At 72.4% G+C, this 57,671-nt stretch carries 42 protein-coding genes, 1 tRNA gene and 1 rRNA gene (1 of these 44 running past the window's edge); 17 read left to right on the top strand and 27 right to left on the bottom strand.

The window, feature by feature from the left end:
- From AC4IJH_RS22615 to miaA, 5 genes are all read right to left on the bottom strand, one after another.
- Window positions 1-1,089, bottom strand: the 5' portion of a protein-coding gene (locus AC4IJH_RS22615; RefSeq protein WP_490853636.1) for a M1 family metallopeptidase. It extends 444 nt beyond the left edge of the window; only the first 1,089 of its 1,533 coding nucleotides appear in the window; the start codon lies at window positions 1,087-1,089; the stop codon falls past the left edge of the window.
- A gap of 89 nt (window positions 1,090-1,178) precedes the next feature.
- On the bottom strand, window positions 1,179-3,434 hold the full coding sequence (locus AC4IJH_RS22610) for a RelA/SpoT family protein (protein ID WP_490853635.1): 2,256 nt from the start codon (window positions 3,432-3,434) through the stop codon (window positions 1,179-1,181).
- A gap of 211 nt (window positions 3,435-3,645) precedes the next feature.
- Complete coding sequence (gene dapF, locus AC4IJH_RS22605; RefSeq protein WP_490853634.1) at window positions 3,646-4,530, bottom strand: diaminopimelate epimerase; 885 nt, start codon at window positions 4,528-4,530, stop codon at window positions 3,646-3,648.
- A 29-nt stretch (window positions 4,531-4,559) separates the two neighbouring features.
- The gene (locus AC4IJH_RS22600; protein WP_490853648.1) at window positions 4,560-5,210 is read right to left on the bottom strand and encodes a hypothetical protein; all 651 of its coding nucleotides are present in this window, start codon (window positions 5,208-5,210) and stop codon (window positions 4,560-4,562) included.
- A 109-nt stretch (window positions 5,211-5,319) separates the two neighbouring features.
- On the bottom strand, window positions 5,320-6,258 hold the full coding sequence (gene miaA, locus AC4IJH_RS22595; RefSeq protein WP_490853633.1) for a tRNA (adenosine(37)-N6)-dimethylallyltransferase MiaA: 939 nt from the start codon (window positions 6,256-6,258) through the stop codon (window positions 5,320-5,322).
- 182 nt (window positions 6,259-6,440) lie between these two features.
- On the opposite strand from miaA, the gene AC4IJH_RS22590 reads away from it, so the two are divergent.
- Window positions 6,441-6,704: a gliding motility protein gene (locus AC4IJH_RS22590; protein ID WP_490853632.1), complete on the top strand. Its 264-nt coding sequence runs from the start codon at window positions 6,441-6,443 to the stop codon at window positions 6,702-6,704.
- Between the two features lie 159 nt (window positions 6,705-6,863).
- Here the strand turns inward: AC4IJH_RS22590 and AC4IJH_RS22585 are convergent, their stop codons facing one another.
- From AC4IJH_RS22585 to miaB, 3 genes are all read right to left on the bottom strand, one after another.
- Complete coding sequence (locus tag AC4IJH_RS22585) at window positions 6,864-8,258, bottom strand: FG-GAP and VCBS repeat-containing protein (protein ID WP_490853631.1); 1,395 nt, start codon at window positions 8,256-8,258, stop codon at window positions 6,864-6,866.
- Window positions 8,259-8,382: 124 nt separating this feature from the next.
- Complete coding sequence (locus AC4IJH_RS22580) at window positions 8,383-9,093, bottom strand: class III extradiol dioxygenase subunit B-like domain-containing protein (protein ID WP_490853630.1); 711 nt, start codon at window positions 9,091-9,093, stop codon at window positions 8,383-8,385.
- A gap of 308 nt (window positions 9,094-9,401) precedes the next feature.
- Window positions 9,402-10,886 (bottom strand): tRNA (N6-isopentenyl adenosine(37)-C2)-methylthiotransferase MiaB, encoded by a 1,485-nt coding sequence (miaB, locus tag AC4IJH_RS22575; RefSeq protein WP_490853629.1) that lies wholly within the window; start codon window positions 10,884-10,886, stop codon window positions 9,402-9,404.
- A 164-nt stretch (window positions 10,887-11,050) separates the two neighbouring features.
- Here miaB and AC4IJH_RS22570 point away from each other — a divergent pair, with 164 nt between their 5' ends.
- Window positions 11,051-12,049, top strand: coding sequence for a TAXI family TRAP transporter solute-binding subunit (locus tag AC4IJH_RS22570; protein ID WP_490853628.1), 999 nt, complete (start codon window positions 11,051-11,053; stop codon window positions 12,047-12,049).
- 30 nt (window positions 12,050-12,079) lie between these two features.
- Here AC4IJH_RS22570 and AC4IJH_RS22565 read toward each other — a convergent pair whose 3' ends face one another.
- Window positions 12,080-13,507 (bottom strand): sensor histidine kinase, encoded by a 1,428-nt coding sequence (locus tag AC4IJH_RS22565; protein ID WP_490853627.1) that lies wholly within the window; start codon window positions 13,505-13,507, stop codon window positions 12,080-12,082.
- A gap of 16 nt (window positions 13,508-13,523) precedes the next feature.
- A complete protein-coding gene (locus AC4IJH_RS22560; RefSeq protein ID WP_490853626.1) occupies window positions 13,524-14,291 on the bottom strand; it encodes a response regulator transcription factor in 768 nt (255 codons plus the stop codon).
- 409 nt (window positions 14,292-14,700) lie between these two features.
- Here AC4IJH_RS22560 and AC4IJH_RS22555 point away from each other — a divergent pair, with 409 nt between their 5' ends.
- The 8 genes from AC4IJH_RS22555 to AC4IJH_RS22520 all read left to right on the top strand — a co-directional run bounded on the left by AC4IJH_RS22555 (window position 14,701) and on the right by AC4IJH_RS22520 (window position 21,526).
- Complete coding sequence (locus AC4IJH_RS22555; RefSeq protein ID WP_490853625.1) at window positions 14,701-15,486, top strand: amino acid ABC transporter ATP-binding protein; 786 nt, start codon at window positions 14,701-14,703, stop codon at window positions 15,484-15,486.
- 84 nt (window positions 15,487-15,570) lie between these two features.
- On the top strand, window positions 15,571-16,479 hold the full coding sequence (locus tag AC4IJH_RS22550) for a glutamate ABC transporter substrate-binding protein (protein WP_490853624.1): 909 nt from the start codon (window positions 15,571-15,573) through the stop codon (window positions 16,477-16,479).
- A gap of 212 nt (window positions 16,480-16,691) precedes the next feature.
- Complete coding sequence (locus AC4IJH_RS22545) at window positions 16,692-17,339, top strand: amino acid ABC transporter permease (protein WP_490853623.1); 648 nt, start codon at window positions 16,692-16,694, stop codon at window positions 17,337-17,339.
- Complete coding sequence (locus tag AC4IJH_RS22540; protein WP_490853622.1) at window positions 17,336-18,331, top strand: amino acid ABC transporter permease; 996 nt, start codon at window positions 17,336-17,338, stop codon at window positions 18,329-18,331. Before AC4IJH_RS22545 ends, AC4IJH_RS22540 begins: the two co-directional genes overlap by 4 nt.
- Before the next feature lie 163 nt (window positions 18,332-18,494).
- On the top strand, window positions 18,495-20,210 hold the full coding sequence (locus AC4IJH_RS22535) for an FAD-dependent oxidoreductase (RefSeq protein WP_490853621.1): 1,716 nt from the start codon (window positions 18,495-18,497) through the stop codon (window positions 20,208-20,210).
- A 33-nt stretch (window positions 20,211-20,243) separates the two neighbouring features.
- A complete protein-coding gene (locus AC4IJH_RS22530; RefSeq protein ID WP_490853647.1) occupies window positions 20,244-20,330 on the top strand; it encodes a putative leader peptide in 87 nt (28 codons plus the stop codon).
- 226 nt (window positions 20,331-20,556) lie between these two features.
- On the top strand, window positions 20,557-21,117 hold the full coding sequence (locus tag AC4IJH_RS22525) for a cupin domain-containing protein (protein ID WP_490853620.1): 561 nt from the start codon (window positions 20,557-20,559) through the stop codon (window positions 21,115-21,117).
- Window positions 21,118-21,148: 31 nt separating this feature from the next.
- Window positions 21,149-21,526 (top strand): rhodanese-like domain-containing protein, encoded by a 378-nt coding sequence (locus tag AC4IJH_RS22520; RefSeq protein WP_490853619.1) that lies wholly within the window; start codon window positions 21,149-21,151, stop codon window positions 21,524-21,526.
- A gap of 189 nt (window positions 21,527-21,715) precedes the next feature.
- On the opposite strand, the gene AC4IJH_RS22515 is transcribed toward AC4IJH_RS22520, so the two are convergent.
- The 3 genes from AC4IJH_RS22515 to recA form a co-directional block, all read right to left on the bottom strand.
- Window positions 21,716-24,280 carry an ABC transporter permease gene (locus tag AC4IJH_RS22515; protein ID WP_490853618.1) on the bottom strand — a complete coding sequence of 855 codons (2,565 nt, stop codon included), beginning with the start codon at window positions 24,278-24,280 and terminating at the stop codon, window positions 21,716-21,718.
- 211 nt (window positions 24,281-24,491) lie between these two features.
- A complete protein-coding gene (recX, locus tag AC4IJH_RS22510) occupies window positions 24,492-25,277 on the bottom strand; it encodes a recombination regulator RecX (protein WP_490853617.1) in 786 nt (261 codons plus the stop codon).
- A gap of 6 nt (window positions 25,278-25,283) precedes the next feature.
- Complete coding sequence (gene recA, locus AC4IJH_RS22505) at window positions 25,284-26,414, bottom strand: recombinase RecA (RefSeq protein ID WP_490853616.1); 1,131 nt, start codon at window positions 26,412-26,414, stop codon at window positions 25,284-25,286.
- A gap of 267 nt (window positions 26,415-26,681) precedes the next feature.
- Between recA and AC4IJH_RS22500 the strand changes: the two genes are divergently transcribed.
- Complete coding sequence (locus AC4IJH_RS22500) at window positions 26,682-27,929, top strand: arsenic transporter (protein ID WP_490853615.1); 1,248 nt, start codon at window positions 26,682-26,684, stop codon at window positions 27,927-27,929.
- Window positions 27,930-28,008: 79 nt separating this feature from the next.
- On the opposite strand, the gene AC4IJH_RS22495 is transcribed toward AC4IJH_RS22500, so the two are convergent.
- On the bottom strand, window positions 28,009-29,286 hold the full coding sequence (locus tag AC4IJH_RS22495) for an AI-2E family transporter (protein WP_490853646.1): 1,278 nt from the start codon (window positions 29,284-29,286) through the stop codon (window positions 28,009-28,011).
- Between the two features lie 158 nt (window positions 29,287-29,444).
- A complete protein-coding gene (locus tag AC4IJH_RS22490) occupies window positions 29,445-29,639 on the bottom strand; it encodes a DUF3046 domain-containing protein (protein WP_490853614.1) in 195 nt (64 codons plus the stop codon).
- A gap of 79 nt (window positions 29,640-29,718) precedes the next feature.
- Here AC4IJH_RS22490 and AC4IJH_RS22485 point away from each other — a divergent pair, with 79 nt between their 5' ends.
- The 5 genes from AC4IJH_RS22485 to AC4IJH_RS22465 all read left to right on the top strand — a co-directional run bounded on the left by AC4IJH_RS22485 (window position 29,719) and on the right by AC4IJH_RS22465 (window position 38,517).
- Window positions 29,719-30,660, top strand: coding sequence for a hypothetical protein (locus AC4IJH_RS22485; RefSeq protein ID WP_490853613.1), 942 nt, complete (start codon window positions 29,719-29,721; stop codon window positions 30,658-30,660).
- Between the two features lie 189 nt (window positions 30,661-30,849).
- The gene (locus AC4IJH_RS22480) at window positions 30,850-35,652 is read left to right on the top strand and encodes an ATP-dependent helicase (protein WP_490853612.1); all 4,803 of its coding nucleotides are present in this window, start codon (window positions 30,850-30,852) and stop codon (window positions 35,650-35,652) included.
- Between the two features lie 100 nt (window positions 35,653-35,752).
- Window positions 35,753-36,727 (top strand): NAD-dependent epimerase/dehydratase family protein, encoded by a 975-nt coding sequence (locus AC4IJH_RS22475; protein WP_490853611.1) that lies wholly within the window; start codon window positions 35,753-35,755, stop codon window positions 36,725-36,727.
- A gap of 153 nt (window positions 36,728-36,880) precedes the next feature.
- Entirely contained in the window at window positions 36,881-37,699 is an 819-nt protein-coding gene (locus AC4IJH_RS22470; protein WP_490853610.1) for an Fpg/Nei family DNA glycosylase, read from the top strand.
- 32 nt (window positions 37,700-37,731) lie between these two features.
- Window positions 37,732-38,517, top strand: coding sequence for an SDR family NAD(P)-dependent oxidoreductase (locus tag AC4IJH_RS22465; protein WP_490853609.1), 786 nt, complete (start codon window positions 37,732-37,734; stop codon window positions 38,515-38,517).
- A 640-nt stretch (window positions 38,518-39,157) separates the two neighbouring features.
- Here AC4IJH_RS22465 and AC4IJH_RS22460 read toward each other — a convergent pair.
- The 9 genes from AC4IJH_RS22460 to AC4IJH_RS22420 form a co-directional block, all read right to left on the bottom strand.
- Window positions 39,158-39,628, bottom strand: a complete 471-nt coding sequence (locus tag AC4IJH_RS22460) for a Dps family protein (RefSeq protein ID WP_490853608.1) — start codon at window positions 39,626-39,628, stop codon at window positions 39,158-39,160.
- Window positions 39,629-39,893: 265 nt separating this feature from the next.
- Window positions 39,894-40,277 (bottom strand): helix-turn-helix domain-containing protein, encoded by a 384-nt coding sequence (locus tag AC4IJH_RS22455; protein ID WP_490853607.1) that lies wholly within the window; start codon window positions 40,275-40,277, stop codon window positions 39,894-39,896.
- 109 nt (window positions 40,278-40,386) lie between these two features.
- Window positions 40,387-40,899, bottom strand: a complete 513-nt coding sequence (locus AC4IJH_RS22450; protein ID WP_490853606.1) for a CinA family protein — start codon at window positions 40,897-40,899, stop codon at window positions 40,387-40,389.
- Complete coding sequence (pgsA, locus tag AC4IJH_RS22445; RefSeq protein ID WP_490853605.1) at window positions 40,896-41,630, bottom strand: CDP-diacylglycerol--glycerol-3-phosphate 3-phosphatidyltransferase; 735 nt, start codon at window positions 41,628-41,630, stop codon at window positions 40,896-40,898. The genes AC4IJH_RS22450 and pgsA overlap by 4 nt, the downstream gene beginning before the upstream one ends.
- Complete coding sequence (gene rimO, locus AC4IJH_RS22440; RefSeq protein ID WP_490853604.1) at window positions 41,627-43,117, bottom strand: 30S ribosomal protein S12 methylthiotransferase RimO; 1,491 nt, start codon at window positions 43,115-43,117, stop codon at window positions 41,627-41,629. Before rimO ends, pgsA begins: the two co-directional genes overlap by 4 nt.
- Before the next feature lie 81 nt (window positions 43,118-43,198).
- Window positions 43,199-44,023: a helix-turn-helix domain-containing protein gene (locus AC4IJH_RS22435; protein ID WP_490853603.1), complete on the bottom strand. Its 825-nt coding sequence runs from the start codon at window positions 44,021-44,023 to the stop codon at window positions 43,199-43,201.
- A 232-nt stretch (window positions 44,024-44,255) separates the two neighbouring features.
- A complete protein-coding gene (locus tag AC4IJH_RS22430) occupies window positions 44,256-47,024 on the bottom strand; it encodes a DNA translocase FtsK (RefSeq protein ID WP_490853602.1) in 2,769 nt (922 codons plus the stop codon).
- Window positions 47,025-47,132: 108 nt separating this feature from the next.
- Entirely contained in the window at window positions 47,133-47,810 is a 678-nt protein-coding gene (locus AC4IJH_RS22425; RefSeq protein ID WP_490853601.1) for a response regulator, read from the bottom strand.
- 253 nt (window positions 47,811-48,063) lie between these two features.
- The gene (locus tag AC4IJH_RS22420; protein WP_490853600.1) at window positions 48,064-53,562 is read right to left on the bottom strand and encodes a HAMP domain-containing protein; all 5,499 of its coding nucleotides are present in this window, start codon (window positions 53,560-53,562) and stop codon (window positions 48,064-48,066) included.
- A 346-nt stretch (window positions 53,563-53,908) separates the two neighbouring features.
- Between AC4IJH_RS22420 and AC4IJH_RS22415 the strand changes: the two genes are divergently transcribed.
- Window positions 53,909-56,539 (top strand): SpoIIE family protein phosphatase, encoded by a 2,631-nt coding sequence (locus tag AC4IJH_RS22415; RefSeq protein WP_490853645.1) that lies wholly within the window; start codon window positions 53,909-53,911, stop codon window positions 56,537-56,539.
- Window positions 56,540-56,626: 87 nt separating this feature from the next.
- Here the strand turns inward: AC4IJH_RS22415 and AC4IJH_RS22410 are convergent.
- From AC4IJH_RS22410 to rrf, 3 genes are all read right to left on the bottom strand, one after another.
- A tRNA-Thr gene (locus AC4IJH_RS22410) sits at window positions 56,627-56,699 on the bottom strand.
- Between the two features lie 106 nt (window positions 56,700-56,805).
- Window positions 56,806-57,483, bottom strand: a complete 678-nt coding sequence (locus tag AC4IJH_RS22405) for a DegT/DnrJ/EryC1/StrS family aminotransferase (RefSeq protein ID WP_490853599.1) — start codon at window positions 57,481-57,483, stop codon at window positions 56,806-56,808.
- Between the two features lie 115 nt (window positions 57,484-57,598).
- A 5S ribosomal RNA gene (rrf, locus tag AC4IJH_RS22400) occupies window positions 57,599-57,671 on the bottom strand; the annotation flags it as partial.

Raw genomic sequence — 57,671 nt, 5'->3', positions numbered from 1 at the left:
CCACCGCCGGGGGCTGACGCTGTCGCCGAACCACTGGTGCGCCAGCTCGTGCACCATGATCCCCTCGGTGTACCAGACGGGGTAGCGGACGGGGTCGAACAGCACCTTCTCGAAGAGCGAGAGGGTCTGGGTCTCCAGCTCGAAGCCGGTCTTGGCGTCCACGACGAGCACGCCGTAGTTCTCGAAGGGGTAGCGGCCGACCTTGCTCTCCATCCAGGCCACGTGGTGCGGCGTCCTGGCGAGGTAGGGCTCCAGGCGCGCGCGGTCCGCGACGGGCACCACATCGCGCAGCGGCAGGCCGTGCGGCCCGGCGCGGCCCACGACGGCCGAGCGCCCGATGGCGACCTGGGCGAGCTCGGTGGCCATGGGGTGGGCGGTGCGGTACGTCCAGGTGGTGGCCGCGCCGCGCTCGCTGCGCGCGACGGGCCGCCCGTTGGCCACGGCCTTGACGTCGCTCGGCGCGGTGACGCGGAAGGTGAAGTACGCCTTGTCGGAGGGGTGGTCGTTGCAGGGGAAGACCCGGTGGGCGGCGTCCGCCTGGTTGGCCATGGCCAGCCCGTCGCTGGTACGGATCCAGCCGCCGTCGCCGCTGCCGCGCGGATCGCTGGTGTGCCGGACGGTGATGCGCATCGGGGAGCCGGCGCGCACGCGGCGGCCGGGGGTGACGACGAGGTCGTGGCCGTGGGAGGCGTGGCGCGCGGGCCTGCCGTCGAAGGTGACGGAGTGGACCGTGCCGTGGGTGAAGTCGAGGTTGACGTGGTCCAGGGAGGCGGTGGCGCGGGCGGTGATGGTGGTGACGGCCTCCAGGGGCCGGTCGTTGCGGCCCTTGTACGTCAGGGCGATGTCGTAGCCGGTGACGTCGTAGCCGGGGTTGCCCAGCTGCGGGAAGAGGTGGTCACCGATGCCCAGAGGGCCCGCGGAAGAGGGCAGTCCGGCCGCGACGAGCGCGGCGACGGCCACTGCTGCCAGGGCGGCGCTGCGCCGGGAGGAGCGGGGCCGGGGGGCGGCACGGTCCGTACGGGAGGAGTCCGGCGTACGAGAGGGGCGCACGGCGTGCGGCCGGGGCGCGAGGCGGAGGGAGAACGGCATGGCCTACCGCTATCAGCGCACCCCGCTTCGGGCGCGGTGGCGCGGCAGCACGGCACCCGAACGGGCGGTCCGTGCGCCACCCGTTGCCTTCACGAGCGCGCCGCGGCGGCCGGCCGGGCCCGTCCCGCGCGCAACACATCGAAGACGCCGGGCACTTGGCGCATCGCCCGCATCAGGGAGGGCAGGCCCGCGGCGTCCGGCAGGTGCAGCGTGTAGGTGTGCCGCACGCGCTGCTCGCGGGGCGGTTCGACGGCCGCGGAGACCACCGCCGCGCCCTGGGCGGCGATGACCTCGGTCAGGTCGGCCAGCAGGTGCGGGCGGCTGAAGGCCTCCGCCAGGAGCGTGACCCGGCACCCCTGCCCCTGGTCGCCGTCCGCCCCGCACTCCTGCGCCTGCGGCCAGCGCGCCCCGACCGGCTCCCGCCCCGCCGCCGCCATCCGGGCCACTACGGGGCACAGCGCGCGGTGGACGGTGACGAAGCCGCCGCGTACGGCGAATCCGGTGACGGCGTCCGGTGGTACGGGGGTGCAGCAGCCCGCCAGGCGTGCGGCGGCGCCGGGCAGGTCGGTGACGGGGAGCACGGCGGCGGGGCCGGTGGGCCGCCGCTCGCCCGACCGGGCCGGGGCGACCTTACCCGCCCGGGCCGGGGCGCGTCCGACCTGCATGCTCCCGGTTCCCGCCGCGGTGCGGGCGCCGGATGCCGGTGCGGGAGCCTCGTCTCCCGGATGGGCCGCCAGCCAGCGGGAGATGGCGAGCCGGGCCGCGGGCGTACGGGCGTGCTCCAGCCACTCCGGGGAGGGCCCGGCGGCGGAGTCCTGCGCCATCAGCAGATGCAGGCTGTCGCCGTCGCGCAGGACGGTGGAGAGCGTGGCCAGGCGGCCGTTGACCCGCGCGCCGATACAGCAGTGGGCCTCCTCGCCGTGCAGCGCGTAGGCGGCGTCCACACAACTCGCCCCGGCGGGCAGCCCGATGGTGCCGGTGGTGCCCCCGGTGGCGCCGGCGCCGCTGTCCGCGCGAAAGACCGTGATCTCGCGGTCCTGGGCGAGGTCGGCGCGCAGCGAGGTCCAGAAGGTGTCCGGGTCGGGGGTGGCGCGCTGCCAGTCCAGCAGGCGCGAGAGCCAGCCGGGGCGGGTGGGGTCGGCGCGCTCGCCGTCGGGGGTGTCCGAGCCCTCGGTGGGGGCGTACGGGTTGCCCAGCGCGATCACTCCGGCCTCGGCGGCGCGGTGCATCTGGTGGGTGCGAATAAGCGTTTCGGCAATCTCCCCGCCCGGGCCCGTGACGGCCGTGTGCAGCGATTGGTAGAGGTTGAACTTGGGCGCCGCGATGAAGTCCTTGAACTCCGAGACGACCGGGGTGAAGCAGGTGTGCAGCTCGCCCAGGACGGCGTAGCAGTCGGCGTCCTCGGCGACCAGCACCAGCAGCCGCCCGAGGTCGGCGCCGGTCACCTCGCCGCGGCTCATGCGGACGCGGTGCACGGAGACGAAGTGGCGCGGCCGGATGAGGACTTCGGCGTCGATGTCGGCCTCGTCCAATACGGCGCGCACCCGCTCGGCGATGGTGGCGAGCGGGTCGGGGCGGGCGGCGTGCTCGGCGACGAGGCGGCGGGTGGCCTCGTACTCCTCGGGGTGCAGGATGGCGAAGACCAGGTCCTCCAGCTCGGTCTTCAGGGCCTGGACGCCCAGGCGCTCGGCGAGCGGGATGAGCACATCGCGGGTCACCTTGGCGATCCGGGCCTGCTTCTCGGGCCGCATCACACCGAGGGTGCGCATGTTGTGCAGCCGGTCGGCGAGCTTGATGGACATCACGCGCACGTCGTTGCCGGTGGCGACGAGCATCTTGCGGAAGGTCTCGGGCTCGGCGGCGGCGCCGTAGTCGACCTTCTCCAGCTTGGTGACGCCGTCGACGAGGTAGCACACCTCCTCGCCGAACCGCTCGCGGACCTGATCGAGCGTCACATCGGTGTCCTCGACGGTGTCGTGGAGCAGGGACGCGGTCAAGGTCGTGGTCTCCGCGCCCAGTTCGGCCAGGATCAGGGTGACGGCGAGCGGGTGGGTGATGAACGGCTCGCCGCTCTTGCGCAGCTGGCCGCGGTGCGAGCTCTCGGCGAGCGCGTAGGCCTCGCTGAGGATGTCCAGCTCGGCGGCGGGGTGGTGCGAGCGGTGGACCTTGGCGACGTGCTCCAGGGCGTCGGGCAGCCGGTCGCGCGCGGCCGGGCCCAGGAGCGCGGCCCGCCCGATACGGCGCAGCCCTCTCAGCTCCAGTCGTGGGCGGCCGCGCTTGCGGCTGGGGGCGTCTCCCAGGTGTAGCTCTGGGTGCGCACCTGGATTGGTGGCCTCTGCGCTCATGGGCACCTCCGGCAGCCTCGACCGGCGGTCGGAACCATCAGGCGGATGTCCGGGCCGGTGCTTGATGCTACCGAGCCCATCACGCACCGCAGTCCGGCTCTCGCCCAGAGTGAACCGGATCACCCATTCGAGCGAAGCCTTGTCCGGTCCGCCTTGCGCTCCTCGTGCGCCGGGGCCTATTGGAGGGCGCGCGAGGAGGCGGTCGGCTCGCTCAGAGGGCCCCGGCCAGGTGCGTGGCCTGCCAGGACGGGTCGAGGGTGCCCTCGGCGACGATCACCGCGGGGCCGGTCATCTCGACCGTGCCGTCGGGCAGCTCGGTGATGGTGAGGCTGCCGCCGAGCACATCGACGGTGTACGTGACGGGGCTGTCCGTGACGGCGGGGTCCAGGCCGTCCCTGCGGGCCGCGGCCACGGCCACGGCGCAGGCGCCCGTGCCGCAGGAGCGGGTCTCGCCCGAGCCGCGCTCGTGGACCCGCATGGCCACATGGTGCGGCCCGCGGTCCACGACGAATTCGATGTTCACGCCGTCCGGGTAGACGGCGGCGGGCGCGAAGGGGGGCTCGGTGCGCAGTTCTCCGGCGTGGGCGAGGTCGTCCACGAAGGCGACGGCGTGCGGGTTGCCCATGTTCACGTTGCGGGCGGGCCAGCTGCGGCCGTCCACGGTGACCGTGACGCCGTCCTCGGGGAGGGTGGCGCGACCCATGGACACGGTGACGTCGCCCTCCTTGGACAGGTGGACGCGGCGCACCCCGGCGCGGGTGGCGATCGCCAGGTCGCCGGGCTCGACGAGGCCGGCGTGCTGCAGGTAGCGGGCGAAGACGCGGACGCCGTTGCCGCACATCTCGGCGATCGAGCCGTCGCCGTTGCGGTAGTCCATGAACCATTCGGCCTCGTCGGCCATCGCGCGCGCCTCGGGGTGGGCGGCGGCGCGGACCACCCGCAGCACACCGTCGCCGCCGATGCCGGCCCGGCGGTCGCACAGCCGGGCGACGGCGGCGGCGGGCAGGTCCAGACGGCCGTCCGGGTCGGGAACGATCACGAAGTCGTTCTCGGTGCCGTGGCCCTTGAGGAAGGCGATGCGCTGCTCGTTGCTCACCCTTGAATCGTACGGGCAGGCGCAGACACTCAGCGCAGGCGGGCCACGCGCCAGATGGCCAGGGCGGCCAGCACCAGCACGACCGCGGTGTAGACCAGCACCACGCGCCAGTCCGGGCGGCGCCCCGAGCCGCGCGGCGGCAGGCCGGGCCAGGTGTGGCCGACGCGGCGGGCGGCCATCATGCCCCAGCCCGCGGCGCAGCAGCTCAGCAGCAGGCCGAGCATGGCGATGTACGCGCCGCCGTCGCCGCCGAACTCGAAGGCGAGCGGGAAGGCGAACATCAGCGAGCCGACGGCGCCCAGCACCACGATGGGGGCCAGCTGCCACAGGCGCAGCCGGCGCGGCGGGCGCAGGTCCCGGAAGGAGGCCGCGGTCTCCGGGGCGTCCGGGCGCTCCGCGTCGGGTCCGTCCGAGCCGTCAAGAGCGTCGGAGACCCCGAGCGCGTCCGGGTCCGGCAGCGCGTCGGGGTCCACGAGGGCGTCGGGGCTGTCGTGGCCGTCCAGGGCGTCCGAAGTCCCCAGGGGATCCGGGGAGTCGAGGGCGTCCTGCTCCTGCGGCTCCTGCGCGGCTGCCGAGGTCTGCGCGGGCAGCACGGCGTCCTGGCCGTCCGCGGTCAGCGGCTGTGCCTCGTCCCGTCGGCCGTCCGGCTGTTGCGGTCTGTTCCGAGGGCCGGCCTCCATCGCCACGCGCCCTCCCAACTTCCCGACTGCACGGTTCGATCGAAGGTCGATGATGGCACGCCCGCGGGGGCCCTGATGACGGCCGGAGCGTCCCGATGCCATGACGTGATCAGGCTGTGACCGGTCGTTCGAGCAACGCCAGTGCCCGGCCGGGAAGTTCCGCCCGCTGATCTGCGGCTCCGCTGAGCCAGTGGACCCTGGGATCCCTGCGGAACCAGGAGTCCTGGCGGCGCGCGAAGCGCTTGGTGGCGCGTACGGTCTCGGCGCGCGCCTCCTGCTCGGTGCACTCCCCCGCCAGCTGGGCCAGCACCTGCTGGTAGCCCAGCGCGCGGGAGGCCGTCAGGCCCTCGCGCAGCCCCTTGGCCTCCAGCTCCCGCACCTCCTCCACCAGCCCGTCCTGCCACATGCGGTCCACCCGCAGCGCGATGCGCTCGTCGAGTTCGGGCCGCTGGACGTCCACGCCGATCTGCACGGTGTCGTAGACCGACTCGTGGCGCGGCAGGTTGGCGGTGAAGGGCTTGCCGGTGATCTCGATGACCTCCAGGGCGCGCACGATCCGGCGGCCGTTGCCGGGCAGGATGGCGCGCGCGGCGTCCGGGTCGGCCGCGGCCAGGCGGGCGTGCAGCGCGCCGCTGCCCTCGCGCTCCAGCTCCTCCTCCAGGCGGGCGCGTACCGCCGGGTCGGTGCCGGGGAAGTCCAGTACGTCCAGCGCCCCGCGCACGTACAGGCCGCTGCCGCCGACTAGGATCGGGGTACGGCCCTGGGCCAGCAGGCGGTCGATCTCGGCGCGGGCCAGGCGCTGGTACTCGGCGACGTTGGCCGTCCGGGTCACGTCCCAGATGTCCAGCAGGTGGTGCGGCACGCCCTGCCGCTCCTCGGGCGTCAGCTTGGCGGTACCGATGTCCATGCCTGCGTACAGCTGCATGGAGTCGGCGTTGACGACCTCGCCGTCCAGGTGCTGGGCGAGCGCGACGCCCAGATCGGACTTTCCGGCCGCGGTGGGGCCGACGACGGCGATGACCCGGGGGGCCTGGGCTGGGTTTCTCACGGCGTCAGTCTCGCAAACCTCGGGGCCTCATCTCGAACGAGCGACGTGACGGTCCGCCTTCAGGGTCGTTGCCTGTTGCGAGGTTCCGACAGCCGGTTTCCGGATCGGCTTGCGAGCTCGGCGCAATGGGGCGCTCCGGGCGACGCGGGATTTCGCCCACACGAGTCAGGTATGGAGTAGATATGGGCGTGTTTTCACGGTTTCGGCGTCGTAAGGACGAGGCGTCAACGGAAGAGGCTGCGGCCGCCACCGTAACGGCGGAGTCGGAGCCGGCCGAGGAGCCCGGCGACGAGGCCAAGGCCGAGCAGGAGGGCGAGAAGACCTCGTCGGAGTCCGAGGCCGCCAAGGAGGGCGAGGCGGCTGCCGCCGAGGGCGTCGAGATCCCCAAGCAGCAGTCGGCCCAGGCCGCTGCCGACAGCGAGGCCGGGGAGGGCGCCCGCAAGTAGGCGCATACGTCGCCGTTCGCACAGAACACGGGAAGGCGCCCATGGGCCTGCTGGAGGACCTCAGGGCCGGGCTCGGCCCAGGGCGGCAGCGGGTCCGGTACCCGCCGGAACTCAGAAACGGCCGCGGAGCGTGTGCTCCGCGGCCGTTCCGTGCCCGTCTCAGCCGGCCAGCGGGCTGCCGAAGCCCGTGGCGCCCGCCGGGGCGCCGAAGTACGCCGAGCCCTCACCGGTGAGGCCGGAGGCCGTACCGGGCAGGTTCCAGATCATCCCGGTGCCGTTTTCCCGCTCGGCCGTGACCGTCAGATCGGCCCGCCCGTCGCCGTCGGCGTCGCTCAGCAGCAGTTCGGAGCCGAAGCGGTCGTCCTTCTCCGCGTGGCCGGGCACTCCCGCGCTGTCCTGCGTGAAGAACTGCGCACCCGCAGTGGTGACCCCCGCGGCCGAACCGCGCAGCAGCGTCACCGCACCGGCGCCCCGCACCGCGGCGGTACCGCTCCCCAGCGTCTCCCCCGGCGCCCCGACGGCCAGGTCTGCGAAGCCGTCGCCGTCCACATCGCCGATGGCCAGCGCGTCGCCGAAGTTGTCGCCGTTCTCCGAGGTGCCCGGTACGCCCTCGGTGTCCTGGTCGACGGTGACCGTGCGCCGCCCGCCGCCGGAGTGCACGACGGTGACCCGCCAGCCCTCACTGAACGCCAGATCGCCCCTGCCGTCCCCGTCGATGTCGCCGATCGCGCTCTCCACGGTGGAGTCGATCTCGGCGACGGCCTCGGACGCCTCGGCGTCCGTTACGGCAGGGCCGATGCCGGCGGGCGTGCCGGGCATCCGGACCACGGAGTAGCTCGGGATGCCGCCCCCTTCCGGGTTCCAGCCGTTCACCACGGTGAGGTCGGCCCTGGAGTCGCCGTCCATGTCGGCCGCGAGCAGCCGGTGGATCCAGCCTCCGCTCCGCTGCGCCACCACGCCCGCGTGCCGGCCCGAGCGGGCGATCGGGCCCTTCACCAGCCGTACGGTGCCCCCGGCGGCGACGGCGAGGTCGCTCTGGCCGTCGCCGGTGAAGTCGGCCGCGGCCACAGAAGTCCCCACGCCCTCGGAGGGGTCGATGGGCACGGGGGCACCGGTGTCGACCGCAGTGCCGCCGGACAGCCCAAAGGCGCCGCCCCACAGGACGGTCACCGCTCCGCTGACGAACTGACCGGTCGTGACCTCACCGGGCACGCCGACCGCCAGGTCGCTGTAGCCGTCCTTGTCGAAGTCGCCGACCGACAGGGCCTTGCCGAAGCGGTCGCCGTCCTCGTCGGTGCCCGGCACACCCGGCGAGTGCTGGCCCAGGTCCACCCGCCCGCCACCGAAGCGCCCCGAGGCCGAACCGTAGAAGACCGTGACCCGGCCCCCCTTGACGTCGGAAGCCGCGGCCACATCGCCATACCCGTCACCGTTGAAGTCACCCCGGATACCCGGGGGCGCCGCCGACGCCACCGGCGCGGCCACCGACAGCAGCCCGGCCGCCAGCACACCCGAACAGGCCGTACTCCAAAGGACCTTGGAGGTTCTGCGCATACGTGTCGGTCTCCTCCGCATCCCAGAACCGCCGTTGAGGCGTGCTCCTGTGAACAGTGCGCAAAGAGTGACCCACGAGGCGATGACTTGGTTGTACGCGCAACGGAAGGGGAGCGGGCCGGGATCAGGACCAAGCGGCCACGAAGTAGCCCACGCCGTAAGGGAATTCATCCCGCAGCAGCTCGCCGCGCAGCCCCGCGCCCTGCGCGGCACCGGCCAGGACCTGCCAGCAGGCGCGGCCCGAGGCCTTGAGGTCGAAGGCGAGTTCCTCGTCCAGGGCGGTCAGCGCGTCGATGTCGGCGGCGCCCAGCGCGCGGGCCGCCTCGGCGTCGAACGCCTCGGCCCGGTCGTCGAAATAGCCGGGCGCCTTGACCGTACGGCAGGCACTCCCGTCGCCCATCACCAGCAGCGCCACCCGCTCCGCGGACGCCGCGATCTCCTGCCCGACCTCAAGACACCGGTCCCGCGTCAGCGGCTCGCCGACACCCAGCCCCTCCACCGGGGCATCGGCCCAGTCCGTACGCGCCAGCAGCCAGGCCCCGACGGACAGCGACAGCGGCAGCTCGCGCTCCGGAGTGTCCGCCGCAGCGCCCAGCCGTACGTCGACCGGCACACCGAACCCGCGGAAGGACCCCACAGCACCCTGCGGATGCGGCCCCCGCCCCGCCTGCTCGGCGGGCCCCAGAACCACCAGACGGTCGGGCCGCGCCGCCGCCAGCACTCCGACAGCATCCAGACAGGCGGCACGCAAGGCGTCCAGCTCACCCGCGGCACCCGCGGCAACCTCGGGCACGAGCAGGGGCGGACAGGGACAGACAGCGGCGGCTACGAGCATGTACGGCAGCGTAGCCCGAGAAGATCAACCACCGACCCCTGAACCCGACAAATCGGACAAACCGAACGGGCCGGAACGCGCCCGCCGACCACCCGACGAACCCAACAAACTGAACGGGAGGGGGCGCACCCACCGGCCACCCGACAAACCGACAGGAGGGGACGTGCCGCAGGGGCCGGTGTGCTGGACGTAAAGCGAAGCAGTCCAGCACACCGGCCCCAAAGGTACGTCCCCGGCACCACGACGAAACCGAAAGGCACCACGACGAACCCGAAACGACGAACCCGAAACGACGAAGCCGCAAGGCTTCAGTCGCAGCCGCACCCACCCGTAGGCGCGGGAGACGAAACCGGCGCCCCGATCGACGGCAGCCCCAGCATCACACCCTTCACCGGCTCCGCCGGCGCAGCCTGCCGCTTCTCCCAGGCATCCCCCGCCCGCGTACGCCGCACCGACAGCGGCGCCCCCTCGGCCAGCAGGTGGTGCGGCGCCGCGTACGTGATCTCCACGGTCACCATGTCGCCGGGCCGCACCGGCTCCGACGGCCGCGCGAAGTGCACCAGGCGGCTGTCGGGCGCCCGCCCGGACAGCCGGTTGGTGGCGTCGTCCTTGCGCCCCTCGCCCTCGGCGACCATGACCTCCAGGGTCTGGCCGACCTGCTTCTTGTTCTCCTCCCAGGAGATCTCCTGCTGGAGGGCGACCAGGCGCTCGTAGCGGGCCTGCACGACCTCCTTGGGGATCTGCCCCTCCATCTCGGCCGCGGGGGTGCCGGGCCGCTTGGAGTACTGGAAGGTGAAGGCCTGCGCGAAGCGGGACTCGCGCACCACGTGCATGGTCTGCTCGAAGTCCTCCTCGGTCTCGCCGGGGAAGCCCACGATGATGTCGGTGGAGATCGCGGCGTCCGGCATCGCGGCCCGCACCTTCTCGATGATGCCCAGGTAGCGGTCCTGGCGGTACGAGCGGCGCATCGCCTTCAGGACGGTGTCCGAGCCGGACTGCAGCGGCATGTGGAGCTGGTGCATGACGTTGGGCGTCTCGGCCATGGCGGCGATGACGTCGTCGGTGAAGTCGCGCGGGTGCGGGGAGGTGAAGCGGACCCGCTCCAGGCCCTCGATCTTGCCGCAGGCGCGCAGCAGCTTGCTGAAGGCCTCGCGGTCGCCGATGTCGGAGCCGTAGGCGTTGACGTTCTGGCCGAGCAGGGTGATCTCGGAGACGCCCTCGGCGACCAGCGCCTCGACCTCGGCGAGGATGTCGCCGGGGCGGCGGTCCTTCTCCTTGCCGCGCAGCGCCGGGACGATGCAGAAGGTGCAGGTGTTGTTGCAGCCCACCGAGATGGAGACCCAGGCCGCGTACGCGCTCTCGCGGCGGGTGGGCAGGGTCGAGGGGAACGCCTCCAGCGATTCGGCGATCTCGACCTGCGCCTCTTCCTGGACGCGGGCCCGCTCCAGCAGCACCGGCAGCTTGCCGATGTTGTGGGTGCCGAAGACCACGTCGACCCAGGGGGCCTTCTTGACGATGGTGTCGCGGTCCTTCTGGGCCAGGCAGCCGCCGACGGCGATCTGCATGCCAGGGCGCGCGGCCTTCTTCGGCGCGAGCTGGCCGAGGTTGCCGTAGAGCCGGTTGTCGGCGTTCTCCCGCACCGCGCAGGTGTTGAAGACGACGACATCCGCGCCCTCGGCGTCCTTGGGCGCGGGCACGTATCCGGCGTCCTCCAGCAGGCCCGACAGGCGCTCGGAGTCGTGGACGTTCATCTGGCACCCGTAGGTGCGCACCTCGTATGTCTTCGCACTCATCTCAATCGACCAGGGTACGTGGTCGCCCCCGGGCCGCGCCCCTCCCGTTTCCCGCACCTTTCCCGCACCGCCGCTCCCGCCTCGCAGCGGTGGTCCGCCGCAGTTCAGGGCCCGGGAGCCGCCGCCCCTCCCCATTCGGGCCCGCGCCTGGCAGGATCCGCCCCATGGTCACCGCACTCCCCCGCATCGGCAGGCGCCGGGCGCTCCGGATCGCCGCCGTGGCGCTGGCCGCCGCCGGGCTGCTGCTGTGGTGGCTGCGTCCGCTGGAGAGCGATCCGGTGCCGCGCGGGCGGGTCACGCTCGCGACCGGGGTGCCGACCGGGGTGTACGCGCGCTACGGGGAGCTGCTCCAGCAGGACCTGGCGCGCGACCTCCCCGAGCTGACGGTGCGGCTCAGCCGCAGCGAGGGGTCGCTGGACAACCTGCGGCAGCTGACGTCGGGCCGGGCCGGCTTCGCGATCGCGACGGCCGATGCCGTGGCGCGGTACCGGGAGAGGAAGGAGCCGGACGCGCACCGTCTGCAGGCCTGTGCCCGGCTGTACGACGACTACATGCAGCTGGTGGTGCCCGCGGGCTCCCCGGTCCGCTCGGCGAAGGACCTCCGGCGGATGCGGGTGGGGGTGGGCGCGGACGGCTCGGGCGTCCAGCTGATCACCAAGCGGCTGCTGAAGGCGGCCGGGCTGGACCTCGACCGGGACGTCCGGGCCGAGCCGGTGGGCATCGACCGGATGCCGCGGCTGCTGGAGGAGGGCAAGCTGGACGCCTTCTTCTGGTCGGGCGGGCTGCCCACCTCGGCCGTGCAGCGGCTGGCCGAGCGGCGTCCCGTACGGCTCGTACAGCTCGGGGACCTGATCGGAGCGCTGCACCAGCAGGGCGAGAGCTCCAAGTACTACCGCGCGGCCGTGATGCCGGCCGACGCCTATCCCCGTATCCAGGGCGGCAGGGCGGTCAAGACGATCGCGGTCGCGAACCTGCTGGTGACGCTGGACAGGGCGGACCCGCTGCTGACCTGGGGGATCACCCGCACGGTCATACGCAGCCGGGACTCCATCGGGCAGGAGGTGCACGCGGCCCAGAAGGTGGACCTGCGCACCGCCGTGTTCACCGACCCGCTGGAGCTGCACGAAGGGGCGCGGCGCTACTACCTGTCCGAGAAGCCGTGACCCGGCGCGGTGCCGTGGGCCGCGCCGCCCTCAGTGGTGCGGTTCCGTGCGCGGCACCGTGACGGTGACGCGCAGGCCGTGGGGGCGGCGCGGCGCGTAGGAGATGGTGCCGCCGGCCGCGGTGAGCAGGGCGCGGGCGATGGACAGGCCCAGGCCCGAGCCCGAGATGTTCTGGTGGCGGCCGCTGCGCCAGAACCGGTCGCCGACGCGGGCGAGTTCGTCCTCGGTCAGGCCGGGCCCGTGGTCGGTGACGGTGATGCGCACGCGGTCGGAGTCGGGGGTGGCGGCGACGGTGACCCGCTCTCCGGCGGGGGTGAACTTCAGGGCGTTGTCGACGACGGCGTCCAGCGCGCTGGACAGGGCGACGGGGTCGGCCCAGCCCGTCACGGCGGCCAGTCCGTCGTACTCCAGGCGCACGCCCTTGTCGTCGGCCAGCGGGCGCCAGGAGTCCACGCGCTCGGCGGCCAGCGCGGCGACGTCGGTGAGCTTGACGTCGGCGTCGGCGTGCTCGGCGAGCGCCAGGCCCAGCAGGTCGTCCAGGACGCGGGCCAGCCGCTTGGCCTCGGTGCGTACCGAGGCGATCTCCTCGTTGCCGTCGGGGAGTTCCAGGGCGAGCAGCTCGATGCGCAGCAGCAGCGCGGCCAGCGGGTTGCGCAGCTGGTGGGAGGCGTCGGCGACGAAGGCGCGCTGCTGTTCCAGTACGTCCTCGACGTTGTCGGCCATCTCGTTGAACGAGCGGGCCAGGCGGCGCAGTTCGGGCGGTCCGCCGGAGGCCACGACCCGGGACTTCATGCGCCCGGTGGCGATGTCGTGGGTGGCGGCGTCCAGGGTGCGTACCGGGCGCAGCACCCAGCTGGTGAGGCGGAAGGCCGCGCCGACGGCCAGCAGCATGGCGCCGCACTCCCCCGCGCCGATCAGCAGCCAGCCGTGCAGGATGCGCGAACGCATCTGTCCCGTGGGCGAGTCGGTGACCACCACGGCGACCACGTCGCCGTCGCGGATGACCGGCGAGGCGACCGGGACCCGGCCGTTGTCCCAGGGCCAGACCTGGCGCGGGTCGTGGCTGCGGCGCCCCGCCAGCGCCTCGCTGAAGGCCCGGGCGCCCTCGCCCGTGCGGGGCACCCGCCATCCCGCGGGGGCCGCCGCCATCGGTTCGCGGTCGCGGTAGAAGACGCCGGCCCGGATGCCGTACAGCTCGTGGTAGCGCTCGAGTTCGCTCTCCAGGGCGGTGAGGCGCTCGTCCTCGCCGATGGGCCCGGAGCGGCCGTCGGTGCCCTGGTCGTTCTGGCGGGCGGTGACGAACTGGGCGAGCGAGGCGAAGCGGGCCGCGTCGTCGATCCGGTCGACGACCACTTTCTGCTGCTCGGAGGCGGCCAGGAAGACCGCCAGCGGCAGGCCGAGCGCGAGCAGCACACCGGCCAGCAGGACGATGAGCAGCGGGAGGAGTCGGGTCCGCACGCGTCCGTACGGGCCTTCAGCGCGTGGTGGGCGGGCGCGACGGCGCCACGGGGGACGCCGGTACGACCAGGCGGTAGCCGACGCCGCGGACCGTCTCGATCAGCGCGGGCATGCGGAGTTTGGCGCGCAGCGAGGCGATGTGCACCTCCAGGGTGCGGCCCGTGCCCTCCCAGCTCGTACGCCACACCTCGCTGATGATCTGTTCCCGGCGGAAGACGACGCCGGGGCGCTGCGCGAGCAGGGCGAGCAGGTCGAACTCCTTGCGGGTCAGCGGGACGGTGGTGCCCTCCACCGTGACCTGGCGGGTGGGCAGTTCGACGGTGACGGCGCCCAGCCGCAGTGCGTCGTCCGCCGCCTGGCCGCGGTCGTCGGCGGGCGCGTCCTGGGAGACGGCCGGAGATCCCTGCCCCGGCCCTGAAGTGGTGCGCCGGCTCACCGCGTGAATACGGGCCAGCAACTCCCCTGTGTCGTACGGCTTGACGACATAGTCGTCGGCGCCGAGGTTGAGCCCGTGGATCCTGGAGCGCACGTCCGCGCGCGCGGTCACCATGATCACGGGGGTGCTGCACAGCTTGCGGATGCGCCCGCAGACCTCGAAGCCGTCCTGGTCGGGCAGGCCGAGGTCGAGCAGGACGACGGCGAACGGCGCGCCGGCGGCGGGCAGCAGCGCCTGGAGCGCCTCCTCCCCGCTGCGCGCGTGGACCACGTCGAAGCCGTGCCGGGCCAGAATCGCCGACAGGGCCGCGGCGACATGGTCGTCGTCCTCCACGAGCAGCAGCCGCATCGTCCCTCCTTCTCGCCGATTTCTCGCCGTTCTCGCGCCGTTGTCCCAGCGGTGCGCCGCCGGATTCCGGCCGGTCCCGCCGTGGGGCCCTGCGGCGCCGCCTCGCGCCCGCGGCCGCCCTGGCGGGTGCGGGGCGTCCCGTCGGGCACGCGCCGGGCTTTGTACGGACCTTCCGTACGGACACAGGGCATCTACGGCGATGGGCGGCCCGCCCGTCAAGAGGCAGCCGCTCGACACCGCCATCCGTTATCCAGCCGGTACGCCGCGACTACTCCACTCCACGCCCCCTTCACGCAGAGTGTCCCATCGCGGCCGGATCGTTATGCTCAATTTCCCCTCAGATGTAATGACGCTGGTCGCAGGGCGTCACTAGGGTCCTCCCCAACCGAGGAGGACGGAGCACCCGCCGATGAGCGAAGTATCGGTGACCAAGAACGCCGAGGGGCCGGCGCCGGCCGCCGACCAACTGGTCGTGCTGGACAACGTGAACAAGCACTTCGGCGCGCTGCACGTGCTCCAGGACATCGACCTGACGATCCGCCGCGGCGAGGTCGTGGTCGTGATCGGGCCCTCCGGGTCCGGCAAGTCGACGCTGTGCCGCGCCATCAACCGCCTGGAGACCATCGACTCCGGGGCCATCACCATCGACGGCAGGCCGCTGCCCCAGGAGGGGCGGGAGCTGGCGCGGCTGCGTGCGGATGTGGGCATGGTCTTCCAGTCCTTCAACCTCTTCGCGCACAAGACCGTGCTGGAGAACGTGATGCTGGGCCAGACCAAGGTCCGCAGGACGGCCCGGCCGGAGGCCGCGAAGAAGGCCCGTACGCTCCTTGACCGGGTGGGCGTGGGCAATCAGGCGGACAAATACCCCGCACAGCTGTCCGGCGGCCAGCAGCAGCGGGTGGCGATCGCCCGCGCGCTGGCGATGGACCCCAAGGTGATGCTCTTCGACGAGCCGACCTCCGCGCTCGACCCGGAGATGATCAACGAGGTGCTGGAGGTCATGCAGCAGCTCGCCCGGGACGGCATGACGATGGTCGTGGTCACCCACGAGATGGGCTTCGCGCGCTCGGCCGCCAACCGCGTCGTCTTCATGGCGGACGGCCGCATCGTCGAGGAGGCCGAGCCCAACCAGTTCTTCAACAACCCGCGCAGCGACCGGGCCAAGGACTTCCTCTCAAAGATCCTGCACCACTGAAATCCCCGCGACCAAGGGGAGTGAAGTGGCTCACGATGACTGCCAAGATCTGGGCAACACCCGCTGAACCAAAGGATGTTCACCATGAGGATGCGTAAGACGGCCGCGGCGGCTTCGGTGGTGCTCGCGCTGACCGCGACCGCGACGGCGTGCGGCGGCGAGTCGGGCACGGCAGGCGACAAGCCCAAGGGCGAGAAGGTGTTCAGCGGCAGCTACGCGGTCGCGAAGGACGTGAAGGTGGACTCGCCGACACTGAAGAAGGCCCAGAAGGCCGGCAAGATCGTCATCGGTGCCAAGGCCGACCAGCCCTTCCTCGGCTTCCAGGACACCCAGGGCAACCGCTCCGGCTTCGACATCGAGATCGCCAAGATGGTCGCCGCCGACCTCGGCTTCTCCGAGAAGCAGATCGAGTTCAAGACCGTGGACTCCAACGTCCGCGAGACCTCGATCTCCAAGGGCCAGGTCGACCTGTACGTGGGCACGTACACCATCAACGACGACCGCAAGAAGCTGGTCGGCTTCGCGGGCCCGTACTACACCGCGGGCGCCGACCTGCTGGTGCGCATCGACGAGAAGGACATCACCGGGCCGACCACCCTCAAGGGCAAGAAGGTCTGCTCGATCGTCGGCTCGACGCCGCTGCGCGAGATCAAGCAGGCGAAGTACGGCGCGGAGACCACCGAGCTGTCCAAGTACTCACTGTGCGTCAAGCAGCTGCTGGACCGCCAGGTCGACGCGGTCACCACCGACGACGCGATCCTCAAGGGCTACGCCGCCGAGCGGCCCAAGAAGCTCAAGGTCCTCAACAAGCCGTTCACCACCGAGCCCTACGGCGTCGGCATGAACAAGGACGACAAGGCGCTGCGCCTGGCGGTCACCGACGCGCTGGAGAAGCACATCAAGAACGGCGACTACAAGAAGGCGTACGAGGGCACGCTCGGCAAGTCGAACTCGGCGTACAAGGAGCCCAAGACGCCGCTGCCGCGCGACTGACACACCGCCGGCGCACTCTCCGGCACGCCCGCTGCCCCGTCACGCCCCGTACGCCCGCCGCGGCGCGCGTACGGGGCGCGGTGCCTCGTGTCCGCGGCCCCGTATCCCGTCGGCAACGCCCGTACACCCGTGGCCAGGCGCCGAGTTGACGCCGCCACGAAGCAGACCTGAGACCGGCCAGAAGCCGATCTGACCGCCACCGCGGAGAACCCATGAACGTACTCCTCGATAATTTCCCACAGTTCCGCGACGGATTCCTGGGGACCCTGTCGCTCACCGCGGCCAGCGCGGCACTCGCCCTCGTCCTGGGCCTGATCATCGCCGGATTCCGGGTCTCGCCCGTCCCGCCGCTGCGCGCCTTCGGCACCGTATGGGTGACGCTGCTGCGCAACACCCCGCTGACGCTGCTGTTCCTGGTGGCGTTCTTCGTGATACCGCAGATCCTCTTCCCCGGCACCAGCCCCTTCCTGCTGGCGACGCTGGCGCTCGGCTTCTACACCTCCTCCTTCGTGTGCGAGGCGGTGCGCTCCGGCATCAACACCGTGCCGCTGGGGCAGGCGGAGGCGGCCCGCAGCATCGGGATGACCTTCATCCAGACGCTGCGCATCATCGTGCTGCCGCAGGCCACACGGACCGTGATCCCGCCGCTGAGCAGCATCTTCATCGCGCTCACCAAGAACTCCGCGATCGCCGGCGCGTTCAGCAACGTCGAGCTGTTCAACATCTCCAAGGACCTGAGCGACCGCGGCCAGGCGATCGGCTGGATCTTCCTGTGGATCGCCCTCGCCTACTTGATCATCACCTTCGCCATCAGCGGTCTGTTCCGCCTGCTGGAGCGGCGTCTGGAGGTCGCCCGATGAGCTCTAACGTCCTCTACGACGCCCCCGGGCCCAAGGCCCGTCTGCGCAACCGGATCTACTCCGTCGTCGGCGGGCTCGCCGTCGCCGGCCTGATCGTCTTCGCGGTGCTGCGGCTGAACGCCAAGGGCCAGTTCGCGCCGGAGATGTGGGACATCTTCAACAACGCGGGGGTACGCACCAACATCCGCGACGGCGTGCTGACGACCCTTCAGGTCTTCGCGGTCGCCGCGGTGCTCTCCCTGGTCCTGGGCGTACTGCTCGCCGTGGCCCGCCTCTCGGACCACAAGCCGGTGCGCTGGGTGGCCACCGCGTTCATCGAGCTCTTCCGGGCCGTACCGCTGCTGATCACCATCTACGTCCTGTGGGTGCTCTTCCTCACCTACAAGTCCGAGCTGGGATTCACCGGCGAGGGGACGCAGTTCTGGGCGCTGGTGATCGGGCTGACCGTCTACAACGGCTCGGTGCAGGCCGAGGTGCTGCGCGCGGGCATCAACGCCGTGCCCAAGGGGCAGCGCGAGGCGGCCTACGCGCTGGGCATGCGCAAGACGCAGGTCATGACGACCGTGCTGGTCCCGCAGGCCGTCCGCTCGATGCTGCCGACGATCATCAGCCAGCTGGTGGTGACCCTCAAGGACACCTCGCTGGGCTACGTCATCACCTATCAGGAGCTGCTGTTCGCGATCCAGCAGATGGCGGGCAACATCCTGATCAACGACGAGAACCCGTACTTCCCGATGATCCTCGTCGGCGGTGTCATCTACGTCGCGATGTGTCTGCTGCTGTCGGCGCTGGCCACCTGGATCGAGCGGCGCGGGCGCCGGGCCAAGACCGGTATCGCCGTCGCACCGGCCGAGCAGCCGGTCGCCGCCACGGACGCGCTGGACGTGGTCGACGGCGCGACGACCGAAGGGCCCAGGGCCCAGCCGCCGGGTGGTATCGAGGACCGACGGCCGGACGGAGAGGGTGACGGCCCCGCGGGCCGCGCAACCTGACAGTATGACGTTTCTTCAGGGTGCAGTGGCACTCGTGCCGCTGCCCCCGTCACTTGACGCGGGCGCCCGCAATGGGTTGCATACGCTGTGTGATCGCGCACCGGGCTCCAACTGCCAGTTCCTGTACGTCCCGTAAGCACTACCGGGCCCAGGGAGCCGCGCCGTGGACCCGGTGATCGTCGTCGGGGCGGGCCCGGTCGGCCTGTCCCTGGCCCTGTCCCTGACCCGTCTGGACGTCCCCTGCGTCGTGCTGGACGAGAGCGAGGGCCGGGAGGAGACCCGCCCCGCCCGCACCGCCGTGCTCCGGCCGGACACCGCCGCCTTCCTGGCCCGCCTCGGCTGCGGGGACGCGCTCGGAACGGCAGGCGCGCGATGGACGGCGTGGCGTACGGTACGGCGGCGAAAGCTGCTGGAGCGGGTGGAGTTCGGCACCGGAACGCTTTCCGGTGCCTCCGGGTCCGCGACCGGCGGGGTGCCGCCGGTCCATGTGCCCCAGCACGCGCTCACCCGCGCACTGCGCGCCGCACTGGCCCGCGAGGAGCTGGCGCAGGTCGTCACGGGCAGCCGGCTGGACGAGCTGGAGCAGGACCGCCGGGGCATCAGCGCACACACCCGCGGCCCCAACGGCACATGGTGGCGCGGCAGTTACCTCATCGGCTGCGACGGCCCCCGCTCCACCGTCCGCAAGCTGCTGGACATCCGCTTCCCCGGGCGCACCGCCGTCGAGCGCCACGCGGTCGCCGCGCTGCGCACCGAACTCCCCTGGCCCGGCGAGGCGTTGCTGCACCGCGCCCCGGGCCGGCACGGCGCCGGCGGCCCGGGCGGCGAGGTGACGGCCCGCCCGCTGCCGCAGGGCATCTGGCGGCTGGACTGGCTGCTGCCGCCCGGCCGCGACCTGGTCACGCCGGACGCGCTGGTGGCCCGTATCCGGGACTCCCTGGCGGGCTGGAGCGCCGAGGGCGCACCGGGCGAGGGGGCCGCCTCGCCCGGCGTACCCGCGTACGAACTCCTGGACACCGGCGTGCACACCGTCCACCACCGCCTGGCCCGGCGCTGGCGGCGCGGCCGGGCCTTCCTGGCGGGCGACGCCGCGCACCTGCTGGGCGCACTGGGCACCCAGGGCCTGGACGAGGGGCTGCGGGACGCCGAGAACCTCGCCTGGAAGCTGGCCCTGGCCTACCACCAGGGCGCCTCCGAAACACTGTTGGACAGCTATCAGGCCGAGCGGCGGGGCTCGGTCGCGGCCCGGCTGCGCGCCGCCGACCAGGCGCTGCCGATGCTGCGCGAGGGCATGGGGCGCGCCGTGGGCTGGCGCAGTGTGGTGCCGGGCGCCGCGCGCGGGCGCACCGCGATGCTGGCGGACGGGCACCTGGGGCGCGGCCCGCTGGGCGCACCCCCCGCCTACCCGCAGTCGCCGCTGGCCCCGGCCACCGACCCCGCCGCCACGCTTCCGGTGGACACCGCGCCGGGCGCGCCGGTCGCCGATGTGTGGGTGACGGCGTCGGACGGCGCCACCGTCAAGCTGCGCGAGCGCCTGGGCCGCGGGCTGCTGGCGGTGCTCATCGCGCCGGGTACGGGCGTGTGGGAGCGGCGGCACTGGATGTCGGCGGGGCTGATGCCACGGCTGACCGGGACGGCCTCCGCACTGCCGATGAAGGCCGAGGTGCTGGTCGCCGAGGAGTATCCGGGCGCGGCCGCGCACACGGTCCTGGTGGTACGGCCCGACGGGCACCTGGTCGCGTCGCTGGCCGGGGTGCGGCCGGCGGAGCTGTTCGCCTGCGCGGACGCGGTGCGCGGCGGAGCGGTGGGGCGCGTGGCGCAGCAGGGCACGCCGACGGCGCGCTCCACGGAGTCCGAGGTCTCCCCGGCGGGCGGTTGACCTTGCGCTCGGCACCGTGCTTGACTCCGAAGCGTGACTGATACCGGTTCGCGCTTCTGGCGGAGGGTCCATCTGGACCTGGTCCGCTACGCGGGCTGTGTGTGTCCTGCCTCCTGCTGATCCGCATCTCTCCCCTCGCGCGGCCCTGAGCCCCGCCGGGTCCGGATCACCGGCTCTCGCCTCTCGCGGCCGACCGCCGTCTCTCCCGCTGCTGCGCCGTGGACCGCTCGGTCCTCGGTGCGCACGCGGCCGGGCGGTGCGCTGTCGGCCCGTACGCCGCCGGTCGCTCCGCCCTCGCCCGGCCGCGGGTCCGCGCACTCCTTCGCGATCACTCAGGACGGCTGCCGTGCCCGACGTACGTACCCCCGCACGCCCCGACACCACGGACCACACCTCGCACCGCACTTCGGACGGCGGGCCCGCCGCGTCCGAACTCCTGGACTTCGCGCGCCGCACCGCAGCGGACCGCGCCCTGATCTCCTCGCTGCCGCTGGACCCGCAGGGCCGCACCTGGATCCGGCTGGAGGGCCCCGGCGGCAGCGAGGCCTGGCTGATCGGCTGGCCGCCCGGTACGGGCACCGGCTGGCACGACCACGGCGGCTCCCGCGGCGCGTTCGCGGCGGCCGCCGGCGCGCTGACCGAGCAGTCGCTGGCGGCCCAACTGCCCACCGAGGGCTGGAAAACGCTGGAGCTGGCCGACGGCGTGGACCGCGAACGCCTGCTGTCCGGCGGCCGCGGCCGCGCCTTCGGACCGCACCACGTCCACCAGGTGTTCAACGCCTCCCCGGACACCCACGCCGTATCGGTGCACGCCTACTACCCGCCGCTGCCCCTGATGCGGCGCTACAGCCGCACCGGGCCCGTACTGCGGCTGGAAGAGGTGGAGCGGCCCGAGGAGTGGGAGTGAACGAGTTCGCCGGGCACGAAGGGATCAGGGCATGAGCGCCATCGACGACCTGCTGGAGCGGGCACGCGGTGAACTGGACCGGGTGAAACCGCACGAGGCGGCCGCCCTCCGGCAGGGCGGCGGGCTGCTGGTGGACATCCGCTACGCGGCGCTGCGCGAGCGGGACGGCACCATCCCGGGCGCGCTGATCGTGGAGCGCAACGAACTGGAGTGGCGCCTGGACCCCACGGGCGACCACCGCCTCCCGGAAGCGAGCAGTCACGACCTGCCCGTCGTGGTGATCTGCAACGAGGGCTACGCGTCCAGTCTCGCCGCCCTCTCACTGAGACAGCTGGGCCTGCGCCGCGCCACCGACCTGATCGGCGGCTTCCAGGCCTGGCGGGCCGCGGGGTTGCCGGTCAGCGGCTGAGCGGGCTTGCCGAGGTCCGGCGTGCTCCCGTACCCCGTAGCCGAGGTCCGGCGTGCTCCCGTGCCCCATGAGGGCGCAGGTAACGGGCGCGGGGCAGCGTCGCTGTGCGGCTCCGCCGCGTGAGCGCGACCGGCCCCACCGGGCCGCGGACGGCTGACCGCGCCTGCTCACGCCGGCCGAGCGCACGCCTCACCGCTGCGACGCGGCCACCTCCACCGGCCGCGGCCGCAGCGCCACCCGGCCCGGCAGGGCGGTCGCCGTCAGCGCCAGCAGCCCGGCCGCGGCCACGATCAAGGCGTACACCGAGGGGAGTACTGCGGGCGCCGCGGCCCCCGTGATGCCGACGCTGAACGCGGTCAGCACGGCGGCGGCTGTGCCGCTGCCGAGGAGCACGGCCAGCAGCAGCACGCTCAGCGCCTCCAGCCGCAGCATGCGCAGCACTTGGCGGCGCGAGGCCCCGGTCAGCCGCAGCACCGCGAACTCCCGCACCCGCTCCGACGTCGACATCGCGAGGGTGTTGACGGCCGCGATGGCGGTGAAGGCCACGATCAGGCCCATGGCGAGGTGGTTGACCCCGGCCTGCGCGCCGTCCCGCTCGCTCCGCTCGGCACCGGCCTCGCCCGGCGAGAGCACCCGCACGCCGGGGAAGTCGCCTATTGCAGCGCCCAGTTGGGCACGGTCGCGGTCGGTGGCGACCAGGACCGCGGCGGCGAGGGGGTTGTCGAGGTGCCGTACGACCAGCTCGTGCGGCAGGGTCAGGTCGCCGAAGCCCAGCCCGCTCGCGTACACGGCCTTGACCTTCGCGGTGGCGGGCGTGCCGTCGCCGAGGGTGAGCCGCACCTCGCTGCCGGGCCGGACGCCCAGGCTGTCGGCCGCCGTGCGGCTGACGGCGACGTCCCCCGCGCCGAAGCCCGCCAGCGTCCCCTGGTCGACCTTCGGGTCCCAGGTCCGCTCCAGCCCCCGCCCGGTGACGCCCTGGGCGCTGAACTTCTCCAGCCCGACGCGTACGGAGGTCCGTACGACCTCGGTGGCGGCGGTGACGCCCGGCATCGCCCGGATGGCCGAGGCCGCGGCGGAGGGGACGCCGGGCCCCTGGGAGGCCAGGACCCAGTCGGCGCGTATGCCGTCCCGCACCTGCTGCTGGGCGGCGTGCCCGAGGGTGGGCTGGACGAAGACGACCGTGGAGGCCAGGCCTATCAGCAGGGTGAGCGGTGTGACGGCGCTGGCCATGCGAATCGCGTTGCCGCGCAGGTTGGCGGTGGCCAGGTGGCCGCCGGGGCGGGCCGACCGCAAAGGGCCGGACAGCAGTGCGGCGGTGGCCCGTACGAGCACCGGGCCGAGCAGCGCCACGGCACCGGCCAGGACCACAACGGCCAGGTAGGTCACGGGAGTTGCGGAGGGCTCGGTGTCCAGCCCGGTCAGGAGCAATATCAAGGCGGTGCCGCCGGCGAGCAGGACCAGGCCCGCGACGGTGCGGGCCAGTGCGGGACGGGGGCGTTCGACGGCGGCCTCGCCGAGCGCCTCGGCGGGCCGGATACGGGAAACGCGGCGCGCGGAGACGCGGGCGGCCGTCCAAGACCCGAGCACCGTCGCGGCGACGGCCGCGAGCATCGGGAAGAGACCGACGGCGGGCTCGATCGTGGCCGGCACCGCGCCCATGGCGGTGAACCGGCCCAGGAGCCAGTGCGCGAGCGGCAGCCCGGCGAGCGCGCCGAGGACCCCCGCCACGGCTCCCACCAGCAGCGCCTCGCGCCCTATGAGGGCGCGGATCTGTGCCGGGGTGGCGGCGATGGCGCGCAGCAGGGCGAGTTCGCGGTGGCGCTGCTGGATGGAGAGGGCGAAGGTGCCGGCGACCACGAGGACGGCGACCAGCAGCGCGGTGCCGCCGATCGCGCCGCCCATGCTGATGAGCTTGGTACGGGCCTTGGCCGCGTCCGGGAACTCCGCGAGGCCCCGGCTCTCACCGGCGTGCACCCGCGCGACGGTACCGGCGAGGGCGCCCTCCACCTTCGTCGCCAATTGCCCCGCATCGGCGCCCTTTTCGGGCAGCACACCGACGGCGGCGACCTGCCCGGGCCGGCCGGCGAGCCGCGCCGCCTCGGCGTCGGAGAAGAACAGGCTGGTCTGATGCCGGAGCGCGGCGGGGGTCGCGGAGGCGGGGGCGGCCGCAGGAGCGGCGATGCCGGTGATGCGGTACGTCCGCGGGGCCGCGGTGGACTGGACGGTCAGCCGGTCGCCGACGGTGAGACCGGCGCGGTCGGCCAGTGCCCGGTCGACGACCAGGTCGCTCGCGGCCTCAGGAGCGCGCCCCTCGGTCAGGGTGAAGGGCGTCAGGGCGGCCGAGGACCAGGCGTGGCCGTACGACGCCGGGCCCGCACCCGCCCCTCGCAAGACCAACGCCTGCGCGGGGAAGGTCAGTTCAGAGACCGCGGCGCGCACCCCGGGCACCGCCGCGACCTTCCGGGCCACTTCCTGCGGCAGCCAGGCGCGCTCCGTGAGCGGCTTCTGCTTGTGCTTGACCTTGGTCCGACCGTCGCCCTTGTGCGTGACGGTGGTGTGGTGGACGTTCTGGTCCGCGGCGACGACCAGCGGCGCGGCGGCGTACCGCTCCGTGGCGACCCGGCCCCGCAGCCCCGTCTCCAGCAGGGCTCCGCAGGCGGTGATCAGCGCCGCCGCGCACAGCAGCGCGAGGAACGCGCCGAGGAATCCGCCTCTGCGGGCCCGCAGGCTCCGGATCGCATAACGCACCATCATGAGCCCAGCCTGACGCGCACCATGCACCCCGGGCACTCCGGCTGACCGGCGTCTCTTCCGGGGGATATCCCCCTACCGCCCTACGGGGCCCGCCCGCCTCCAGAGGACCCCCTCACCACGCCCACCCCCTCCTTCGGGGAAGCGCCCGCCCGACGGCTCACTCTCACGGGCCTGCGGTTCCCTGGCCGTGCCGCCGGCGGAGCGCTCGGGCTCACTCCCCGGAGAAGTGCCCGTCGAGCAACTCCGGGTCCTCGCCCTCCTCTTCGAGGGCCTGCCGGACCACCCGCAGGGCCAGGCCCTCCGGGTATCCCTTGCGGGCCAGCATCCCGGCGAGCCGCCGCAGGCGCTTGTCCCGGTCCAGGCCCCTGGTCGCCCGCAGCTTGCGCGCGACCAGTTCGCGGGCGGTGTGCTCCTCCTGCTCGGAGTCGAGCCGGCCGACGGCCTCCTCCACGATCGCGGAGTCCACGCCCTTGGTGCGCAGTTCGCGGGCGAGCGCACGGCGGGCCAGGCCCCGGCCGTGGTGGCGGGACTCCACCCACGCGCCGGCGAAGGCCGCGTCGTCGATCAGCCCGACCTCCTCGAAGCGCGAGAGCACCTCGTGGGCCGCGTCCTCGGGGATGCCCCGCTTGTGCAGGGCGTCCGCGAGCTGCTTGCGGGTGCGCGGGGTGCCCGTGAGCAGGCGCAGACAGATCGCCCGCGCCTGCTCCTCGGGCGTACGCGGCGGCCCCGGCTCGGCCCTCGACGAGGCGGAACCACCGCTGTCCGTACGGCCTCTGCGGCCACGACGGCGCTCACCCCCGGCAGCGGCACCCCCGCCACCGCTGCCGAAGGCGCCGTCGTCCTCGCCGCCGAAGGGCGGGCCGCCATCGCCGCCGACGGGGCCGAAGCCACCGTCGGCGTCGATCAGGCCGCTGTCACGGTGGCCACCGCCGATGCCGCGGTCACCGTGCCGGCCTGCGCTGCCGCCACTGTCGGGCCACTCCGTTCGCCGTGTCACGGCGGACTAGCTCTTGGCCGCGGCGGCCTTGGCCCCCTTGGCGGCCTTGGTGGCAGGCGCCGGCACGGACTTGGCGGGCTCCGCACCGGACTCGGCGGCCCCGGCGGCGTCCGCGCCCGGCTCGCCCGCGGCGTCCTCCGGGCGCACACCCACGCCCAGCTTCTCCTTGATCTTCTTCTCGATCTCGTTGGCGAGGTCGGGGTTGTCCTTGAGGAAGTTGCGGGCGTTCTCCTTGCCCTGGCCGAGCTGGTCGCCCTCGTAGGTGTACCAAGCGCCCGCCTTGCGCACGAAGCCGTGCTCCACACCCATGTCGATCAGGCCGCCCTCGCGGCTGATGCCCTGGCCGTAGAGGATGTCGAACTCGGCCTGCTTGAAGGGCGGGGCGACCTTGTTCTTGACGACCTTGCAGCGGGTGCGGTTGCCGACCGCTTCCGTGCCGTCCTTGAGGGTCTCGATACGGCGGATGTCGATACGCACCGAGGCGTAGAACTTCAGCGCGCGGCCACCGGTCGTGGTCTCCGGCGAGCCGAACATCACGCCGATCTTCTCGCGGAGCTGGTTGATGAAGATCGCGGTGGTCTTGGACTGGTTGAGCGCGCTGGTGATCTTCCGCAGCGCCTGGCTCATCAGACGGGCCTGGAGGCCGACGTGGGAGTCGCCCATCTCGCCCTCGATCTCGGCCCGCGGCACCAGGGCGGCCACGGAGTCGATGACGATGAGGTCGAGCGCGCCGGAGCGGACCAGCATGTCCACGATCTCCAGGGCCTGCTCGCCGTTGTCCGGCTGGGACAGGATCAGGGAGTCGATGTCCACGCCGAGCTTCTTGGCGTACTCGGGGTCGAGCGCGTGCTCGGCGTCCACGAAGGCGACCTGGCCGCCGGCCTTCTGCGCGTTGGCCACCGCGTGCAGCGTCAGGGTCGTCTTACCGGAGGACTCCGGCCCGTACACCTCCACCACGCGGCCGCGCGGGAGGCCGCCGACGCCGAGCGCGACATCCAGAGCGGTCGACCCGGTGGGGATGACCTCGATGGGCTCGTTCGGCCGCTCGCCGAGGCGCATCACCGCACCCTTGCCGAATTGCCGTTCAATCTGTGCGAGTGCGGCGTCCAGCGCCTTCTCGCGGTCAGTGCCTGCCATGGGTTCCACCCGATTTGCTTGAGTCGATCGCTTCACGTCCATGACGCTAACGCCTGCCACTGACAACGCGCCCGGACCCGGCTCCGGCCTGTGGATAACTCCGGGTCCCACGGCGAGAAATCCGCGAGAACTCGGGCCGAAACACGGGTCGGAACTTCCATAAGAATGGATGTTCGATTTTGCTGTCAAGCTCACCACGCGGAGCACGCGCCCCTGTCGTGGACACAGTGAACGCGGTGGACACAGCCGCCCGCGATGATCGGGGCCATGCTCGTCGAATCCCTGTCCGTCGCCGCCCTGGTCGTGGTGCTGGTATGCGCCGTCGTCCGCCCCTTCCGGTGGCCCGAGGCCGCTTTCGCGGTGCCTGCCGCCGGCGTGGTGATCACGGCCGGGGCGGTCCCGCTCGAGCACGTCCGGGAGGAGGCCGAACGGCTCGGCCCGGTGATCGGCTTCCTCGCGGCGGTCCTGGTGCTCGCCAAGCTCTGTGCCGACGAGGGGCTCTTCCACACCTGCGGCATCTGGATGGCACGCTGGGCGGCCGGGCGCCCGCAGCGGCTGCTCGGCTCCGTCTTCGTACTCGCCTCGGTGATCACCGCGGCCCTGAGCCTGGACGCCACCGTGGTCCTGCTGACCCCGGTGGTCTTCGCGACGGCGGCCCGTATGGGCGCCCGGCCCAAGCCGCACGTCTACGCCGGTGCCCACCTGTCCAACACGGCATCGCTCCTGCTGCCCGTCTCGAACCTGACGAACCTGCTCGCGTTCTCCGCCACGGGCCTGACCTTCACGCGGTTCGCCCTCCTGATGACGCTGCCCTGGCTGGCCGCGATCGCCGTCGAGTACGGCGTCTTCCGCCGCTTCTTCGCCGCCGACCTCGCCCCCGTGGCCGACGGCGGCGCCCCGGCGGAACCGGTGCGCGCCCCCCTGTTCGCCCTGGTGACCGTGGCCGCCACGCTCGCCGGTTTCGCCGTCGCCTCCGCCCTGGGCACCGACCCGGCCTGGGCCGCCGCCGCGGGCGCGCTCGTCATGGCCGTACGCGCCCTCGCCCGCCGCCGCACCACACCGGCCACGCTGCTGCGCTCCGCCTCCGTGCCGTTCCTGGCCTTCGTCCTCGCCCTCGGCATCGTCGTCCGGGCGGTCCTCGACAACGGCCTCGGCGAGGCCCTGGACCGGCTCCTTCCCGACGGCACGTCCCTGCCCGCGCTGCTCGGCACCGCCGCGGTGGCCGCCGTCCTGGCCAACCTGATCAACAACCTGCCGGCCGTCCTCGCGCTGGTCCCCCCGGCCGCGTCCTCGGGCCCCGGCGCCGTCCTCGCCGTACTGATCGGCGTGAACATCGGGCCCAACCTCACCTACGCCGGCTCGCTCGCCACCCTCCTGTGGCGCCGCATCGCCCACCAGCACGGCCACGCCGTCGGCCTCGGGGAGTTCACCCTCCTCGGCCTGCTCACCACACCCGCGGCCCTGACGCTGTCGACCGTCGCCCTGTGGCTCTCGCTCCAGCTCACCGGAGGCTGACGGGCGCCATAAGGGCGCCATCAGGGGGCGCCGCCAGGGCACCACCAGAGCACCGTCGGCTGCCCCTCCCCCGCTGGCCCTACTTGGCCCCCGGCTCCCCGCGCTCCCCCTCAGCTCCCCCCTTGCCGTCCGTCCCCTCCCGACCGCTGTCCCGACCGCCGCTCTCCCGGCCGTCCTCTTCACGGCCACGCTCCGGGCCCTCGGCCCCCGCCCCACTGCGCTCCTCGTCGAACGGCGCCGACGGCGGCTCTTCACGCAGCGACCTGCGCACCCGCGCCAACACCGAGGAGTCCCGTCTGCGCCGCCCCCGCCCCTCGACGCGCGAGTCGTCGGTGACCGCGTAGCGCCTGACGTACGTGGCCAGGAAGGCCTGCAGGGTCGCGGTCGCCGGGATGGCGATCAGCGCGCCTACCGCGCCCATCAGGGCCGTACCCGCGATGACCGACCCGAAGGCGACGGCGGGGTGGATGTCCACCGTCTTGGCCGTGATGCGCGGCTGCAGGAGATAGTTCTCGAACTGCTGGTAGACGATGACGAAGCAGAACACCCACAGCGCGTACCAGGGGTCTTCCTTGAACGCGATCAGGATGGGCAGCGCGCCCGCGAGATAGGTGCCGATGGTCGGGATGAACTGCGAGACCAGGCCGACCCAGATGCCCAGCGCCGGGGCGTAGGGCACGCCCAGGATCTCCAGCAGGATGTAGTGCGCGAGGCCGGAGATCAGGGCCATCAGGCCGCGCGAGTAGAGATAGCCGCCGGTCTTGGCGACCGCGATCTCCCAGGCGCGCAGCACCTCGGCCTGCCGGGTGGGCGGGAGCACGGAGCACAGTGCGCGGCGCAGCCGTGGCCCGTCGGCGGCGAAGTAGAAGGAGAACAGCGTCACCGTCAGGAGGTTGAACAGGCTGCCCAGGACGGTCGCCGAGACCGCGAGGACGTTGTTGGCGCTGTCCTGGACGTACTTCTGCAGCCAGTCGGAGTTCAGCAGGTTGTTCTGGACCTCCACCCGCGACAGCTCGGTGTGGAAGGTGGTGTTGATCCAGCTGATCACGGAGTCCAGGTACTGCGGGAACTCCTCGACCATGTCGGTGATCTGGCCCGCCAGCATCGATCCCAGGAGCGTGAAGAAGCCCGCGGTCGCGATGAAGATCCCGAAGAAGACGATGCCGGTCGCCGCTCCGCGCCGCATGCCCCGCGCGGCCATCCAGTCCACCGCGGGCTCGACGGCCAGCGCCAGGAAGAAGGCGATCAGTACGTTCAGCAACAGCGAGATGAGCTGGTGGAACGCCCAGCTGGCGAGCTGGAAACAGGCCACCAGGGCGAGCGCCAGCACCATCGCGCGGGGCAGCCAGCGCGGCATCCGGGCGGGTCGCTCGCCGCCCGGTGGTCGTCGGTCGTCGTTGCTGGTGGTCTTCGCAGTCGCTGGCACGGGCCAAGTGTCGCGCACCGATATGACAGTCCCGTGTCTGCCCCGCGAGTCGCCGCCCGGGCCGCGGTTCCCTGTCGTCCGCGCGCGGCTCAGCGCTTGTCGTAGGGGACGTCCACCGCCGCGCAGACCGCGCGCCAGACCTCTTTGGCGCCCCATCCCGCGTCCAGTGCCTGGTGGACGGTACGGCCGCCGAGTTCGGACATCACATGATCGCGCGCGAAGGAGTCGGCGTAGCTCTCACCGAAGTGATCCGCCATCCGCTGCCAGAAGACCGTCAACCGCATGCGTCCAGTATCCCGCCCCTGAGAGTGCAGCCGTGCGCGAGGCGCTGTCCTGCCGTGCGCTGGGCCCTACCGTCTGTCCATGGCCGAAAACGTAAGCCCACCGCTGACCCCTCTGGCCCGTGCCGAGCGCTTCGTCTGGCTCACCGCCCGCGTGCTCGAGCAGCGCCGATTCGAGTACCACTTCCTCAACGACGCGGGGAAAGGCGACGGCGGTGCCGGCGCGGTGGAGACCGCGCTCGCCGCGTACCTCAACGACGACGGGGGCTACGGCCACGCCCTGGAGCCCGACCTGCGCGGCCCGGTCAGCCAGCCCCTGCACACCGCGCACGCGCTGAGCGTGCTGGACCTGATCGGGCGGTGCGCGGGGCAGCACATCGAGCGGATCTGCCGCTATCTGACGCGGATCTCGACGCCGGACGGCGCGCTGCCCGCCCTGCACCCCTCCTTGCGCGGCTATCCGGCGGCTCCCTGGATGCCGCTGGTGGACGACCCGCCCAGCGACCTGCTGGCCACCGGCCCCGTAGTGGGGCTGCTGCACCGCAACGAGGTCTGGCACGCCTGGCTGTTCCGTGCCACCGACTACTGCTGGCACGCGGTGGAGACCCTGGAGAAGACCCACCCCTACGAGGTCGAGGCGGCCCTCGCCTTCCTGGACGGCGTCCCGGACCGCCCGCGCGCCGAGGCCGCGGCGCAGCGCCTGGGCCGGCTCGTACGGGAACAGGAGCTGATCGTCGTGGAGCCTCAGCGGGCGGCCCGGACCCCGGTGGCCGAGGGGTACGCGCCCGGGGAGCACCACTTCGCGTACGACGTCGCGCCGCTGCCCGGCTCGCTGGCCCGCCGCTGGTTCACGGACGCGGAGCTGGACCGGGCGCTGGACCACCTGCTCTCCCTCCAGGAGGAGGACGGCGGCTGGCCGGTCAACTGGCGGCAGTGGGCGCCGGGTACGGCCCTGGAAAGCCGCCCGATCGTGACCCTCAAGGCCCTTCTGACGCTGCGCGCCTACGGGCGCCGGATCGATTAGCCGCTCCATCGGCCGTGGTCCCGGCGGCGGCTCCGCGAACGCGCGTACGCCCCCGTACGGCGCCCGCCCGCGCACTGCCGGCCAGTCGTCCGTCCGGCCGAGCGCCGGGGCGGCCCGGACCGCCCGTCCGCCCTGCCCACGCAGCGCGTGCCAGGCCCGTTGTCAGTGGCCGGGTGCACGATGGAGGACATGGCTCGGACAGCGCTCGACACGTTCTCCCCCGCGACCCGTGGCTGGTTCACGGGAGCCTTCAGCGCGCCCACCTCGGCACAGGAAGGCGCCTGGCGGGCGATCGACGAGGGGTCGGACGTGCTCGTGGTCGCGCCGACCGGCTCCGGCAAGACCCTCGCGGCCTTTCTCTCCTCGCTGGACCGCCTCGCCGCCGCACCCCCGCCGGCCGAGCCCAAGAAGCGCTGCCGGGTGCTGTACGTCTCCCCCCTCAAGGCCCTCGCCGTCGATGTGGAGCGCAATCTGCGCAGCCCCCTGACGGGCATCCGCCAGGAGTCGGTCCGCCTGGGGCTGCCCGAGCCCGACATCCGGGTCGGCATCCGCTCCGGCGACACCCCGGCGGGCGAGCGCCGCTCCCTGGCCAACCGCCCGCCGGACATCCTCATCACCACCCCCGAGTCGCTGTTCCTGATGCTGACCTCCTCGGCGCGGGAGGCCCTCCAGGGCGTGGAGACCGTCATCCTGGACGAGGTGCACGCCGTCGCGGGCACCAAGCGCGGGGCGCATCTCGCGCTCTCCCTGGAGCGGCTGGACGAACTGCTCGAGCGCCCGGCCCGCCGTATCGGCCTGTCGGCGACGGTGCGTCCGGTGGAGGAGGTCGCCCGCTATCTCTCGCCCCGGCGGCGGGTGGAGATCGTGCAGCCGCCCTCCGGCAAGGAGTTCGACCTCTCGGTGGTCGTCCCCGTCCAGGACATGGGTGAGCTGGGCGGCTCCCCCGCACAGTCCTCGGCCCGCGCCTCGGCCCAGGACTCCGACCCGGGCGGCGACAAGCCCTCCATCTGGCCGCATGTCGAGGAGAAGATCGCCGACCTCGTCCAGGCCCACCGCTCCACCATCGTCTTCGCCAACTCCCGCCGCCTGGCCGAGCGCCTGTGCAACCGCCTCAACGAGATCGCCTACGAGCGGGAGACGGGCCAGGCACTGCCCGAGCACCACTCCCCCGCCGAGCTGATGGCCGAGGCCGGCGCCGCCAAGGGGGCGCCCTCAGTCCTGGCCCGTGCCCACCACGGCTCGGTCTCCAAGGAGCAACGCGCCCAGGTGGAGGAGGACTTGAAGGCCGGGCGCCTGCCCGCCGTGGTCGCCACCTCCAGCCTGGAGCTGGGCATCGACATGGGAGCGGTGGACCTGGTGGTCCAGGTGGAGTCGCCGCCCTCGGTCGCCTCCGGGCTGCAGCGCGTCGGCCGGGCCGGCCACCAGGTCGGCGCCGTCTCCACGGGCGTGGTCTTCCCCAAGTACCGCGGCGACCTCGTCCAGGCCGCCGTGGTCACCGAGCGGATGCGGGCGGGCGCCATCGAGTCGCTGCGCATCCCCGCCAACCCGCTGGACGTCCTCGCCCAGCAGCTGGTCGCCATGGCCGCGATGGACACCTGGGACGTCGAGGAGCTGCTCGCCCTCGTCCGGCGCGCCGCCCCCTTCGCCTCGCTGCCCGAGTCCGCCTTCAGCGCCGTACTGGACATGCTCGCGGGCCGCTACCCTTCCGACGCCTTCGCCGAGCTGCGCCCCCGGGTGGTCTGGGACCGCGTGGCCCATACGGTCACGGGCCGCCCGGGGGCGCAGCGGCTGGCCGTCACCTCCGGCGGCACGATCCCCGACCGCGGCCTGTTCGGCGTGTTCCTGGCGGGCGCCGACCCCAAGAAGGGCGGCGGCCGCGTCGGGGAGCTGGACGAGGAGATGGTCTACGAGTCCCGCGTCGGCGACGTCTTCACCCTGGGCACGACCTCCTGGCGCATCGAGGACATCACCCGCGACCGCGTCCTGGTCTCCCCCGCCCCGGGCGTGCCGGGCCGGCTCCCCTTCTGGAAGGGCGACCAGCTGGGCCGCCCCCTCGAACTGGGCCGCGCGCTGGGCGCGTTCCTGCGCGAGATCGGCTCCCTGGCCCCCGAGTCCGCCCGCGAGCGGCTGGCCGCCGCGGGCCTGGACCAGTGGGCGGCCGACAACGTCCTGTCCTACCTCACCGAGCAGAAGCAGTCCTGCGGCCATGTCCCCGACGACCGCACCATCGTCGTCGAGCGCTTCCGCGACGAGCTCGGGGACTGGCGAGTGGTGATCCACTCCCCCTTCGGCGCGCAGGTGCACGCCCCCTGGGCGCTGGCCCTGGGGGCCCGCCTGGCCGAGCGCTACGGCATGGACGCCCAGGTGATGCACGCCGACGACGGCATCGTGCTGCGCCTGCCCGACGCCGATCTGATGGGCCTGGACCTCCTCGACGCCGACGCCTCCGGCGGCACCGCTTCGCGCGGCTTGGAGTACGACCCCGAGCAGTCCCCGGTGGGCGCCGCCGACGTCCCCTTCGACAAGGACGAGATCGACAAGATCGTCACCGACCAGGTCGGCGGCTCGGCGCTGTTCGCCGCCCGCTTCCGCGAGTGCGCGGCCCGCGCCCTGCTGCTGCCGCGCCGCAGCCCCGGCAAGCGCACCCCGCTGTGGCAGCAGCGCCAGCGCGCCGCCCAACTCCTCCAGGTGGCGAGCGAGTTCGGCTCCTTCCCCATCGTTTTGGAGGCCGTCCGCGAGTGCCTCCAGGACGTCTTCGACCTGCCGGGCCTGACCGAGCTGATGGGCGACATCGAGTCCCGCAGGGTGCGGCTGGTCGAGGTCACCACCCCCGAGCCCTCCCCCTTCGCCCGCTCGCTGCTGTACGGCTACGTCGCCCAGTTCCTGTACGAGGGCGACTCCCCCCTCGCCGAGCGCCGCGCCGCCGCCCTCTCGCTGGACTCCCGGCTGCTGGCCGAGCTGCTGGGCCAGGCCGAGCTGCGCGAGCTGCTGGACGCCGAGGTCCTGGCCGAGCTGGAGCGCGAGCTGCAGTGGCGCACGGACGAGCGCCGCGTCAAGGACGCCGAGGGCGTGGCGGACCTGCTGCGCGTCCTGGGCCCGCTCACCGAGGCCGAGCTGACCGAGCGCGGCGCACAGCCGGGCTGGGCCCAGGACCTGGCCGCCGCCCGCCGCGCCATCGCGGTCCGTATCGCCGGACGCGACCACTGGGCCGCCGTCGAGGACGCCGGCCGCCTGCGCGACGCCCTCGGCACGGCCCTGCCCGTCGGCGTCCCGGAGTCCTTCACCGAACCGGTCAAGGACCCGCTCGGCGACCTCCTGTCCCGCTACGCCCGTACGCACGGCCCCTTCACCTCCGAGCAGGCCGCCGCCCGCTTCGGCCTGGGCACCGCCGTCACCGACGGCGCCCTGCACCGCCTGGCCGCCGCGGGCCGGGTCGTCCAGGGCGAGTTCCGCCCGCCCGTCGCCCACCACCACCCTTCCCCGGAAGCGCTGCGCGCCGCCCCTTCTCACGGCCCGGGCCAGGAATGGTGCGACGCCCAGGTCCTGCGCCGTCTGCGCCGCCGCTCCCTGGCCGCGCTGCGGCACGAGCTGGAGCCGGTCCCGCCCGCCGCGCTGGCCGCCTTCCTCCCGCAGTGGCAGCACCTGGGCAGCGGCGGCCTGCGCGGCCCGGACGGCCTGGTCCGCGCCATCGAGCAGCTCCAGGGCGCGCCGGTCCCCGCCTCGGCCCTGGAAAAGCTCGTCCTGCCCTCCCGCGTCCGCGACTACGCCCCCGCGATGCTGGACGAACTCACCGCCACCGGCGAGGTGTTGTGGGCCGGTGCGGGCGCCCTGCCCGGCAAGGACGGCTGGCTCTCCCTCTATCTCGCCGACACCGCCCCGCTCCTCCTCCCGCCCCCGCACCCCCTCGAACTCACCGCGCTCCACGAGTCCCTGCTCACCGCCCTCGCCCCCGGATACGGCCTCTTCTTCCGCCAGATCGCCGACCAGGTCCGCGCCACCACCCACCCGGAGGCGAGCGACCCCCAACTGGCCGACGCCCTGTGGGACCTGGCCTGGTCCGGCCGCCTGACCAACGACACCCTCGCCCCGCTGCGCGCGCTGCTGGGCTCGGGGCGCACGGCGGGCTCCACCGCCCACCGCGCCAAGCGCCCGGTCCCCCGCGGCAGATACGGCTCGCTCACGGCCGCCGCCGGACGTACGGGCCGCCCCACCGCCTCCCGCTCCGGCCCCCCGACCGTCGCGGGCCGCTGGTCCCTGCTCCCCGCCCTGGAGCCCGACCCCACCCACCGCGCCCACGCCCTGGCCCGTATGCTCCTGGACCGCCATGGCGTGGTCACCCGTGGCGCGGTGGCCGCCGAAGGCGTCGAGGGCGGCTTCTCCGCCGCCTACCGCGTCCTGGCGGCCTTCGAGGAGCTGGGCCAGGCCCGCCGCGGCTATGTCGTCGAGGGCCTGGGCGCCGCCCAGTTCGCGATGGACGGCGCGGTGGACCGCCTGCGCGCCATCAGTACGGCCCGCGACCGCTCCGCCGACGCCCCCGCCCCCTTCCCCGGCTCCGCCCCTTCCTCCTCGGCCGGGGCGCGTACGGCCGTCCTCGCCGCCGCCGACCCCGCCAACGCCTATGGCGCCGCCCTCCCTTGGCCCGAGCCCCCGCAGGGCTCCACCCACAAGCCCGGCCGCAAGGCGGGCTCCCTGGTCGTCCTCGTCGACGGCGAACTGGCCCTCTACATGGAGCGCGGCGGCAAGACCCTGCTCGCCTGGCAGCGCTCCGAGGACGGCGCCCCCAAAGCCCCCGAAGATCCCGTCGACCCCGCCGCCGGCCCCTGGCTGCGGCTCGCCTTCGAAGCCCTCACCACCGCCGCGCGCGCCGGCGCACTGGGCACCACCACCATCGAGCGCATCAACGGCACCCCCGCCCTCACCTCCCCCTTGTCCCCCGCCCTGGAAGCCGCCGGTTTCCACGCCACCCCGCGCGGCCTGAGGCTGCGCCCATGACCCCGCCTGCGGTGGGCGGCAACTCCCCGCCTCCCACCGCGATTCCGCCGAGAGCGTGCAACGGTTCCCTTCGCGACGGCCGGAGGGCAGAGTCGGCCCCATGAGGCTTCTGATACTGGGTGGGACGGAATTCGTCGGACGCGCGGTCGCCGAAGAAGCGCTGGCGCGCGGCTGGCAGACCACGGTCTTCCACCGCGGACACCACGCACCACCCGCCGGGGCATCCGCCCTGCTCGGCGACCGGACGGCCCCGGACGGCCTGAGCGCTCTCGCGTACGGCGAGTGGGACCTGGTCGTGGACACCTGGAGCGCCACACCCTCCGGCGTACGCGACGCCGCCCGCCTGCTGGCCGGCCGCGTCGGTCACTACTCCTACATCTCCAGCCGCTCGGTGTACGCCCCGCCCGTCCGCGCGGGCGGCGACGAGAGCGACCCCCTGGTGGCGGGCTCCCCCGACGCCGGCGCGGTGGAGTACGCCCAGGCCAAGCGGGGCGGCGAACTGGCCGCCACCGACGCCTTCGGCGACCACGCGCTGCTGGTCCGCGCGGGCGTGATCCTCGGCCCCTGGGAGAACATCGGGCGGCTGCCGTGGTGGCTGCGCCGCATCGCCCGCGGCGGCCCCGTCCTGGCACCGGGCCCGCGCGATCTCCCGGTCCAGTTCATCGACGTACGCGACCTGGCCACCTGGACCCTGGACGCCGCATCGCGCGGGCTCGGCGGCCCGTACAACCTCATCTGCCCGCCGGACCACACCACCATGGGCGAGCTGCTCCAGGCCTGCTTGGAGACCACCCGCTCCGACGCCCGGCTGCACTGGACCGCCCCGCAGGACATCCTCGACGCGGGCATCGCGCCCTTCACCGAGCTCCCCATCTGGCTCCCGCCGGGCGAGACCCACGACGCCTTCTACCGCGGCGACGTCTCCAAGGCACTCGCCGCCGGGCTGCGCTGCCGTCCGGCCGCCGAGACCGTCGCCGACACCTGGTCCTGGCTGCGCACCCTCCCCGGGCCGCCGCCCCAGCGCCCGGAGATCGGCCTCTCCCCCACCGCCGAGGCCAAGCTCCTCACCCCCTGAGCCCCCGGCCCGTCTTCACGGCCCCGCCCGCCGAAACGTCACGGCCCCTCCGGCCGAGCGGCGGGACCGTGACGACACCCCCAAGATCACCCCGCCCATCCCCGCCCCGCCCGCCGGCACTCTCCGCCCCGCCCCGGTTGGCATCATGTCCCCATGCCCGAAGGCGACACCGTCCACCGCGCCGCCCGCCACCTCCACCAGGCGCTCGCCGGCAAACCCCTCACCCGCAGCGACCTGCGCGTCCCCCGTCTGGCCACCGTCGACCTCACCGGCCGTACGGTCCTGGAGGTCGTACCCCGCGGCAAGCACCTCCTGACCCGCGTCGAGGGCGGCCTGACCCTCCACTCCCACCTGCGCATGGACGGCGCCTGGCGGCTGTACGCACCCGGCGAGCGCTGGCGCGGCGGCCCCGCCCACCAGATCCGCGCCGTCCTGGCCGTCGCCGACCGCACCGCCGTCGGCTACCGCCTGCCGGTCCTCGAACTCCTGCGTACGGCCGAGGAGTCCACCGCCGTCGGCCATCTGGGCCCCGACCTCCTGGGCCCGGACTGGGACCCGGACGAGGCCTTGCGCCGCCTGCTCTGCGCCCCCGAACGCCCTCTGGGCGAAGCCCTCCTGGACCAGCGCAATCTGGCGGGCATCGGCAACATCTACAAGTGCGAGCTGTGTTTCCTGCTCGGCGCCTCGCCCTGGCTCCCGGTCGGCCTGCTGCCCGCCCCCGAGCGCGCCCCGGCCCTGGCCAAGAAGCTCCTGGAGATCAACAAGGACCGCCCTGCCCGCACCACCACCCCCAGCGCCCGCCCGGACCGCCGTCTGTGGGTCTACGGCCGCGCCGGCCTGCCCTGCCTGCGCTGCGGCACCGCGGTCCTGACCGCCGACCAGGGCCCCGCCACCCAGGAGCGCGTCACCTTCTGGTGCCCCACCTGCCAGCCCGACCAGGCACTCAACAGCGAACCCTCTCCCGCCAATTGACGCCTCGTCAGTTCCAGCCCTACCCTCACGCCATGCCCCTGCCGGCCCTCGCGGCGTACGACCTCACCGGCCGCACCGCGATCGTCACCGGCGCCGCCGGCGGCATCGGCCGCGCCAGTGCCGCCCTCCTCGCCGCGGCCGGCGCCACCGTACTGTGCGCGGACCGCGACGCCGGGGGCGCGGACGAGACCGCCCGCCGCATCACCGCCGAGGGCGGCGCCGCACACCCCCACGTTCTCGACGTCACCGACCGGTCGCAGACCCGCGCCCTGGTCACCGAGGCCCTGAGCATCACAGGCCGCCTGGACGTGATGGCCCCCATCGCCGGTATCATGCACTCCGGCCCCGTCCTGGAGACCACCGACGCCGACCTCGACCGCGTCTGGGCCACCAACTTCAAGGGCGTCCTGTACGCCTGCCAGGCGGCGGCCGACGCGATGATCACCACCGGCACCCCCGGCTCCATCGTCACCATGGCCTCCGGCGCCATCGACACCGGCGCCCCGGGCCTGCTGTGCTACGGAGTCGCCAAGGCCGCCGTCGTCCAGCTCACCAAGACCCTCGCCACCGAGGTCGGCCCGCACGGCATCCGCGTCAACGCCGTCGCGCCCGGCTGGGTACGCACCCCCATGACCGACCGGCACACCCCCGCCGGCCAGCAGCAGGCCGAGGCCGCCATGATCCGCCGAGCCGCGCTGGGCCGGGTGGGTGAGCCCGCCGACATCGCCCACGCCGTCCTCCACCTCGCCTCGGACGCGGCGTCCTTCACGACCGGCCAGATCCTGCGCCCCAACGGCGGCGTCGCCATGCCGTGGTGACCCGCCGCGCCCCCGCGCCCCCCGGCGCCCTCGCCGACACCGCGGCGGACCGCCGTACGCCCCCACCGCTCGTCTCGGATCGCCCCGCCCCCGCTCCCCCTCGCCCCCGCGCCGCAGCAGGCCCCCGTCCCCCCGCCCGCCCCGCCCACGGCACGCAGTGCACCGGCAGCAGGCTCAGCCCCCACCCGCCCGCCGCCACGGTGCCCTCCACCACCCCCGCCCCCTCGGGCCACAACGCCAGCCGCAGCACGGCCCACCACCACAGTCCCCCGAGGGCGACCGCGGCCGCCCACCGCCCCGGAACCGTCCACGACCTGCGGCCCCGGACGTCGTGCCACGCCATGGCTGCCTCCTGACACCGACGCTAGACGGCGCCTGCCGCCCCTCGGGAGGGCGCACCGGGGCACTACCGGCGCACTCGCACCACCCGGCGGCCCTCACTCATCGAGCACTTCCCCCGCCTCCGGCCCGCCCGACGCCCGCCGCCACGGCCCCGGACCACCCGGTCCCCCCCTCCCCGGCAGTCTCACCCACCGCCCCCGCTCCCGCACCCAGAAGCCCCTCCCCTTCACCCAGCACGCGCGAAGGCCCCCGGACCAAGTGTCCGGGGGCCTTTCGCATACGTCGCGCAGCGGCCGCCTCAGGCGGCCTCCGCCTGGAACATCCAGTGGTGCTTCTCCAGGTCACCGGTCAGCCCGATGAGCAGGTCCTGGCTGACCGGGTCCGGGTCACCGGTCGCGTCGATGCGCTCGCGCATCCGCTCGATGACCGCACCGAGGGCCCGTACCAGCACCTGGACCGCGTCGGTGTCCTTGACCCAGCCGTCCGGGGTCTCGCCGATGCCGCTGGTCTTGGAGACGGTGGAGGCCCGGCCGTCCGGGGTCACCCCGATCGCCGACGCGCGCTCGGCGACCGTGTCCGCGTGCAGACGGGCGGTGTCCACGACCTCGTCGAGCTGCAGGTGTACGGACCTGAAGCGCGGCCCGACGACGTTCCAGTGCACCTGCTTGGCCACGAGCGAGAGGTCCACCAGATCGACGAGCGCGCCCTGCAGCGCCTCCCCGACGATCTTCCGGCCGTCCTCGGTCAGCGTGCTCTTCACCACAGACATCCATTAACTCCTTTTCGAGCGAATGATTCCGTTTGGCCCTCTTGATCCATCGTACAAACGATCCATCGCCATCGGAGGGGCCATACGTCCCCAGGACTCGAGAAGCGCTCAAGGCGCCGCCACCCGGCTCGGGGTACCACCGCCGGGCCGCCCACAAACGTGCCGGAAATGCCGACAGCCCCGGTCAGTACCAACCTGACCAGGGCTAGGGGCAAGCACCTGCGCAATACGGGGTCGCCCCCGGCAGCGGGCGAGCGGTACGGCCTCAGGCCGCCACGACGTCCACGGCCTCCGCGGGGGCCTTGATCGTCACACGCTCCTCCGGCACGCCCGCCAGGGACGTGACGGACACCGCGTTGAACTTCGGCCGCACCGGCGCGGGCACCGGCTCGCTCGCGGCAGCCGACCGCGCCAGCTCCGCGAGCGCCAGCTCGTCGCTGACCTCGCGCATCAGCTCTGACATGCGTACGTCCAGTGCGTCACAGATCGCCGAGAGCAGCTCGGAGGACGCCTCCTTCTGCCCCCGCTCGACCTCGGACAAGTAGCCGAGCGACACCCGGGCGGAGGAGGAGACCTCGCGCAGGGTGCGGCCCTGGCGCTGACGCTGTCGGCGCAGCACGTCACCCAGCAGGCGACGAAGCAGAATCATCGCTGGCTCCCTCCTCGGACCTCGAATCCGGATCCTTCTCGCCCCACCGTACCGCCTCGGGCCTTTGCCGTGCGGGGCGCAAGTTCGTGTTCACTCAGGGCTGCAAACATCAATATCCCCCCCGTTGTTCCGTATCCTGTGCCCGCGCATTCTCTGTCAGTTCGCTCAGCAGCAGCTCTACCGCAGCCGCGACACTGTCCGTACGAATCCGGTCACGGTCACCGGTCAGTTCCAGCCGCCGCACGCTCCCCGTACCGGCCGGACCCTGGGCCGCGACGAAGACGGTGCCCACCGGCTGCCCGTCCTGGGGGTCGGGGCCGGCGACTCCTGTTGTGGCGATACCCCAGTGCGCGCCGAGCACACGTCGAACGCCCCGCGCCATCTGCCGGGCGACCTCGCCGTCCACCGCCCCGCGCTCGGCCAGCAGCGCCCCGTCCACCCCCAGCACCTCGCGCTTGAGCTCGGTGGCGTACGCCGTCACCGAACCCCTGAAGACCCGCGAGGCCCCTGGTACGGCGGTCAGCGCCCCGGCGAGAAGTCCGCCGGTCAGGGATTCGGCCACGGCCAGGCTCTGCCCGCGCCCGGCGAGCGCCTCCAGCGCCTGGGCCGCCGCCGATGTCACCGCAGGGACTCCCGCCCGGCGGGGCCGCTGTCCCGCTCCTCACGCGCCACGCTCTCGCCCGCCGTCACGGCCGAGGCCGCGCCCTCCGCCCGCTGCCCGGCCAGCCCGGCCCGGCGCAGCACGATCGCCTGCCGTACGTAGTCCAGCCCGGTGACGACGGTCAGCACCACGGCCACCGCCATCACCCACCACCGGAACGTGGCGAGCCCTCCGGTCAGCGCGAGGACGTACATGCCCGTCGCCGTGCCCTGCGCCAGTGTCTTGATCTTGCCGCCGCGACTGGCCGGAATCACACCGTGCCTGATCACCCAGAACCGCATGAGCGTGATGCCCAGCTCGCGGAAGAGGATCACACCGGTCACCCACCACGGCAGATCGTCCAGGATCGACAGACAGATCAGCGCCGCGCCCATGATCGCCTTGTCCGCGATCGGGTCGGCGATCTTCCCGAAGTCCGTGACCAGGTTGTACGCCCGCGCCAGATGGCCGTCGAACAGGTCGGTGATCATGGCGATGGCGAACGCGGCCCAGGCGAAGGAGCGCCAGGCCGGGTCGTAGCCGTCGCCGTGCATCAGGAGCATCACGAAGGCGGGCACCAGCAGCAGACGCACCATCGTGAGGATGTTGGCGATGTTCCACACGCTGGCCTGATTGACGGCCGCAGCGCCCAGCTTGCCACCGGGCGCCGGCCTGCCGGTACCGCCCGCTGCGGCTGCCGGGACTCCGGTCATCTGCCCGCCTCCTCGGAACACCCGCCGGCCTCGCCGTCGAGCACTTCGGCGACCAGGTCCACGCCCTCGGTCGCCACTACCTTTGCCACGACCATACGGCCGGGCACCAGGTCCTGGTCGGTGGTCAGGAGAGTGACCCCGTCGGTCTCCGGCGCCTGGTGCGCCGCCCGGCCCACGTAGCCGTCCTCCTCGTCGATCCGGTCGACCAGTACCTCCACGGTCTCACCCAGGCGCTCCTCGGCGCGCTGCGCCGTGAGCTCCTCGGCCAGCCGCGAGATGTGCGCCAGGCGCTCGGCCACCACGTCCGCATCGAGCTTGTGCTCGTAGGTGGCCGCTTCGGTGCCGTCCTCGTCGGAGTATCCGAACACCCCGATGGCGTCCAGACGGGCTTGGCTGATGAAGCGTTCCAGCTCAGCGAGGTCCGCCTCGCTCTCGCCGGGGAATCCGACGATGAAGTTCGAGCGCGCTCCGGCCTGCGGCGCCTTGCCGCGGATCTGCTCCAGCAGCTCCAGGAAGCGGTCGGTGTCGCCGAAGCGCCGCATCGCGCGCAGCACCCCGGGCGCGGAGTGCTGGAAGGACAGGTCGAAGTACGGCGCGACCTTGTCGGTCCCGGTCAGTACGTCGATGAGCCCGGGCCGCATCTCGGCGGGCTGCAGGTAGCTGACCCGGATCCGCTCCAGGCCGTCCACCGCCGCCAGCTCGGGCAGCAGCGTCTCCAGCAGGCGGATGTCGCCCAGGTCCTTGCCGTAGGAGGTGTTGTTCTCGGAGACCAGCATGATCTCCTTCACGCCCTGCTCGGCCAGCCACCGCGTCTCGCCGAGCACGTCCGAAGGACGGCGCGAAATGAACGATCCGCGGAAGGAGGGAATGGCGCAGAAGGAGCACCGGCGGTCGCAGCCGGAGGCCAGCTTCACCGAGGCGACGGGGTTGGTGTCCAGGCGGCGGCGCAGCGGCGCCCGCGGCCCGGACTTCGGTGCGATGCCCTCGGGCAGGTCCTCAGGGGCGGACGCGAGAGCGTCCCCGTGGCCCGGCAGCGCCACCCCGTCGGCGCTCTGCCGCTCGGCGGGGCTGATCGGCAGCAGCTTGCGACGGTCGCGCGGTGCGTGGGCCTCGACACTGCCCCCGCTCAGGATGGTCTGCAGACGGCCGGAGATGTCGGCGTAGTCGTCGAAGCCGAGCACGCCGTCGGCCTCGGGCAGCGCCTCGGCCAGCTCCTTGCCGTATCTCTCCGCCATGCAGCCCACGGCCACCACGGCCTGGGTCCTGCCGTGGTCCTTGAGATCATTGGCTTCCAGCAGGGCGTCTACGGAGTCCTTCTTGGCGGCCTCGACGAATCCACAGGTGTTGACGACGGCGACATCGGCATCGGAGGCGTCCTCGACGAGCTCCCAGCCGTCCGCTGCCAGGCGGCCTGCGAGCTCCTCCGAGTCCACCTCGTTACGGGCGCAGCCAAGAGTGACAAGGGCGACGGTACGGCGTTCGGGCATAGGGCTCAGCCTACTTTGTCCCGGCCGCCGCCATGGCTGCCAGGGTTCGGCTCACCCGTCACCGACGGCTCCCGGGCCTGGTCAGCCCGCCTGCGGGTCCCCAGGGGTGTAACCGGGGGTGTAGCTCAGCCGCTCCACGGAGCCCTTGTTGCCGACCTCCCTGACCTCCTTGCCGTTGACGTACAGCTGTACGGCGGGGGCGTTGCCCAGGACCAGATCGATGCGCTTCTTGTCCGTGAAGGTCCGGGACTGTCCCTGCCTGAGCAGGCCGTCCTCCAGCAGCTTGCCGTTGGCGTCCTTGGCTGAGATCCAGCTCTGCCCGTCCTTGGCGGTGACCTTGATGGTGACCTTGTCCTTGGGCAGCCCCGCGATGGCGCTGTCGGAGGGGGCGGGCTTGGGGTCGACGGGCTTGTTCGGCTTGACCTTGGTCGGCGGGGTCGTCGGCTTGACGCTGCCGGCGGTGTCCCCGCCGGCCACCGGCTTGCCGCTGCCCTTGTCGCCGTCGTTGAAGAGCGTGAAGCCCACGAAGCCGACGACGGCGACGATCGCCGCGACCATCGCGGCCGTCCAGTTGGGGCGGCGCGGCTCGGGGCGGATGCGCTCGGCCTCGAAGAGGGGCGCGGCAGGGGTCGGCGCGGGACGGCCGCCGTGTTCGGCGTCGTACTGCGCGATCAGCGGGGCCGGGTCCAGTCCCACGGCGCGCGCGAGCGTACGGATGTGTCCCCGGGCGTAGACGTCGCCGCCGCAGCGCGAGAAGTCGTCCTGTTCGATCGCATGCACGATGGGAATGCGCACCCGCGTGGTCGTACTGACCTCGTCGACGGTCAGTCCGGCGTCGATACGGGCCTGCTGGAGGACGCGACCGACGGAAGGCCGGTCGTCTTCAGGGGAGTTGCCGATGGACACGGGGGCGCCTTTCGAGCGTGTAGCCACCTGCTGGAAGCTCAGTCTAGGGGTGGAACGAAAGGGTCGGGCAAGCGGGAGAGCGGACTTTGTACGCCATCAGAAGGCCTACGGAGGCAGCCGCTGGTCGCGATGGTGAAGCATCGTCCTGTCACCTCCCTCAACTTGACGTATCGGCAGGAGAAACGGTTGCGTGCGATCTCGTACGGGTGAGAGCCCGTACGGCGCATGACGCCTAGAAGGGAGCCTCCCCGCGGATCACCGCGAGCACTCCATCCAATTCGTCCGGCTTGACGAGCACATCGCGCGCTTTGGACCCCTCGCTCGGCCCGACGATGTTCCGCGACTCCATCAGGTCCATCAGCCGCCCCGCCTTGGCGAAGCCCACCCGCAGCTTGCGCTGGAGCATGGAGGTGGACCCGAACTGCGTGGAGACCACCAGCTCGGCCGCCTGGCACAGCAGGTCCAGGTCGTCGCCGATCTCCTCGTCGATCTCCTTCTTCTGGGTCTGGCCGACGGTGACGTCCTCGCGGAAGACAGGCGCCATCTGATCCTTGCAGTGCTTGACCACCGCCGCGACCTCGGACTCCGTCACGAAGGCGCCCTGCATACGGACCGGCTTGTTCGCGCCCATCGGCAGGAAGAGGCTGTCGCCCTTGCCGATCAGCTTCTCGGCGCCGGGCTGGTCCAGGATGACCCGGCTGTCGGCGAGCGAGGAGGTCGCGAACGCGAGCCGGGAGGGCACGTTCGCCTTGATCAGACCGGTGACGACGTCCACGGAGGGGCGCTGGGTGGCCAGCACCAGGTGGATGCCCGCGGCACGCGCCAGCTGCGTGATGCGGACGATGGAGTCCTCCACGTCGCGCGGCGCCACCATCATCAGGTCCGCCAGCTCGTCGACGATGACCAGCAGATACGGGTACGGCGACAGCTCGCGCTCGCTGCCCTGGGGCGGGGTGACCTTGCCGTTCCTGACGGCCTCGTTGAAGTCGTCGATGTGCCGGAAGCCGTACGCCGCCAGGTCGTCGTAGCGCAGATCCATCTCGCGGACCACCCACTGGAGGGCCTCGGCGGCCTTCTTGGGGTTGGTGATGATGGGCGTGATCAGGTGCGGGATGCCCTCGTAGGCGGTCAGCTCCACGCGCTTGGGGTCCACCAGCACCATCCGCACCTCGTCGGGGGTGGCGCGGGCCATGACCGAGGTGATCAGGCAGTTGATGCAGGAGGACTTTCCGGAGCCGGTGGCACCGGCGACCAGGATGTGCGGCATCTTCGCCAGGTTGGCCGAGACGTAGCCGCCCTCGACGTCCTTGCCGAGCGCGACCAGCATCGGGTGCTCGTCGCCGACCGCCTCCGCCGAGCGCAGCACATCGCCGAGGTTGACCATCTCGCGGTCGCTGTTGGGGATCTCGATGCCGACGGCGGACTTGCCGGGAATCGGGCTGATGATCCGTACGTCCGGACTGGCGACCGCGTACGCGATGTTCTTGGCCAGCGCGGTGATCTTCTCGACCTTGACGGCCGGGCCCAGCTCGACCTCGTAACGGGTGACCGTCGGACCGCGCGTGAAGCCGGTGACCGCCGCGTCCACCTTGAACTCCCCGAAGACATTGGTCAGCGAGTCCACGACCGCGTCGTTGGCGGCACTGCGGGTCTTGCCCGGCCCGCCGCGCTCCAGCAGGTCCAGCGAGGGCAGCGCGTAGGTGATGTCGTTGGACAGCAGCAGCTGCTCGGCCCGCTGCGGCAGATCGTCCACCGGCTCGGGAGCGGCCTTGGTGAAGTCCGGTACGGCGCCCTGCTTGCCCGGCTTCCCGGCCCCGCGCGCGGGCGGCACCGAGCCGCTGTCGGCGGCCGGCTCCTCCGTCTGCTCCCCGCGCTCGCCGGAGATACCGCTGCTCAGGTCCGCGACCAGCGGCGAGGGCTGCACGCCGTGCAGCACGGCGCCGTCCAGCGCTGCGGCGGCCGCGGCGGCCACGTCCACGGCGTCCATGGGGCGGTCCACCGCAGGCTGTACGGGCGTACGGCGCGAACGGCGGCGCTTGGCCAGCGCCTCCTCCTCTATCGCCTCCGGAGAGGCCGCGAGCGGCTCGGCAGCGGGCCGCCTGCTGCGCCGCCCCGGCTGCTCGCGCCACTCCTCGGCGAACTCCTGCGGCCCCTCGGCGGGCTCCACCTCGTAGGTCTCCACCAGGCCCAGACGGGCGCCGAGCGCGCGCAGCCGCTGCGGGATGGCATTGACGGGGGTGGCGGTGACCACCAGCAGGCCGAAGAGGGTCAGCAGCACCAGCAGCGCCACCGCCAGCGTCTGGCCGACGGTGAAGATCAGCGGCTTGGACACCGCCCAGCCGATATAGCCCCCGGCGTCCTGCATGGCTCCTATGCCGTCGCCCCTGCCGGGCGAGCCGCAGGCGATGGCGACCTGCCCCAGGATGCCGATGACCAGCGCCGAGAGGCCGATCACGATCCGCCCGTTGGCCTCGGGCTTCTCCGGGTGGCGGATCAGGCGTACGGCGATGCCGCCCAGCAGTATCGGCACCAGCAGGTCCAGGCGCCCGAACGCCCCGGTCACCAGCAGTTCGACGATGTCGCCGACCGGCCCGCTGAGGTTGGACCAGGTGCCGGCCGCCACGACGAGCGCGAGGCCGAGCAACAGCAACGCCAGTCCGTCCTTGCGATGTGCGGGGTCGAGATTCTTCGCGCCGCGGCCCACGCCGCGGAAGGTCGCGCCGATGCCGTGCGCGACACCGAGCCAGCAGGCGCGTACGAGACGGTAGAGACCGCCGGTGGGCGACGGGGCCGGCTTGGGCGCCGCCTTCTTGACGGGGCCCTTCTTCGCCGGAGCGCGCTTGGCCGCCGCGCCCTTCTTCGGCGGCGCCTTCTTGACGGGCGCCTTCTTGGCGGGCGGTTTCTTCGCGGCGGTCTTCTTCGCTGCGCTCCCGGACCGCCCGGGCTGCTTCGAGGTGCCCGCCGTGCTCTGGGAACCCTTGCCGGACGTACGTGAGGCCATGGTGACGAGATTACAGGCGTCGGCCACCAGTGACACGAGCGATCGAGCGTTGACCCATTCGTGTCGCACAAACCGGCCGTGAGGGAGCGTCAGCCCCGCGGGCCGTCCTCAGCCCTGCGAGGGCACGGTCCCGGTGCCGCCGCCGGTGCCCGGCTCCAGGGCGTCCAGCGCCCTGCGCAGCCCGGTGAGTTTGCGCTCCAGATGCGCCGCGGTGGCCACCGCGGCGGCGTCCGCCGACTCGTCCAGCTGCTTGGACAGCGCCTCGGCCTGCTCCTCGACGGCGGCCAGCCGGGCCGACAGCTCGGCGAGCAGGCCCGCCGGCTCCTTGGCCTCGTTGGCGCTGGAGCGCCCGTTCTCCAACTGGAGCCGCAGCAGCGTCGCCTGCTCCCGCAGCTGGCAGTTCTTCATGTACAGCTCGACGAACACCGAGACCTTCGCGCGCAGCACCCACGGGTCGAAGGGCTTGGAGATGTAGTCCACCGCGCCCGCCGCATAGCCGCGGAAGGTGTGGTGCGGGCCATGGTTGATGGCGGTGAGGAAGATGATCGGGATGTCCCGGGTGCGCTCGCGGCGCTTGATGTGCGCGGCGGTCTCGAAACCATCCATCCCCGGCATCTGCACATCGAGCAGAATCACCGCGAAATCGTCCGTGAGCAGTGCTTTGAGCGCTTCCTCCCCGGACGATGCCCGCACCAGCGTCTGATCGAGCGCGGAGAGGATCGCCTCCAGCGCCAGCAGATTCTCCGGCCGGTCATCGACCAGGAGGATCTTGGCCTTCTGCACCATGGCCCGTCCTCCTCGCCCCGGCAATGCACCGGACGCCGCCCCAGGGGACGGCTCCGTCATGCCGCCCGTCCTTGTGCCGGTCATGGTAGCCGCACCCCGCCTGTCGCCACACCCTGTCACCGCGATGTCACTGTGCACGTAGCACAAACGCAGTGGGAGACCAGAAGGTTCCCCGAATACCGCGCTCCCACACGTTGACGGCCACCCTCAGTCAGCATCCGCCGGGCGTCGCCGACTTCATGGGAAACCGCCGTCACTCCGCCCGCATCCATTGCTCCATCACCGAGAGCAGGTGGTCGGTGTCCACCGGCTTGGTCACATAGTCCGAGGCGCCCGACTCGATGCTCTTCTCCCGGTCGCCCTTCATCGCCTTGGCCGTCAGCGCGATAATAGGCAGCCCGGCGAACTGCGGCATACGGCGGATGGCGGCCGTGGTCGCGTACCCGTCCATCTCCGGCATCATGATGTCCATCAGCACCAGGACGACGTCGTCGTGCTGCTCCAGCACCTCGATGCCCTCCCGGCCGTTCTCGGCGTACAGCACCGACAGGCCGTGCTGCTCCAGGACGCTGGTCAGCGCGAAGACGTTACGGATGTCGTCGTCGACGATGAGCACCTTCTCGCCGTGGAACCCCCCGTCGAAGCTCGGGTCGACCAGGTCCTGCCCGTTGCCGAGCCAGGGCTCCTCGTTGGGCGTCTGGGCGGGCGGGGCCGGCTGGACGGGCGCGGGCAGCGCCGGGCGCCGCGAGACGCCCGAAATCCCGCGCCTGCGGCGGATGTTGAGGCCACCGGAGCCGTTGCGTGAGGACCCCTGCAGCGGCGGTGCCACCTCATCGGCACACTGCCCCTGAGCACCCGCCTCTTCGTCGTGCGCCTCCGCGTCCATCGCCAGCCCGCCGGCGACCAGCTGCGGATAGCCCTGCGGCGGCAGCCCGCCGGGGTTCTGCGGCAGGTACAGGGTGAAGGTGGAGCCGCGGCCCGGCTCACTGGCGGCGTGGATCTCGCCGCCCAGCAGCCGCGCGATCTCCCGGCTGATGGACAGCCCCAGGCCCGTACCGCCGTACTTGCGGCTGGTCGTGCCGTCCGCCTGCTTGAACGCCTCGAAGATCACCCGCATCTTGCTGGAGGCGATGCCGATGCCGGTGTCGGTCACCGAGAAGGCGATCATGTCGGCGTCGGGGTCGCGCAGCGAGCCGTGCTCCAGCAGCTGCTCGCGGATCTGCGGCGGCACATCGCCGCCCGCGGGCCGGATGACCAGCTCCACGGCGCCGGTGTCGGTGAACTTCACCGCGTTGGCCAGCAGGTTGCGCAGCACCTGCAGCAGGCGCTGCTCGTCGGTGTGCAGCGTCGCGGGCAGCTCCGGGGAGACCCGTACGGAGAAGTCCAGGCCCTTCTCCGCGGTCAGCGGCCGGAACGTCGCCTCGACGTAGTCGACGAGCTGGACCAGCGCGATACGGGTCGGGCTGACGTCCATCTTGCCCGCCTCGACCTTGGACAGGTCCAGGATGTCGTTGATGAGCTGGAGCAGGTCCGAGCCCGCACCGTGGATCGTTTCGGCGAACTCGACCTGCTTGGGCGAGAGGTTGCCCTCGGCGTTGTCGGCGAGCAGCTTGGCGAGGATGAGCAGGGAGTTGAGCGGTGTGCGCAGCTCGTGCGACATGTTCGCCAGGAACTCCGACTTGTAGCGCATGGAGACCGCCAGCTGCGCCGCGCGCTCCTCCAGGACCTGCCGCGCCTCCTCGATCTCGGTGTTCTTCACCTCGATGTCGCGGTTCTGCTTGCGCAGCTGCTCGGCCTTCTCCTCCAGCTCGGAGTTGGACAGCTCCAGCGCGCGCTGCCGGCTCTCCAACTCCCCCGAGCGCTCCTTGAGTTGCTCGGTCAGCTGCTGCGACTGCTTGAGCAGGACCTCGGTCTTGGTGTTGACCGAGATGGTGTTGACGCTGGTCGCGATCATCTCGGCGATCTGGCTGAGGAAGTCCTTCTGGATCTGGGTGAAGGACTGGAAGGACGCCAGCTCGATCACGCCCAGGACCTTGTCCTCGAACAGCACCGGCAGCACGATCACATTCGCCGGCGGCGCCTCGCCCAGACCGGAGGCGATCTTCAGATACCCGGAGGGGACGTTCTCCACCAGGATGGTGCGCTTCTCCGCCGCGGCCGTGCCGATCAGCGTCTCACCGGGCCTGAAGGTCGTGGGCATGGAGCCCATGGAATAGCCGTAGGAGCCCATCAGCCGCAGCTCGTAGGCCGACCGGTCCGAGCCGTCGACGTCGATCTCCAACCCGTCGCCGGGCTGGGACGCGAGGAAGAACGCGCCGTGCTGCGCCGAGACGGCCGGGGACAGCTCGCTCATGATGAGCTTGGCCACGTCCTTCAGGTCGCGGCGCCCCTGCATCAGACCGGAGATACGGGCCAAGTTGCCCTTGAGCCAGTCCTGTTCCTCGTTGGCGAGCGTGGTCTCGCGCAGCGTGGAGATCATGGTGTTGACGTTGTCCTGGAGCTCCAGGATCTCGCCCGCCGCGTCCACGTCGATGCGGACGTTGTGGTCCCCGAGCGTCACCGCCGCGGCGACGGCGGCGATCGCGCGCACCTGGCGGGTGAGGTTGCCCGCCATCTCGTTCACCGACTCGGTCAGGTCCTTCCAGGTGCCTGCCACGCCGCGCACCTGCGCCTGACCGCCCAGCTGTCCTTCCGTACCCACCTCGCGGGCCACCCGGGTGACCTGCTCGGCGAACGAGGACAGCTGGTCGACCATGGTGTTGATGGTCGTCTTGAGCTCGAGGATCTCGCCCCGCGCATCGATGTCGATCTTCTTGGTCAGGTCACCCTTGGCGATCGCGGTGGTGACCATCGCGATGTTGCGGACCTGGCCGGTGAGGTTGGACGCCATCGAGTTCACGGACTCGGTGAGGTCCTTCCAGGTCCCGGCGACGCCGGGCACCCGGGCCTGGCCGCCCAGGATGCCGTCGGTGCCCACCTCGCGGGCCACCCTCGTGACCTCGTCGGCGAACGACGACAGCGTGGTGACCATGGTGTTGACGGTGTCGGCCAGCGCCGCGACCTCGCCGCGCGCCTCGACGGTGACCTTCTTGGTCAGATCGCCGTTGGCGACCGCGGCCGAGACCTGGGAGATGTTGCGCACCTGGATGGTCAGGTTGTTGGCCATCAGGTTGACGTTGTCGCTGAGGTCCTTCCAGATGCCGGTGACGCCAGGAACCCTTGCCTGACCGCCCAGTTGGCCTTCCGTACCCACCTCACGGGCGACCCGGGTGACCTGCTCGGCGAACAGCGAGAGCTGGTCCACCATCGTGTTCACGGTCGTGACGAGTTCGAGGATCTCGCCCTTGGCGTCGACGGTGATCTTCTTGGAGAGGTCGCCGCGCGCCACCGCCGTGGTGACCTCGCCGATGTTGCGCACCTGTGAAGTCAGGTTGTTCGCCATGAAGTTGACGGACTGGGTGAGGTCCTTCCACGTACCGCTGACACCCTGCACCTCGGCCTGGCCGCCCAGGATGCCCTCGGTGCCCACCTCGCGGGCGACCCGCGTGACCTGGTCGGCGAAGGAGGAGAGCTGGTCCACCATCGTGTTGAGGGTGTTCTTCAGCTCCAGGATCTCGCCCCGGGCGTCCACATCGATCTTCTGCGAGAGGTCGCCGCGCGCGACCGCGGTGGCGACCTGCGCGATGTTACGGACCTGGGCGGTCAGGTTGCCCGCCATACCGTTCACGGAGTCGGTCAGATCGCGCCACACACCCGCGACGCCGGGCACCTGCGCCTGGCCGCCCAGCCTGCCGTCCGTACCCACCTCGCGGGCCACCCGGGTCACCTGCTCGGCGAAGGCCGAGAGCTGGTCGACCATGGTGTTGATGGTGTTCTTCAGCTCCAGGATCTCGCCGCGCGCGTCCACGTCGATCTTCTGGGACAGGTCGCCGCGCGCCACCGCCGTGGTGACCTGGGCGATCTGGCGCACCTGTGAAGTCAGGTTCCCCGCCATGAAGTTGACGGAGTCAGTCAGTTCCTTCCACGTACCGCTGACGCCGTCCACCCGGGCCTGACCGCCCAGCCGGCCTTCCGTCCCCACGTCCCTGGCCATCCGCGTGACCTGGTCGGCGAAGGAGGAGAGCTGGTCCACCATGGTGTTCACGGTGTTCTTCAGCTGGAGCATCTCGCCGGAGACGTCGACGGCGACCTTCTGCGAGAGGTCACCGTTGGCGACCGCGGTCGTGACCTGGGCGATGTTGCGGACCTGCCCGGTGAGGTTGCGGAAGGCGGTGTTCACCGAATCGGTGAGGTCCTTCCACGTCCCCGCCGCGCCCGGCACCGCCGCCTGGCCGCCCAGCTCGCCCTCGACGCCGATCTCCCGTGCCACGCGCGTCACTTCGGCGCCGAAGGAGGAGAGCTGGTCGACCATCGTGTTGACGGTGTTCTTCAGCTCCAGCATCTCGCCGGCCACATCGACGGTGACCTTCTGCGAGAGGTCACCGTTGGCGACCGCGGTCGTGACCTGGGCGATGTCCCGCACCTGCGCGGTGAGGTTGCGGAAGGCGGTGTTCACCGAATCGGTGAGGTCCTTCCACGTCCCCGCCGCACCGGGCACCTGCGCCTGGCCGCCCAGCTGCCCCTCGGCCCCGACCTCGTTGGCCACCCTCGTCACTTCGTCCGCGAACGTCCGCAGCGTCTCGGTCATGGTGTTGATGGTCTCGGCGAGCTGCGCGACCTCGCCGCGCGCGCTGACGGTGACCTTCTGCGACAGATCGCCGCTGGCGACCGCCGTGGTGACCTGGGCGATCCCGCGCACCTGCGCGGTGAGATTCCCGGCCATCAAGTTGACCGAATCCGTGAGGTCCTTCCACACGCCCGCGACGCCCGGCACCTTCGCCTGGCCGCCCAGCTCGCCCTCCGTACCCACCTCGCGCGCGACGCGCGTCACCTCGGAGGCGAACGAGGAGAGCTGGTCCACCATCGTGTTGACGGTGTTCTTCAGCTCCAGCATCTCGCCGGCGACATGGACGGTGACCTTGCGGGACAGATCGCCCTTGGCCACGGCGGTGGTCACCAGCGCGATGTCGCGCACCTGCGCGGTGAGCCGCGAGGCCATGGTGTTGACCGACTCGGTGAGGTCCTTCCAGGACCCGGACATCCCGCGCACCCGCGCCTGCCCGCCGAGCTTGCCCTCCGTACCCACCTCGCTGGCGACCCGGGTCACCTCGTCGGTGAAGGCCGAGAGCTGGTCGACCAGCCCGTTGACCGTACGGCCCACCTTGAGGAACTCGCCGCGCAGCGGATGCGCCGAATTGCCGTCCGCACCCCCGGAGCGCAGATCCATCCGCTGCTCCAGATCGCCCTCGGACACCGCCGAGAGCACCCGCCCCACCTCGGAGACCGGCCGTACGAGATCGTCCACCAGCGCGTTGGAGGCGTCGATCGCGGTGGCCCAGGAGCCCTCGCACGCGCCGACCTCCAGCCGCTCGGTCAGCTTGCCCTCACGGCCCACCACCCGGCGCACCCGCGCCAGCTCGCCCGTCAGGTGCAGATTGCGGTCCGCGACCTCGTTGAAGACAGCGGCGATCTCCGACATCACGCCGTCGCCCGAGACGGTGAGCCGCTTGCGGAAGTTGCCGTCCCGCATCGCCACGAGTGCGGCCAGCAGCCTGTTCAGAGCGGCCGTATCCACCTCGGTCGTCCCGTTGCTACGGGATCGTCCGCCTTTCGCGCGCGTGCTCACGCCCCGCGCCGCTGCGCCAGACTCCACCGTGTCCCTCCCGCAGGGTCGACCGTTCTACCCGGGCTTCCTCTTCAAGCATTCCCAGTGTTTCACCCCGGCGCACCGAAGCCACCAAGAGCCGAAACGTAACCACATCCTCTGGGGTCCGTTGAAACCGAAGGGCGGGACCTCGCCCTGCGTGATGGCCCTGCGACCCAGCGGCCATGCACATTCTTCGCGGGAATGGGTATGACCGCCAAAGTCCGCCCGCTTCCGCAACGCCCGCCTTCGTTGCACACCACTTGGACCGACGGTTTAGCCTGGCTAGCGCATCGAGGCCACGGGAAACGGGCACAGGACTCGGGGGAGCGACGAGAGGCCAATGGGGAGTGCTGTGATCACCGCGCGGGCAACCGCCACCTTCGAGCCGGTCGGGCGCTCGGTCGCCGCCGCCCGTGCCTTCGTACGCGACACCCTCCAGGGCTGGGGCCACGGTGACATCGTGGACGACGCCGTCGTCCTGACCAGCGAGCTGGTCACCAACGCGGTGGTGCACGCCGGCACCGCCGCCGACGTGCTGTGCCTGCGGACGGACAGCGGCATCCGCATCGAGGTCGCCGACCGCTACCCCGAGCGCGAGATCCCCCTGCAGAGCACCGGCCAGACCATCGCCCACCCCGACCGCGAGGGCGGCCGCGGCCTGCTGCTGTGCGGCGCCCTGGCCACCCGCTGGGGCGTGGAGTACACCCCCGCACAAAAACACGTGTGGTTCCAGCTCGACCTGCCCGAGCGCCCGGCCGGCACCCGCTCCGCCGGCCCCGCCCTGCCCGTGGACGCCCTGCCCGTCACCGACAACCGCGTCCGGGTCGCCGTAATCCAGATCGACCGCGGCGGCTGCATCAGCTCCTGGAACGACGACGCCCAGGACCTGTTCGCGTACGACCCCGAGCAGGTCATCGGCAAGCCGCTCACCGACTTCGCCGCCTGGCCGCACACCCCCGGCACGGGCACCGGCATCCACGAGGCCCTCCAGCTCTCCCGCTGGGAGGGCTCCTACGGCATAAGAGGCGCCGACGGCAGGGTCGTCCCCGTCTACGCCTCCCACCTGCGGGTCCGCGACGCCGACGGCGAGCCCTCGACCGTCTGCCTGCTGGTACGCGACCACGAGCGCGCCGTCCTGCAGAGCCAGCCGCGCTCCCCCGCCCCCGACCAGGCCGCCCAGCAGCCCGAGGGCCGCACCCCGGCCGACCCCTTCGAGGTCTTCATCGGCTCCCCGGCCCCCGACGACCTCGACGGACTGCTCCAGCGCACGGTCGAGCGCGCCCGCGACATGCTCGACGGCGACGCCGCCTACCTCCTGCTGGCCACCGACGACGAGACCGAGCTGGAGGTCCGCGCCTCCACCGGCCTGCCCTCCGCCCGCCAGCGCTTCGCCCGCGTCCCCGTCGAGGCGGGCACCGGCCGCTACGGCTCCGCCCGTATGCCCGCCGTCCACGAGGACCTCAGCGCCGTCCCCGGCGCCGTCCCCCTCCTGACCGGCACGGGCATGCGCTCGGTCGTCATCGTCCCGCTCAAGGTCGAGGGCCGCCTGACCGGCTCCCTCGGCGTCGCCGCCGAGGCCAGGGGCCGCTATACGAACGAGGAGGCACTGCGCCTCCAGTTCGCCGCCGACCGCATCGCCCTGGCCGTGGAGCGCGCCCGCCTCCATGAGCTGGAGCGCCTGCGCCGCGGCTCCCTCTCCTTCCTCGTCGAGGCCTCCGACCTCCTGGCGGGTACGCTCGACCGCGACCAGACACTGGCCCTGATGGCACAGATGACGGTCCCCACCCTCGCCACCTGGTGCGCCGTCTATACGGTCGCCGATCAGGCCTCGGAACCGGAGCTGTCGTACGTCCTGCACGAGGACGAGGAGCGCATCGACGGCCTCAAGACCCTCCTGTCCAAGGTCGCCCCGCCCGACCCGGTGCCCACCCCGGGCGCCCGTGTGTGGACCGCCCCCTCCGACGCCGCCCACGACGCCGCCCTGCGCACGTCCCTGCGCAGCCTGGGCCTGGGCGACTCAGCCCGCCCCTCCACCGGCCCCGGCGCCACCCTGGCCACCGCCTCCGCCGTCGGCGGCGAGACGGTCGTCCTCCCCCTGGTCGCCCGCAACCGCGTCATCGGCATGCTCACCCTCGGCAAGCCCTCCGAGGAACACTTCCGCCAGGAGATCCTCGAACTGGCCGAGGACCTCTCCCGCCGGGCGGCCCTCGCCCTGGACAACGCCCGCCTCTACTCCGAGCGCACGGCCATCAGCCAGTCCCTCCAGCGCAGCCTGCTGCCGCCCGAGCTCCCCGACGTCACCGGCGTCGAGGTCGAGGTCATCTACCGCGCGGCCGGCGAGGGCAACGAGGTCGGCGGCGACTTCTACGACCTCTTCCCCATCCGCGACGGCGCGTACGGCTTCGCCATCGGCGACGTCTGCGGTACGGGCCCGGAGGCCGCCGCCGTCACGGGCCTGGCCCGGCACGCCCTGCGCCTGCTGGCCCGCGAGGGCTTCGGCGGCCCCGCCGTCCTGGAGCGCCTGAACGCCGCGATCCTCGACGAGGGCGCCCGCAGCCGCTTCCTGACCCTTCTCTACGGCGAGCTGTGGCCCCAGCGCGACGGCAGCGCGGTGCTGAAGGTCGTGTGCGCGGGCCACCCCCTGCCGCTGCGCCTGCGCCAGGACGGCTCCGTGGAGCCCGCCGCCGAACCCCAGCCCCTCCTCGGCGTCATGGACGACCTGGAGCTGTACGAGCAGACCGTCACCCTCGACCCCGGCGACGTCCTGCTGTGCGTCACCGACGGCGTCACGGAGCGCCGCGAGGGCACCCGCATGCTCGGCGACGACGGCCTGATCGACGTCCTCAGGACCTGTACGGGCCTGACGGCAGGCGCCGTGGCCGCCCGCATCCTGCGCGCCGTCGAGCGCTTCGCCGCCGAACCGGCCTCCGACGACATGGCGATCCTGGCCATGCGCGTCCCCGAGACCCGCTCGATCGGATAACTTCCCCCGCCCCGGCGGCCTCCGGGCCCCGGCGCACCCCGGACATGAGAAAGGCCCCCGCCGATGGCGGGGGCCTTTCTCTTCCTGAGCCCCAATACGGAATCGAACCGTAGACCTTCTCCTTACCATGGAGACGCTCTGCCGACTGAGCTATTGGGGCCTGTTGCGCTTCGCGGTTTCCCGCTCACCAACGAAAAGAATCATACCCCGAATTCCCCCGTGCTCCGAACCACCTCCGCGTCCCCGCCCCCAATGCCCGCGATGCCCTAAAAGGCAGGCTGCAACAGCCCGCCCAGCGCATTGCACGCGCTCACGATCCGCTGCAATTCCCGCCGCGACAGCGCCGCACCGACCGGCAGCGCCAGCGTCTCGTCCACGGCCCGCTCGGTCTGCGGCAGGAACACATCCCTCCGCAGCCCCGGCAAGCGGTACACGGGCGCCTGTACGGGCACACGGCACAGCACGCCCTTGGCCCGCAGCGCCCTCGCGAACGCGTCGCGGTCCGGCCGCCCGTTCCCCGGCACCCGCACCACGTACCGCTCGTAGCTGTGCCCGGCCGCGGCCACCGGCGGCACCACCCCGGTCAGCCGCGCGTCGAGATACGCCGCGTTCGCCCGCCGCAGCTCGGCCCCGCCCCGATCGGCACCCGGCTCGCCCTCGGCGACCACCAGCAGACCGTGGCGCCGCCCGCTCTCCCGTATCCACCCCAGCTCCGCCGGCCGCCCGAAGCGGTGCACGGCGACGATCGCAGCCGTCCTGGACGTCACCGCGTCCGCCACCGCCGCCGGATCGAGGCAGTAGCTCTCCCCATCGATATCGGCGAAGACCGGCAGCGCCCCCACGCTCACCACGGCCTCCGCTATCTGTGCACTTCCGTACGCCGGCACCACGACCTCGTCGCCGCCCCGCACGCCCGCCGACCTCAGCGTTTCTCCTGTGCCCATACCCATGGATCATGGCCACGCAAAGTGAACGCGAAGTAACGCATTGCACTGCACCGCACAAACAAAAAAGCTCCGGCTCCTGAACCAAAGGTCCAGGAGCCGGAGCTGAATAATTGTTCGGCGGCGTCCTACTCTCCCACAGGGTCCCCCCTGCAGTACCATCGGCGCTGAAAGGCTTAGCTTCCGGG

Source organism: Streptomyces sp. UF-297, from assembly GCF_058245575.1.
The sequence above is the reverse complement of the archived record's forward strand: the minus strand, read 5'-3'. Positions and strand labels throughout refer to the sequence as shown.

What these genes read in the sequence shown, in the direction of transcription:
- rimO (WP_490853604.1), bottom strand. Translation starts at nt 43,117, where the DNA reads ATGCCCGAACGCCGTACCGTCGCCCTTGTCACTCTTGGCTGCGCCCGT.
- AC4IJH_RS22495 (WP_490853646.1), bottom strand. Translation starts at nt 29,286, where the DNA reads ATGCCGCGCTGGCTGCCCCGCGCGATGGTGCTGGCGCTCGCCCTGGTG.
- recA (WP_490853616.1), bottom strand. Translation starts at nt 26,414, where the DNA reads ATGGCAGGCACTGACCGCGAGAAGGCGCTGGACGCCGCACTCGCACAG.
- pgsA (WP_490853605.1), bottom strand. Translation starts at nt 41,630, where the DNA reads ATGACCGGAGTCCCGGCAGCCGCAGCGGGCGGTACCGGCAGGCCGGCG.
- AC4IJH_RS22455 (WP_490853607.1), bottom strand. Translation starts at nt 40,277, where the DNA reads ATGATTCTGCTTCGTCGCCTGCTGGGTGACGTGCTGCGCCGACAGCGT.
- AC4IJH_RS22520 (WP_490853619.1), top strand. Translation starts at nt 21,149, where the DNA reads ATGAGCGCCATCGACGACCTGCTGGAGCGGGCACGCGGTGAACTGGAC.
- AC4IJH_RS22600 (WP_490853648.1), bottom strand. Translation starts at nt 5,210, where the DNA reads ATGGAGGCCGGCCCTCGGAACAGACCGCAACAGCCGGACGGCCGACGG.
- AC4IJH_RS22580 (WP_490853630.1), bottom strand. Translation starts at nt 9,093, where the DNA reads ATGCTCGTAGCCGCCGCTGTCTGTCCCTGTCCGCCCCTGCTCGTGCCC.
- AC4IJH_RS22500 (WP_490853615.1), top strand. Translation starts at nt 26,682, where the DNA reads ATGCTCGTCGAATCCCTGTCCGTCGCCGCCCTGGTCGTGGTGCTGGTA.
- AC4IJH_RS22405 (WP_490853599.1), bottom strand. Translation starts at nt 57,483, where the DNA reads ATGGGCACAGGAGAAACGCTGAGGTCGGCGGGCGTGCGGGGCGGCGAC.
- AC4IJH_RS22610 (WP_490853635.1), bottom strand. Translation starts at nt 3,434, where the DNA reads ATGAGCGCAGAGGCCACCAATCCAGGTGCGCACCCAGAGCTACACCTG.
- AC4IJH_RS22570 (WP_490853628.1), top strand. Translation starts at nt 11,051, where the DNA reads ATGGTCACCGCACTCCCCCGCATCGGCAGGCGCCGGGCGCTCCGGATC.
- AC4IJH_RS22590 (WP_490853632.1), top strand. Translation starts at nt 6,441, where the DNA reads ATGGGCGTGTTTTCACGGTTTCGGCGTCGTAAGGACGAGGCGTCAACG.
- AC4IJH_RS22480 (WP_490853612.1), top strand. Translation starts at nt 30,850, where the DNA reads ATGGCTCGGACAGCGCTCGACACGTTCTCCCCCGCGACCCGTGGCTGG.
- miaB (WP_490853629.1), bottom strand. Translation starts at nt 10,886, where the DNA reads ATGAGTGCGAAGACATACGAGGTGCGCACCTACGGGTGCCAGATGAAC.
- AC4IJH_RS22555 (WP_490853625.1), top strand. Translation starts at nt 14,701, where the DNA reads ATGAGCGAAGTATCGGTGACCAAGAACGCCGAGGGGCCGGCGCCGGCC.
- AC4IJH_RS22465 (WP_490853609.1), top strand. Translation starts at nt 37,732, where the DNA reads ATGCCCCTGCCGGCCCTCGCGGCGTACGACCTCACCGGCCGCACCGCG.
- AC4IJH_RS22475 (WP_490853611.1), top strand. Translation starts at nt 35,753, where the DNA reads ATGAGGCTTCTGATACTGGGTGGGACGGAATTCGTCGGACGCGCGGTC.
- AC4IJH_RS22425 (WP_490853601.1), bottom strand. Translation starts at nt 47,810, where the DNA reads ATGGTGCAGAAGGCCAAGATCCTCCTGGTCGATGACCGGCCGGAGAAT.
- AC4IJH_RS22585 (WP_490853631.1), bottom strand. Translation starts at nt 8,258, where the DNA reads ATGCGCAGAACCTCCAAGGTCCTTTGGAGTACGGCCTGTTCGGGTGTG.
- AC4IJH_RS22490 (WP_490853614.1), bottom strand. Translation starts at nt 29,639, where the DNA reads ATGCGGTTGACGGTCTTCTGGCAGCGGATGGCGGATCACTTCGGTGAG.
- AC4IJH_RS22430 (WP_490853602.1), bottom strand. Translation starts at nt 47,024, where the DNA reads ATGGCCTCACGTACGTCCGGCAAGGGTTCCCAGAGCACGGCGGGCACC.
- AC4IJH_RS22470 (WP_490853610.1), top strand. Translation starts at nt 36,881, where the DNA reads ATGCCCGAAGGCGACACCGTCCACCGCGCCGCCCGCCACCTCCACCAG.
- AC4IJH_RS22460 (WP_490853608.1), bottom strand. Translation starts at nt 39,628, where the DNA reads ATGTCTGTGGTGAAGAGCACGCTGACCGAGGACGGCCGGAAGATCGTC.
- AC4IJH_RS22560 (WP_490853626.1), bottom strand. Translation starts at nt 14,291, where the DNA reads ATGCGGCTGCTGCTCGTGGAGGACGACGACCATGTCGCCGCGGCCCTG.
- AC4IJH_RS22515 (WP_490853618.1), bottom strand. Translation starts at nt 24,280, where the DNA reads ATGATGGTGCGTTATGCGATCCGGAGCCTGCGGGCCCGCAGAGGCGGA.
- AC4IJH_RS22545 (WP_490853623.1), top strand. Translation starts at nt 16,692, where the DNA reads ATGAACGTACTCCTCGATAATTTCCCACAGTTCCGCGACGGATTCCTG.
- AC4IJH_RS22550 (WP_490853624.1), top strand. Translation starts at nt 15,571, where the DNA reads ATGAGGATGCGTAAGACGGCCGCGGCGGCTTCGGTGGTGCTCGCGCTG.
- AC4IJH_RS22485 (WP_490853613.1), top strand. Translation starts at nt 29,719, where the DNA reads ATGGCCGAAAACGTAAGCCCACCGCTGACCCCTCTGGCCCGTGCCGAG.
- AC4IJH_RS22540 (WP_490853622.1), top strand. Translation starts at nt 17,336, where the DNA reads ATGAGCTCTAACGTCCTCTACGACGCCCCCGGGCCCAAGGCCCGTCTG.